Source organism: Streptomyces sp. GL_148 (genome assembly GCF_057834205.1).
Genome location: NZ_CM174396.1, coordinates 3,640,590 through 3,697,002, shown reverse-complemented (window position 1 = coordinate 3,697,002; position 56,413 = coordinate 3,640,590). Strand labels below are relative to the sequence as shown.

Sequence of the window (56,413 nt, the reverse complement as noted above, 5' to 3'; positions counted from 1 at the left end):
CGGGGCCATGAGCCGCGCCGACTCCCCGGCATCAGGGAAGGCTGGAACGGCCGGTGGCCGCAGTCCCTGGGTGATGTTCTCGGTGCTGGCACTGATCGAGTTCATGTCGGTGATGGACGCCTCGGTGGTGAACATCGCACTGCCCGCCATCCGGGACGACCTCGGGTTCTCGACCACCGGCCTCGCCTGGGTCGTCGACGCCTATCTGCTCGGTTTCGCCGGCTTCCTGCTGCTGGCGGGCCGCGCCGCCGACGTCATCGGCCGGCGGCGGCTCTTCACCGCCGGTGTGGCCCTCTTCACGCTCGCCTCGCTGGGCTGCGCACTCGCGGCCGACGACTGGCAGCTGGTGGCCAGCAGGCTGCTGCAGGGCCTGGGCGCGGCCCTGGTCACCCCGGCGGCCCTGGCGATGATCACCGACATCTTCCCGGAGGGGGCGGAGCGCAACAAGGCGCTCGGCCTGTTCATGGGGATGGCCGGTATCGCCGCGCCGGTCGGCCTGGTGCTCGGCGGACTGCTCACCGCAGTCGGCTGGGAGTGGATCTTCGTGATCAACGTGCCGATCGGCATCGGCATCCTGCTGGCCGCCCTGCGGCTGCTGCCGGCCACCGGCCCGCAGGCGAACGCCAAGCTCGACGTGATCGGCGCGGTCACCGCCACCGCCGGACTGTCGGTGCTCATCCTGGCCGTGTCCCGCGGCGGCGCCCAGGGCTGGGGCTCGGCCGCGACAATGGCCGAGTTCGCCGCCGCCGCGGTGCTGCTCGTCGCGTTCGTCGTCCGCCAGCGCACGGCGGCCGACCCGGTCCTGCCGTCGGTGCTGCTCCGCATGCGGCCGCTGGTCATCGGCAACGTGGCCTTCACCCTGGTCGGCACCCTGCTGATCTCCACCTTCTTCATCATCACGATCTACCTCCAGCAGGTGCTCGGCTACGGCCCGGCGAAGGCCGGCCTGTCCTACGTGCCCATCCCGCTGGCCATGCTGGCCGGTACGCAGGTGGCCCCCCGCGTGTTGCGCTTCGGCCCGCCGAACGTCCTCATGGGCGGTGTCCTCATCCAGGCCGTGGCACTGGCCGCATGGGCGATGGTGATCGACGTCCAGGGCGGTTACCTCACGGGCTTCCTGCTGCCGGCGGTGCTGTGGTCCTTCGGCCTCGGAGTGTCCATCGTCGCGTCCTTCGTCGTCTGCACGATGGGGCTCACCGGCCCGATCGCCGGCGCCGGCTCGGGTCTCGCAACCACCAGCTACCAGGCGGGCGGGGCGATCGGCCTCGCCGCTCTCGTCGCGGTCGCCGACGCCCGTACCCACGCCGTGTCCACCACTCGGGCACCGCTGGAGGCCCTCGTGTCCGGCTACCAGGTCGCCCTGTGGTGCTCGGTCGGCGTGGCGCTCCTGGCGGCGCTGCTCACCCGGCTCATCCGTTTCGGCGCCCAGCCGCAGGCGGAGGCCCAGCCCTCGTAGCGAGTCCGGCCGGGGCCCGGACCGGGCCCCGGCGTCCGGGCCCCGGCGTCCGCGCCCCGCCCCTTCCTCCCGTTGCCCTTCCCCGTGCCGATCCCGCAGGAGCATCCGTGCTTGACCACGTCCCCTCCCTCCCCGACAGCGCGCCCGTACTGATCGTCGGTGCCGGACCGGTCGGTGCGACCCTCGCCCTCGAACTGGCCCACCACGGTGTGCGCAGCACCGTCGTCGAGCGCTCCACGACCGTCTCGGCGCATCCCAAGATGGACTTCATCAACGGCCGCAGCATGGAACTGCTGCGCCGCCTCGGCGTGACCGAGGAGATCCGCCGACGCGGTGTCGCGCCCGACGAGCCTTTCGACTTCCACTGGATCGCCGACCCCGCGCAGCCGCCCGTCTCGGTCTGGGGGTACCCCTCGGTGACGGGGGTCCGCCAGAAGTTCGCGGACGTCACCGACGGCTCGGCGCCGATCGAGCCGTACCAGCGGCTCCAGGGTTCGCTGCTGGAGGACGTCCTGCGCGAGCAGGTGCGCGAGCACCCGCTGATCGACCTGCGGGAGGGATGGGACCTGCTGGACCTGGTGGACGACGGTGACGGGGTGTCGGCGCGGCTGTCCGACGTGGTGCGCGGCACCGAGCACACCCTGCGCGCTTCCTACCTCGTCGGCTGCGACGGCGGCGGCAGCACGGTACGGCGGTGTGCGGGCATCGCGACGCAGCAGAGCGGCCCGAGCACCCGTCACTGCGACGTCTACTTCCGCAGTCAGGACCCCGCCCTGTTCCGCCACGGGAAGTTCTTCCTCACCATCTCCGCCGGCGGGGCGACGCTGGTGAACCGCGACGGCGGGCGTACCTGGACCGGCACGTTCGTCCTGCCCGACGGGGAACCCGAGCCGGACGAGCCGCTCGCCGTGGTCAAGGAGCGGCTGGGCTTCGACTTCGCGGCGGACGAGGTGCTCAACGTGGCGTACTGGTACGGGCGGCTGGCCGTCGCGGACTCGTACCGCGAGGGGAGGGTCTTCCTCGCCGGCGACTCGGCGCACCAGTTCTACCCGACCGGCGGGCACGGGGCGAACACCGGCCTCGGCGACGCCTGCGACCTCGGATGGAAGCTCGCGGCCACCCTGGGCGGCTGGGCCGGCCCGCGCCTGCTCGACTCCTACGAGGCCGAGCGCCGGCCCGTCGCACTCTTCAACCGCGAGATGTGCGCCAACCTCCTCGCCGTGTGGATGCGCTTCCCGCAACTGGCGGCTGCCGGCGCGTCCCGCCCCCAGCTCGCGGCCTACCTCGGCAAGGAGAGCTTCCAGATCGACAACCTGGGCATCCACTTCGGCTACCGCTACACCGGCTCTCCGGTCGTACGGCACGAGGACACGTCGGAGCCGGACTGGCAGTGGGAGTCGATCGTCCCGACCACTCTGCCCGGTGGCCGCGCGCCGAACGTACGGCTGGAGGACGGCGCACCGCTGTTCGACCGGCTGGGTGCCGGTTTCACCCTGGTCGACCTCTCCGGCGAGAACCGGGGCAAGGACCTGGTGGAGCAGGCACGGCGCAGGGGGATTCCGGTCGCGCTGCTCACCGTCGACAGCGCCGCCGTGCACGCCGTCTGGGAGCGCGATCTGGTGCTCGTCCGGCCCGACCACCACGTGGCGTGGCGCGGCGACGTGGCACCGGCTCCCCGCGCGTGGGACGAGCTGTTGGAGCAGGTCACCGGCAGCTGACCGATCTACGCACGAGTACTCAACCAACGGGGGAATGGGAATGTCAGGGATGGCCGACCGGTCCGGCACGCTGGTCGCCTCGACCGACGTGAGCGGCGTGGCCGAGGGCGACCTCGCGTATCCGGATCCGCAGGAGGCGCGGCAGCAGCCCGCCTGGGCGGACCGGCAACTGCTCGTGCGGGTGAGGCGGCAACTCGCCGCCTCGGCCCCGCTGGTCCGTGTCGAGGACACCGATACGTTGCGCCGCCTGCTCGCACGCGTCGCGGCAGGCGAACTCCACGTGGTCCAGGCCGGCGACTGCGCGGAGGACCCGGCCGAGTGCACACCCGGCTACGTGGCACGTAAGGCGGGCCTGATCAACGAGCTGGCGGAGGCGATCCGGACCGCCTCGTCCAAGCCCGTCCTGCGCGTGGGCCGGATCGCCGGGCAGTTCGCCAAGCCGCGTTCCCGCCCGACCGAACTGATGGGCGACCGGGAACTCCCGGTCTACCGCGGGCACATGGTGAACGGCCCACAGCCCGACCCCCGGGCCCGGCTCCACGACCCCGCCCGGATGCTGGCGTGCTACGAGGCCGCGAGCAGCGCGATGGCGCTCCTGGGGTGGTCCGGCGGGGATGCCCGCGGGCCGTCCGGCGCCCGGCCGCCGGCGGAGTCGCAGGTGGTGTCGCACGTGGAGTCGCAGGTGGAGTCGCAGGTGTGGACGAGCCACGAGGCGCTCGTACTGGACTACGAGGTTCCGCTGCTGCGACGCACGGCTGACGAGCGCCTGCTGCTCACCTCCACGCACTGGCCGTGGATCGGCGAGCGGACCCGGCAGCTGGACGGCGCCCACGTCGCGCTCCTGGCCCGTGTGGTGAATCCGGTCGCGTGCAAGGTGGGGCCGACGATGACGCCCGACGAGTTGCTGGCCCTGTGCGAGCGTCTCGACCCGGCACGCGAGCCGGGCCGTCTGACGCTCATCGCACGCATGGGCGCCGACGCGGTGGCCGCGAAGCTGCCGCCGTTGGTGGAGGCCGTCCGCAGGGCCGGCCACCCGGTCGTCTGGCTGACCGACCCCATGCACGGAAACACCGTCGCCGGTCCCGACGGCCTGAAGACCAGGTTCGTGGAGACGGTCCTCCACGAGGTGAGGGAGTTCCGGTCGGCGGTCCGCTCGGCCGGCGGCGTCCCCGGCGGGCTGCACCTGGAGACCACCCCCGACGAGGTCACCGAATGCGTGGCCGACCGCACACAACTCGACCAGGTCGGGGTCAAGTACACGAGTCTGTGCGACCCGAGGCTCAACCCCCGGCAGGCCGTCGCAGTGGCCTCCGAGTGGCGCGGATGACCGTGCGCTCAGCCGAGTTCCCCACACGACGAAACCAGCGGAGGTCCGTAGGAATGGAAGGCAAGACGGCGATCGTCACCGGCGCGGCGGGTGGGATCGCAGAAGCCGTGGTCCGCAACCTGGGCGAGCGGGGAGTCCGGGTCGCGGCGGTCGACAGGGATGCCGACCGGCTCGAGGAGACGGTGCGGCGACTGGTCTCGGCGGGACTGGCCGTCGAGGCGTTCCCCGCCGACGTGACCTCCGCCGAGGCGGTCGAGGCGATGGTGGAGGCGGTGGAACACCGGCTGGGTCCGGTGGAGTACCTGGTCAACGCGGCCGGAGTGCTGCGGCTCGGCGAGGCGCGGAAGCTGACCGACGACGACTGGGCCGCAACGTTCGCCGTGAACACCACGGGCGTCTTCCACGTGTCCCGTGCGGTGGTCAACCGCATGGTCGAACGCACGCGGGGGTCGATCGTCACCGTGGCCTCGAACGCGGCGGGAACGCCCCGCACGGACATGGCCGCCTACGCCGCCTCCAAGGCGGCGGCGACGATGTTCACCAAGTGCCTGGGTCTGGAGGTCGCCCAGTACGGCATCCGCTGCAACGTGGTGGCGCCGGGCTCCACCGACACCCCGATGCTCAGCTCGATGTGGCAGGACGAGACCGGCCGCCGGCAGACCGTCGAGGGCCGGCCCGAGGCGTACCGCGTCGGCATCCCCCTGGGCCGGGTCGCCAGCCCCGCCACGGTGGCGGAATCGGTCGTCTTCCTCCTCTCCGATCAGGCGTCCCACATCACGCTGCACGCCCTCACCGTCGACGGTGGCGCGTCGCTCGGCGTCTGACCACACCAGCACGCACAGCCTTTCTCCGGCCGCCGCCACGGAAGCCCGGCGCACCGGAACTCTGATCACGCGGGAGTTGTTCATGTCCGGCCTGCCCCCTGTCCACTCGTATCCCATGCCCACCGAAAGTGACCTGCCCGGCAACACGGCACCCTGGGTGCCCGACCCCCGCCGCGCGGTCCTGCTCGTGCACGACATGCAGCGCTACTTCCTCAAGCCCCTGCCCGCGGGCCGGCCACCGCACAACGAACTGGTCGCCCATGCCGTGCGGCTCCGCGAGCAGTGTGCCGAGTCCGGCATACCGGTGGCTTACACGGCGCAGCCCGGCGGCATGGACGAGCGGCAGCGAGGGCTGCTGAAGGACTTCTGGGGCCCCGGGATGCGCCCGGACCCCGCGGACCGGCAGGTCGTCGACGAACTGGCGCCGGCCGCCGGGGACCGGACGTTCACCAAGTGGCGTTACAGCGCCTTCTTCCGTTCCGGGCTGCTGGAATGGATGCGGGAGTCCGGCCGTGACCAGCTCATCCTGTGCGGGGTGTACGCGCACGTCGGCGTGCTGATGACGGCCGTGGAGGCGTTCAGCCATGACATCGAGACGTTCCTGGTCGCCGACGCGGTCGCCGACTTCTCGGAGAAGTACCACCGGATGGCGCTGGAGTACGCGGCGGAGCGCTGTGCGGTGGTCCTGACCACCGACTCCGTCGTCACCGCGCTGGACACGATGGTGGCGGCGCGATGACCCCGCAGGCAACCCCCGTACCGCAGGACCTGCTGGCCCGCGTCCTGGTCGCGAAGCCACCGCCCTTCGCGTTGCTGTACCGGCCCGAGACGATGGGGCCGGGGCTGCTGGAGGTGGTGACCGGCGACGTCTCCACGCTCGACTCACTGGCGCAGCTGCCCATCCGGACGCAGTCGGCGGCCGCGGGACGGCCGGAGCACGAGGTACTGGCGCTTCTCCCCTACCGCCAGATCGCGGAGCGCGGCTTCGCCTGCACCGACGACGGCGAGCCCCTGCTGGCCATGACGGTCACCGAGCAGGCCGTGATGACGGTCGCCGAGGTGGTACGCCGGATTCAGGACGTGCCGATCGAGGTCACCGGCAAGCACTTCGACGTGGACGACGAGACGTACGCCCAGATCGTGCGCCGGGTGATCAAGGACGAGATCGGCGAGGGCGAGGGCGCGAACTTCGTCATCCACCGCTCGCTCGTCGCGGACATCAGCGACTACACGCTCGCGCACGCCCTGTGCTTCTTCCGGCGGCTGCTCGCCTGCGAGCAGGGTGCGTACTGGACGTACCTGGTGCACACCGGGGAACGGACCCTGGTCGGTGCCAGCCCGGAGCGGCACATCAGCCTGCACGGCGGGGTCGCGGTGATGAACCCGATCAGCGGCACCTACCGCTATCCGGCGAGCGGCCCCACCCTGCCCGACGTGATGGAGTTCCTCGCGGACCCCAAGGAAACCGACGAGCTGTACATGGTCGTCGACGAAGAGCTGAAGATGATGGCCCGGATCTGCCCCGACGGCTGCCGTGTCACCGGGCCGCACCTCAAGGAAATGGCCCGGGTGGCGCACACCGAGTACTTCGTCGAGGGACGTACCACCCACGATGTGCGCGACATCCTCCGCGAGACCATGTTCGCGCCCACCGTCACCGGCAGCCCGCTGGAGAGCGCCTGCCGGGTGATCAGCCGCCACGAGCCGCGGGGGCGCGGTTACTACAGCGGTGTCCTCGCACTCGTCGGACACGACGGCGGCGGTGAGCGCACCCTCGACTCCTCGATCCTCATCCGCACCGCCGACATCGACACCGGCGGCCGGTTGCGCATCGGCGTGGGCGCCACGCTCGTACGGCACTCGGACCCCGAGTCCGAGGTCGAGGAGACCCACGCCAAAGCCGCCGGGCTGCTCGCCGCGCTGGAGAGCGACCACCGGTCGGGCTTCGGCGGCCATCCCGACGTCACTGCCGCGCTGGCCCGGCGCAACGATACGATCGCGGGGTTCTGGCTCGGCGAAGGCACCTACCGCGAACGCCCGGACCCGGACCTCGCCGGTCGTACGGCCCTCGTCATCGACGCCGAGGACACCTTCACGTACATGCTCGACCAGCAACTGCGGGCGCTGGGCCTCGAGGTGACCGTCAGCCGCTACGACGAGCCGTACCGCCTCGACGCTCACGACCTCGTGGTCATGGGACCGGGTCCGGGAGATCCGCGCGACACGGACCATCCGAAGATCGCTCACCTGAACGCCGTGACCCATCAACTACTCGACAGCCGCCGGCCGTTCGTGTCCGTCTGCCTCAGTCATCAGGTCCTCTCCGCCCGCCTCGGCTTCCCCCTGAGACGGCGCGACGTGCCCAACCAGGGGGTGCAGAAGGAGATCGACCTCTTCGGGAGCCGCGAAAGGGTCGGCTTCTACAACGCCTTCGCCGCCTGGAGCGGCGAGGACAAGGCCGACTGCGAGGGCATCGGCATCGTGGAGATCAGCCGCTCACTGGACACCGGCGAGGTCCACGCCCTGCGGGGGCCGCACTTCTCCTCCCTGCAGTTCCACGCCGAATCGCTGCTCACCCAGGACGGCTCGCGGATCCTGAGGGAGGCGATGGCCCGCATCCTGGCCGACTAGGGGGTCACCGTGCCGGGGGAGACGGGGTCGAGCTGTCCGGGGTGCCGTTCGTGGACCACTCGTTGGCGAAGTGCTCCATCTGCTTCAGGACCAGGTCGATGGCGTCCGGGGCCTCCTCCGGCGGGTACTTGCGGCGGGCCAGGAGTCGCTTGATGGCGCTGCGGAGGCGGGCGCGGACCGCCTCGCGGGCGATCCAGTCCGGCTTGAGCTTGCTGCGGACCTCCGCGACCAGCTCGCGGGCGATGTCGGCCAGCACGTCGTCGCCCATGACCGAGCGGGCAGTGCCGTGGTCGGCGACCGCGTCGTAGAAGGCGAGCTCGCGCCAGTCCAGCGGCGGCTCGAACCTCTCGCCGCGCCGGGCGTCCTCCATGACCTCCTTGGCCATCTCCACGAGCTTGGCGATGAGCTCCGCGCTCGTGCACTGCTGCCGCATGTACCGGACCATGAGGTCCTGCAGCCGCTCGGAGAACGTCGTCCGCCGGACGATGTTGTGCCGGGTCACCTCGCGCATCTTCCGCTCGATGAGCCGCCGCAGGGCCTCTGCCGCCAGGTGCGGGGTCTCGCTGCTCTGCAGCTTCAGGACGAGCGCGTCGTTGAGGTGCGTCAGGTCGGCGCTCTCCAGACCGGCCTCGGCGAGCAGGTCGCTCACCCCGCCGGTCTCCACGACCGAGGACGTCAGCTGCGCCAGGTACAGCTCGACGTCACGGGCTACGGGGAGGCCGCGGGCCTCGCGGTTCATCGCGTCGATCTTCGCCATGTAAGCGCGGACCTCGACGAAGAACTGGACGTCCCGCCGCCAGGCCGGGTGGTCCGGGAAGCGTTCGCCGATGTCGGTGGAGCTGCCGCAGAGCGCGTAGAAGCGCTCCAGGCGGTGGGCGTGCTCGCGGTAGCGCCGGCCGAGCGTCTGGCGGGGGTCGTCCAGCTTCTCCGGGTCGTTGCCCGCGGTGGCCGGGTCGAGGAGGTGGTTCGCGGCCCGGAGCGCGGCATCGATGAACGCCGTCTTGGAGGGCATGTCCAGCCGGGGCCGCCAGGCGAAGCCACGCAGCAGGCCGTCGAGGATGCCGTACTCGTTGCGCAGCTCGTCCAGCGCCCGGCCGAGGTCCTGGCCGAGCGTACGGTCCTTGCGGTCGGCGTCCGTGTACTCGGCGATCGCCCGCCGGAGGTTCTCGGTGAGCGGCGCGTACCCGACGAGGAGCCCGTCCTCTTTGCCCCGGAAGCGGCGGTTGACGCGGGCCAGGGCCTGCATCAGGCCGGCGCCCTTGAGGGGCCGGTCCAGGTACATGGTGTGGACGGGCGGCGCGTCGAAGCCGGTCAGCAGCATGTTGTTGACGATGAGCAGCTGGAGCTCGTCCTGCGGGTCCTTGGCCCGGTTGATGACGGCCTTGCGGCGGCTGTCGCTCAGGGCGTGCGCGAGGAGCCGCTGGGGGTCCTTGCGCGTGTTCGACGAGAACACGATCTTCATCGCGCCCTTCTCGAAGTCGTCGCTGTGCCACTCTTCCCGCAGCTCGCGCAGGGCGTCGTACACGCTGACGCAGATCTCGCGGGTGGCGCACACGATCATCGCCTTGCCGGGCGCGCCGCCCGTCCCGGAGGCGCCGACGAAGGGCTGCATCGCCTGACGGCGCGTCTCCCAGTGCTCTACGAGGTCGGCGCCGAGGTCCCGGATGCGGGCGGGCGCGCCGTACAGCGCGTTCATCGTGGCGACGGCCTGCTCGACGCGGGTGCGCTCGACGTCGTCGAGGCCGTCGGTGATCCGGTCGGCCTCCTCGTCGATGGTCGTCGGATCGACATCCCTGTCCATGACGAGCTGGACGACCCGGCTCTCGTGGAAGACCTTGACCGTCGCTCCGTCGTCGGCGGCCCGCTTGAGGTCGTAGCGGTCGATGTAGTCGCCGAACACCTCGCGGGTGTTGCGGTCGGCCTCGGAGATCGGCGTGCCGGTGAAGGCGAGGAGCGTGGCGTGCGGGAGCGCGTCGCGAAGGTGGCGGGCGTAGCCGTTGAGGTTGTCGTAGTGGCTGCGGTGCGCCTCGTCGACGACGACGATGATGTTGCGGCGGTCGGAGAGGAGCGGGTGGTCCGTGCCGGACTCCTTCTCCTCCTTGGTGCGCCCGAACTTCTGGAGCGTCGTGAAGAGGATGCCGCCGACCCGCTTGGCCGCGAGCTCCTCGCGCAGCTCGGCCCGGGTGAGGACCTGCTTCGGCGACTCCGGGAGGATCTCGCTCTCCAGGAACGTCGAGTACAGCTGGTCGTCGAGGTCGGTGCGGTCCGTGATGACGACGACGGTCGGGTTCAGCAGGGCCGGGTCCCTCATCACCATGGTGGTGGTGAGGACCATCTCCTCGGACTTGCCCGAGCCCTGCGTGTGCCAGACGACGCCGGCCTTCCCGTCCCTCGCCGCGGCCACCCGTACGGCCTCGGCGGCGCGGGTCACGGCGTGGTACTGGTGCGGCTTCGCGATCCGCTTCATCCGCTTCGACGGCACGAAGTTGATGAAGGACTTGACGAAGGAGAGGAAGCGGTCCTGGGTGAACAGGCCGTGCAGGGCCAGGTTCTGGCCCGCATCCCCTATCCCCTCGGCTTCGAGCGGCTCGACCCGCTCGCCGAGCTCGTCCGTGTTCCACGGCGCGAAGTGCTCGTACGGCGTGAACGGCGTGCCGTACTTGGCGGTGATGCCGTCCGAGACGAGGACGACCGCGTTGTACCGGAACGCGGTCGGGAACTCCTCGACGTAGCGGGCGAGCTGGGAGTGCGCGTCCTGGAGGGTCGCGTCCTCGTCGCCGGCGCGCTTCAGCTCCAGGACGGCGAGCGGCAGCCCGTTGACGTACAGCACGACGTCGAAGCGGCGGCGCTTCTCACCGTCGATGACGGTGACCTGGCCGAGGACGCGACAGACGTTCCCGTCCGGGTCGTCGAGGTCGACGAGCCGGACGGTCGGGTTGTGCTCGGCCCCGAAGGAGTCGGTGTACGTGACGGACCGGATGCCGGCGGTCAGGTAACCGTGCGCGGTCCGGTTCTCCTCGTACGTGTCCTGGGAGCCGGGCGTCGTCGCCGCGCCGACCGCGTCCCGGACGGCGTCCGGCGGCAGGTCCGGGTTGAGCCGCTCCACCGCCTCCCGGAGGTCCGGGTACAGGACGAGGTCCTTCCACGACTTCCGGTGCCCGGATCCGGGCGCGAACTCGTTGCCGGGGGCGGGCTCCCAGCCGAGCACGGCCAGCTCTTCGAGGGCGAGGAGTTCCCAGTCGGCCTCGTAGGGACGGTGGTTGTGGCGGTCGTCGTCGGGGGCGTCGGTCATACGTGGTCCTCGACGGTCTTCGCGGCGTCACGGACGCGGAGGCGGCCGGACAGGAGCTGGGGGAGGAGGGCGTCGCGGAGGGAGACGAGGGTCAGGGATTCCTGTTCGGCGACGAGAGCGCGGTCCCAGAGGGGGCCGATCTCGGCGTTCATGGTGCGCAGGGCCTCGGGTCCCGGAACGTGCACCGGTTCATCGAGGTGCTTGCGCTGGATGTGGCCCATGGTGGTCGCCTTGTCCGCGGCGATGGCCCGGAACTCGTCGATCTTCCGGTGCACGAGTTGGCTGACCAGCCATTGCGGGTACCCGTTCTTCGGGATGCACTTGAAGATGTGCTGGTTGATGATCGCCTCAGGGCGGAACCAACGTGCCACGGTCAGCGAGCCCGACCAGGCGAACAGCACGTCGCCGGGCCGGGCGAGGTGCTTCTCCGGTACATCGATGTCGTTGTAGACGGTGGAGCCCCCCGGACCGCTGTTGATCTCTGCGATGCGCACCACCATGCGGCCGGTTCCGGTGGAATCCTTGGTGAATGCACGGCCGTTGACGAATTCTGAAGTCTCCGACAGGGGGCGCTCGGTGGACTGGTCCGAGGAGTGCAGCATGGCGCGGCGGAAGAGCGAGCCGGACAGTTCGTCGGCCGTGGCCGTGATGCGCTCGTTGACGGCGATCTTGTCATCCAGGGCTCCCAGGACCGAGGCGATCGCCCTCTGCTCCCGGAGCGACGGAAGGGGAATCTCCACCGCGCGCAGTTCGCCCAGGCTCAGGTTGGCCTGCACGGACTGCACGACCCTCGACTGCGCCTTCTGCACACGCTGCTTGTCGCGGAGGCAGTAGAGGACGAAACGCGGCTCCACCACGCGGCGATCGGGCCTGATGATGGCCACGGCCTGGTTCGTGTTCCCCGGCGTGACGTCGGCGGTCACCTGAGCCGCCCGCCCGATGGTTCCCGCGATGGTGAACAGGATGTCGTCGACCTGGAGCGCCGAACGGCTCAGGGCCTCGTGGGTCTCCTCGTCGATGAACGCCGTCTTCCGCAGGTCGACGAGGCCGTCCGTCTGGATCGACTCGACCTTGACGAAGGGGATTCCCGAGGGCGTGAACGCCCGTCCGATGCTGGTCGGGGTCGTGCCCTTGGTGACGACCAGCGACACCTGGCCGATGGTGGTGACGTCCCACGAGGTCATCCGAGGCCTCCCGCGACGTCTGCCACGCCCTCGCCCGCGAGGCCTTCCGTCAGGTCGCCCAGCGCTGTGCGGACCGCCTTCTCCCGCTCCGCCGACTCGTCGAACAGCCCGAGCAGCTCCTCCGTCAGCGTGGCGATCCGCTCCGCCACTGCCTCCGGGCCGTGTTCTTCCACCTCGACGGCGCCCACGTACCGCCCCGGGGTCAGCACGTACCCGTGTGCGCGCACGGTCTCCAGGCCGGCCGAGAAACAGAAGCCCGGCTCGTCCGCGTACGTCAGGAGCTTGTCCTGCGCCGAGGCCGTCCCCCGCCATGCGTGGTACGTGTCCGCGACCTTCGCGAGGTCCGCCCCGGTGAACGCACGCTCCGTACGGTCGACCATCTCGCCCATCTGGCGGGCGTCGATGAAGAGGATCTGCCCCCGCCGGTCCGCCAGGCCCTTCGCCCCCTGCGGCGACTTGTCCTTCGCCAGGAACCACAGGCACGCCGGAATTTGCGTCGTACGGAAGAGCTGGGCCGGCAGCGCGACCATGCACGCCACCAGGTCCGCCTCCACCATCGACTGGCGGATCTCGCCCTCGCCGCTCGACTGGGAGCTCATCGAGCCGTTCGCCAGGACGATGCCGGCCGTGCCGCGCTCGCCCAGCTTTGCGACCATGTGCTGGAGCCAGGCGTAGTTGGCGTTGTTCTTCGGCGGGACGCCGTACTTCCAGCGTGCGTCGCTCTCGTCCCTCGCCCAGTCCTTGATGTTGAAGGGCGGGTTGGCCATGACGAAGTCGGCCTTGAGGTCCGGATGCTTGTCGTCGGCGAAGGTGTCGCCCCAGCGGGCGGCCAGGTTGCCGTCGATGCCGTGGATCGCGAGGTTCATCTTGGCCAGGCGCCAGGTGCGCTCGTTGAGCTCCTGGCCGTAGACCGCGATGTCGGCCTTGTGGCCGCGACCCCGGTGCGCCTGGATGAACTTGCTCGCTTGGACGAACATGCCGCCCGAACCACACGCCGGGTCGTACACGCGCCCGTTGTACGGCTCCAGGATTTCCACGATCAGCCGGACGACCGACTGCGGGGTGTAGAACTCGCCGCCCCGCTTGCCCTCCGCCCGCGCGAAGTTGCCGAGGAAGTACTCGTACACCTCGCCCAGCACGTCCTGCGCCGGCTTGTCCTCGGTGCCGGCGAACCGCGCGTCGCTGATGAGGTCGACGAGTTCGGCCAGGCGCTTCTGGTCGACGTTGTCGCGGTTGAAGATCTTGGGGAGGACGCCGGTCAGCGCGGCGTTCTCCCGCATGACCGCGTCCATCGCCTCGTCGAGCAGCTTGCCCACGCCCTGGCTCTTGGCATTGGCCGCGATCCAGGACCAGCGGGCGGTCTCCGGGACCCAGAAGACGTGGGCGCCGGTGTACTCGTCGCGGTCCTCCAGGAAGTCGCCGATCTGGTCCTCGGAGATGCCGTCCTCGGCGAGCTCCTTGGCCAGTTCGCCCCGGCGCTCCTCGAAGGCGTCGGAGACGTACTTCAGGAAGATCAGGCCGAGGACGAACTCCTTGTACTGCGCGGCGTCGATGGAGCCGCGCAGCTTGTCGGCGGCCTTCCACAGGATCGCCTGGATCTCCTTGGCGGTGGAGGCGCTGAACAGCTCCTCCTGCTCCGTGGGCTTCTTCTTGCGCGGGGGCATGAGGCGGGCCTCTCCTTCAGTCGTCGGTTCCGGGAAGCCCGGGCAGGTTCTGGATGGTCAAGGTGCCGTCGGCCATGCCGCCGGCCGTGATGCGGGCCAGGTCGTCGAGGGCCTCGGCCTGCTGCCGCAGCAGCTCCGCCCGGCGCTCGATCCCGGCGAGCACGGCCTCGTACCGCTCCAGCTCCTCGCTCCCCAGGTCCGGGACGCCCAGGTCCTCGATGCCGCGCGAGGCCCGTACGGCCCCGCTGGTCCGGCCGTGCTCGCGGGCGGCGGCCCGCAGCAGCGCCGCCAGGACCCGGGGCCGGACCGGAGGGTCGGCATCGGGGTGCACGCGCAGGATTCGGGCGGGTGCGACGACGACCGACAGGCCCTCGGTGTCGACGTGGACGCCGAAGCGCGGGCTGGTGGTGACGACGAGGTCGCCGGGCTCGGTGAACTGGACGTGCTCGTACGCGGTGAAGACCAGGCCCCGGTCGATGCGACGGCTGCCGAATCGAGCGCTGCCGAGGATCTCCTCCGGCCCGATCACTGCGTAGTGGCCGCCGGGCGAGAGGTGCTCGGGGGCGATGCGGTGGCCGGGGCGGCGGCGCAGGCGGCAGTCCTTGAGGAGACGGCGGACGGTGGTGCGGCGCACCGGCTGGTCCTCGGGGCGCAGGACGGCCCCGGTCTTCAGGGAGCCGTCGGTGTCGGCCCGGCGCGTCACGCGCTCGTCGAGTTCGGCGAGGTGCCGTTCCATATCGGCGATGCGGGCGGGGCGTTCCGCGACGGCGCTGGTGTACCGGGCCTCGGGGGAGCGGTGCTGAGGGGTGAAGCCGGAGCCGGGCCTGTCGTCGAGTTCCTTCGCGGGGACGATGGCCGCGTGGCGGGGCTCGTGCCGACGGTCTCCCCGCCAGTCGGACGCCCGCCAGATGGCGATGTCCTCGGCGAGCACGTCGAGGACCGGCCCGGTGAGCGGCTGGGCGGAGTAGTCGGCGAGGAGGACGCGGCCCGCGCGCTCGTCCTGGGGAGTGCGGGTCAGGATCCAGACGGCGGTGCGGTAGCCCGGGCGGTAGGCGAAGGCCCCGTCGGGCAGGCTGATCGCCGCCTTGAGGAGGCCCTTGCCGAGGAAGGAGCGGCGCAGCCGGTCCGCGTCGCCGTGCCGGGGAAGCGGGTGGATGAGCGCGTCGGCCGGGCCGAGGACGACGGCCGCCCGGCCGTCGGCAAGGTAGTCGGTGAGGTCCTGGATCCGTTCCAGAGCCCGGTGTGCGCTGCGGGTCTCGCCGGCTTCGTAGGGGAGGGCGCAGACCAGCACGTCGGGGTCGCCCCAGTCGTTCGTGGACAGCTCCTCGCCCTCGGTGACGTCGAGGGAGAACTCGAACACGCCCCGGACGAGCATCCGGCGCCGGACGAGACGGGCGAGCGTCGGATCGGGCTCGGCCGCGAGGTAGGTGTGACCGGAGTCCTCGGGCGCCGCCGCGTGCAGGGCGGCGAGCAGGTCGCCGCTGCGGGCGTACGGGGTGGCGAGGACGGACTCGTCGGCCAGGGCGCCGGCGCCGGCCAGGGCCGCGAGGGCGCGGGCCACCACGGGGGTGGGCTCGTCGGTGGCCAGGTCGTGGGAGCCGAGGCGGCGGCGGGCCTCCAGGACCCAGTCGAAGGCTTCGGCGGGAGTGTAGGCGGCCTCGGTCAGTTCGTCGGCGAGTGCGCCCAGGGCCGGGCCCAGGTGGTCCGGGTCGGGGACGGCCCGTAGCTCGGAGAGGAGGAAGGCGTCCTCCGCGTCGAGGCCGGCGGCCTGATCGAGGAGGGCACCCCAGGCGTGCTCGCCGACGGGAGCGTCGCACTGCTGGCGCAGGCAGATCAACGCCGTCAGCGCACCCACGAGAACGGGGGCGGAGAGGCCGCAGGACCGCCAGGCGGAGAGGGTGTGCAGCGCGGCCTCGGCCCGCAGGCGGCGGGGCTCGGCGTTGCCGCGGCCGGTCCGGACCAGCCAGTCCACGACCTCCTGGGCGTCGAAGAGCGGGCTGCCGCTCTCGCGGGCCACTGGTGCGGGGAAGTCGCAGTGGCGCCGGCTCCAGGTGGTGGGGACGGGCCGCTTCACCTGCGCGAGGGCGGCGATCTCGGCGTAACCGATACGCCGGGACAGGGGGCCGGGCAGGATGGGGGAGCCGTCGACCGGAGTCGGGGTGCTCATCGGTCCCCCTCCCGTGGACTTTCGCGGACGTCCACGGAGCTCCGTGAATCGCGTCCGCCGTGACGGCTCGGGGGAGCCGTCGGCGACGGACCACAGAAGCCTACCGCCGATCAAGAGAAGACCCCTCGATGGCCTGGTAACCCCCCTTATCGCCATGGGGAGTTGATTCCTTCGCGTGGAGTGACAGGTTTCCCCTCGTTCGTTCGCAGGCGGCGCAGCGGACGGCATCATGCGCTTCCTGAGGTGCAACAGATCCGGAGAGGGAAAAGATGAACCACGCGGCAGACGAGCTCGAACAGTCTCGGCTCCAGAAGGCCGTCGAGACGATCGCCATCACGCCGGAGGCGGCCACTGAGCTCGTCGGCGGTTACCGTGCGACCTTCGAGAACAAGTTCAAGCGGGAGCCCGAGAGTCCGGAGGACAAGCGCAGGATCGCCGGCAAGATCATTGGCCGGTACTCCAAACTTTCGGCAGCCGCCGGGGCGGCCACCGCGGCCCCGAGCGTGATTCCGGGGGTCGGGACGGCGGTCGCGGTCCTGGGCGGCGGTCTCACCGATGCCGCCGTGGCACTCAAGCTTCAGATCGACATGTGCATGTGCCTGGTCGAAGTGTTCGAGACCAAGCTGAGCAGTGAGGACAAGAAGCACCTCGCCTTCGTGCTCGCGTTGGCGGGTTCGGCGGAACAGCTGGCGACGAAGGGCGGCAAGGCGGCGGTCCTGAAGATCGCCGAGAAGCTCGTCTACCAGTACCTGCGAGGACCCGCCCTGGTCACGATCAAGCAGTTGTTCAAGCGGGTGTCCATCACCTTCACCCAGAAGGCGATGGCCAAGGCGATACCGGCCGGCATAGGTGTCGCTTTCAGCAGTTCGACCAACTACGTCCTGACGACGGTGGTGGGCAAGGTCGCCGTCGCCGTCCTGGCCAAGGACGTGTTGTAGCAGCGCCTCATCGGATCGAAGGGAGGCCCCGGCCCCGGAGGTACGGCTCTGCCGAGCCGCCCGGCGCCGGGGCTCCTCCGCTTTACGCAACTGTGATCGCTCGCATGTCCCGGACTGTCTCTTTTGCCGGAGCGCCAGGGTGATCTAATGGTCGCCTTGCCGCCGAAGGGGCTCCAAAAACCTTCGGCGGGACCGGAATTGGCAGCTCGCGGGGGACCTCCGGATGGATGATCAGAAGCAGCCGCCGCCCGCGGGGCTCCCCCGCCGGCGCAGGTGGGTCGTCGGGGTGGCGGCCGGGTCCCTGCTGCTCTCCGGTGTCGGTGTGGCGGTCGCGCAGGTGATCAAGTCGCCTGCCCAGGCCGCCGCGGACTCCGAGGCCCCTCCGCCGAGCGTGCTGACGGCCCCCGTGGAGCAACGGGTGCTGGTCGCCTCGGTGGTCGTCCGCGGGACCGTCACCGCGCAGCAGTCCGTGGACGTGACCCCGGTGGGCGGAGCCCCGGGCGCGGCCGCCGCCGTCGTCACGAAGCTGCCGGTCGCCGTGGGGGGCCGGGTCGAGGAAGGCCAGGTGCTGCTGGAGGTCTCCGGGCGCCCGGTCATCGCGCTACGGGGCACCCTCCCGGCGTACCGGGACCTCAAGCCCGGCTCCGAGGGCGGCGACGTCGCCCAGTTGCAGCAGGCGCTCGCCCGGCTGGGCCACGGCACGGGCGCGGACGGAGCAGGGCGTTTCGGGGAGGGCACGAAGGCGGCGCTGTCGGCGCTCTACGCCTCCGCGGGCTACGACCCGCTGCCCGCGCTGCCCGACGCAAACGCCTCCGTGGGCGACGCGCGCACGGCCGTGACCGCGGCGGAGCGCGCCGTGGAGGACGCGCGGGATGCCCTGGACCGGGCCAGGCGGGCCGCCTCCGCCCCGCCTCCGGCCGCGCCCACCCCTCCGGCCGCGCCCACCCCTCCGGCCGAGCCCACCCCTCCGGCCGCTGCATCCCCTTCGCCGGGTGCTCGCGGCGCCGGTCCGCGGGCGGTTGACGGCAAGGGCTCCGGCGGCGAAGCCGAGGCCGACTTGAACGGGATGCGCAAGCAAGTGGAGCGCGCCAAGGAGGACTTGGGCACGGCACGGGCCCAACTGGCGGAGGTTCTGACGGCGGCCGGCCCGATGGTGCCCGTCGCGGAGGTGGTCTTCCTGTCGAGCTTTCCCGCCCGGGTGGACTCGATCGCCTCCAAGGTCGGGGCGCAGGTGTCCGGCAAGGTGCTCACCGTGTCGGCCGGAGACCTCGTGGTCAACGGCTACCTCCAGGAGTACCAGAAGGGTTTGGTGCAGCCGGGGAAGCAGGTGGAGATCGTCTCCGAGGTCACCGGCGTGACCGCGGCGGCCTCGGTCGCCTCCGTCGCCGACACGCTGGGGCAGGAGCAGCCCGCCACCGGCACGGGACAGCCGTCGGGTCAGCAACCGCCCGGGCCCAAGGGTTACTTGATGGTCGTCCAGCCCAAGACTTCGCTGGACCCCAGGCTGGCCGGCCAGGACGTGCGCCTGACGATCGAGGCGGCGTCGACGGGCGGCGAGGTCCTGGTGGTTCCGGTCTCGGCGGTCTCGGCCGCCGTGGACGGCAGGACGTACGTGACCGTGCTGGAGGAGGACGGCGTCCGCCGCCGGGTGCGCGTGACCACCGGGACGACGGGCGACGGCCACGTCGAGGTCAGGCCCGCCGAGGGCGACCGCCTGGCCGAGGGCGACCGTGCGGTCGTGGGCGTACGCAGCGGGCCGAACGGGTCGCCGAACGGGTCGCCGAACGGGTTGCCGGACGGATCGCCGAACGGATCGCCGAACGGGTCGCCCGACGGATCGCCGAGCAGTGTCCAAGGCGGGCCGGAGAAGGAGCGATGACCCCGCCGCCACAGCCCGGCGCCCCCGCCGTCGTCGAACTCCGGCAGGCGGGTCTGACCTACCCGGGCCCCCCGCCCGTGCAGGCCCTGGCGGCCTGCGACCTCGCCGTGGAACGGGGAGAGTTCCTCACCGTCGTGGGCCCCTCCGGCGCGGGCAAGTCCACGTTCCTCAACATCGTCGGGCTGCTCGACGCCCCCACCACCGGCAGCTACCTGCTGGACGGGGTCGACACCGGCACCCTGCGGGACGCCGACCGTACGGCCCTGCGCGCCCAGCGCATCGGCTTCGTCTTCCAGGCGTTCCACCTGCTCCCGCACCGCACCGCCTGGGAGAACGTCGCCCTGGCCCTGGTCTACCGGGGGAGCGGCCGCGCGGAGCGGCGTACCAGGGCCCGGGAAGCGCTCGACCGGGTCGGCCTCGGCCACCGGGCGGACGCCCTGCCGACCACCCTCTCCGGCGGTGAGCGCCAGCGCGTGGCCATCGCCAGGGCCCTGGTGGGAGCCCCGTCGCTGTTGCTCTGCGACGAGCCGACCGGCAACCTCGACACCACCACGGCCGGTTCGATCCTGGAGCTCGTCGACGAGCTCCACCGGGACGGCATGACGGTGGTGGTCATCACCCACGACCCCGCGGTGGCGTCCCGCGGCGACCGCTCCGTGGCCATCCGCGACGGCGTACTGAGCGAACTGGTGCGCCCGTGAACCCCCTTCGGCCCCCGCACCGCCCCCGGCTCCGCCTCCCGCTCCGCCTCCGCCGCTCCGCGCGCCCCGCACGCCCCGTATCGCGCTCCCGGTTCGCCTGGCGGGAGCTGCTCTCGGAGTGCCTGGCCGGCGTCCTGCAACGCCCCGGCCGCTCCGCGCTCACCGCGGTGGGCACCGTACTGGGCGTCGGTACGTTCGTGGCCGTCCTCGGGCTGACCGCCACGGCCTCCTCGCAGATCGACGAGCGGTTCAACACCCTGACGGCGACCGAGGTGACCGTCGAGGACGTCTCCGCGCAGACGAGCGAGTTCGTGGACCCGGCCTTCCCGCCCGACGCCGACGAGCGGGTGTCCCGCCTCAACGGCGTACGGCACGCCGGCGTCTACTGGACCGTCCGGCTCGGCGCGGGCCAGGCCGTGGGGTCCACCCCCGTGGGCGGTCCGGCGGCCGGCGCGGGGTCCGGGGACCTCCCGGTCGTCGCCGCCTCCTCCGGAGCGCTCGCCGCCGCGGGCCCCACCCTCTCCCAGGGCCGGGTCCACGACGCCTGGCACGATGCCACCAAGCAGCGCGTGGCCGTGATCGGCAGCGGTACGGCGTCCCGGCTCGGCATCACCACCCTGGAGACCCGGCCGGCCCTCTTCATCGGAGACCACGGGTTCACCGTCATCGGGATCGTCGAGGACGTCGAGCGCAAGGCCGACCTGCTGCTGTCCGTGGTGGTCCCGCGCTCCACGGCACAGGAGCTCTGGGGCGTTCCGAAGGGCGATGCCAGGATGCTCGTCTCCACCCGGCTGGGGGCGGCCCCCCAGGTCGCCGCCGAGGCGCCGACGGCGCTCTCGCCCTCGCACCCCGAGTACTTCAAGGCCGTCCCGCCGCCCGATCCCAGGACCCTGCGCGCGCACGTCACCGCCGATCTCGACGAGCTGTTCCTCCTCCTCGCCTCCCTCTGCCTCTTCATCGGAACGATCGGCATCGCCAACACCACCCTCGTCGCCGTCATGGAACGCACCGGCGAGATCGGGCTGCGCCGCGCCCTGGGCGCCCGTACCCGGCACGTCACCGCACAGTTCCTCGCGGAGTCCGCGGCCCTCGGCTGCCTGGGCGGCCTGATCGGCACGGCCCTCGGCACGATCACCGTGGTGGCGGTGGCCCTGGTCCGCGACTGGACGCCCGTCCTGCACCCCGGCATCGTCGCGGCCGCCCCCGCGCTCGGCCTCGCGACGGGCCTGCTGGCCGGCATCTACCCCGCCTGGCGGGCCAGTCGCGTACAGCCGGCCGAGGCCCTGCGCCGCTGAGGCCCTGCGCCGCCGACGCCCGGTCCCCTCCGGGGGCTCACCGCGTCAGGAACCGCGCCCGCAGCCGCTCCGTCGTGGCCGGCGTGATGCCGACCTCGTCCGCGAGGTAGGACCGGACCGAGCCGTAGCGGGTGGCGAGACCGGCCAGGGTCAGGCTCAGGACCTCGGCGGGCGCACGGCCGTACGAAGGCCAGCGCATCGTGCGGCCGGGGTTGGCGGTGTGCCAGTCGGCCGTCAGGCGGGCGGTCGCCAGCTCGGTCAGGGCGAAGTCCGCGAGGATCTGCTCCACGTCCACACCGAGGAGGGTCAGGACGAGCGCGGCGATCAGGCCGGTGCGGTCCTTGCCGGAGGTGCAGTGGAAGACCGCCGGGCCCGGGCCTTCGGCGAGCAGCTCGATCGCGGCGCGGATCTCCGCCACCCCGTCCTCGGCGACCTCGGCGAACCGGTCCGCGAGGAACCGCCACGGGTCGGTGTCCGGGTCGATCTCGGCCTGGTCGTACGGCCGGTGCTCGATGCTGTGGTTGGCGTACGTGAACCGCTCGGGCTCCGGTATCCGGCCCTTCGCCTCGATCTCCCAGGGGTAGCGCAGGTCGATGACCGTCTGCACGCCGAGCTCCAGGAACCGCTCCCAGTCGGCGCCCGCGAGCTTCCCGAGCGAGTCCGCCCGGTAGAGGGCGCCCCACACGACGGTGGCGCCGTCCTGCGTGCGATAACCGCCCAGATCGCGGAAGTTGTGCAGTCGCTCGAACTCGATGTGACGGGTCATGCGCGGATCCCCCCGATGTCGTACCGATACCGATGATCTTCCTGCGGACCGAGAGGCTACTCCGGCGCCGGCTCAGCCCATCCGCAGGGCCGCCGCGAAGTCCATCTTGTCCTCCAGCCGGCTCAGGTTGCGCCCGGTCAGCGCCTCGATGCGGCTGATCCGGTAGCGGCCTTCCGGGCCTTCCGGGCCTCCCGGGTGCCCGCCCGCCCCCGCGGCCCCCGCCGTGAGCCGGGCCGCCGCCTCTTCCTCGTCGAACAGCGCCTGCCGGCTCTCCGCGTCGTCGGCGGCGGCGGCCGAGCCGGCCAGCGCCAGCAGCCGTTCGGCGGCGCGCCGCCGCATCGTGCGGTCGGTGTCCCGGCCGCCGCGCTCCACCGCGACCAGCCGCGCGAGCCGGTCCAGCAGGTCGACGCGTTCGTCGTTCCAGTCGGAGCTGTCGGCCTCGACGGCGATCAGCCAGTCGGTCAGGCCACGTACTCGGTGACCGAGTTGAACGGCACCTCCACGCCCACCGCGAGCAGCGGCAGCCCGTACCGGGCGCAGGCCTCCACCAGATCCTCGGGGACGTGGCCGAACCGTGCCTCGCCCGCGCCCAGCGCCACGGCGCCCGCCTCCACGAGGACGCGGACGAACGCGTCGGACGGGTCGGACGGGTCGGCCCCCGCGTCCTGCCGGTGCCGCCGGTGCCAGGCCAGTCCGGACAGCACCAGGTCCCCGGGGGACACGAAGCGCCCCGGGTCGGGCAGGTCGATGGTCACCGTGCCCAGCACGGGCCGGTCGAGGTCCCGCTCGCCGCCCGGCAGGCCCAGCAGGCGCAACAGACACGGGTACGCAGGTGCCTGGGCCTCTTCAGGTCCTAGAGGCCCATCGGGGCGTGCAGTTCGACGAGGATCTCCACCTCGACGGGGGAGTCCAGCGGCAGCACGCTCACGCCGACCGCGCTGCGGGCGTGGATGCCCGCGTCACCGAAGGCGGTGCCCAGCAGCTCGCTCGCGCCGTTGACCACGCCGGGCTGTCCCGTGAAGTGCGGGTCGCTGGCCACGAAGCCGACCACCTTGACCACGCGCTTCACGGCGGACAGGTCCCCCGCGACGGAGGTGATGGCGGCCAGCGCGTTGAGCGCGCACTGCTGCGCCAGCTCCTTGCCCTGTTCCGCAGTGACCTCGGCGCCGACCTTCCCGGTGAGGGGGAGGGCGCCGTCGACCATGGGGAGCTGGCCGGAGGTGTACACGTAGTGCCCGCTCTGTACGGCGGGGACGTAGACGGCGACCGGCGAGGGCGTCGGCGGCAGCTTCAGGCCGGCCGCGGCGAGGCGCTCTTCGGGGGTGCTGGTCATGGGCGGATCTCCTTGTGGTCGCTGTCGCGGCTGTCGCAGCTGTTGCGGGAGGGGGAGGAGGCGTCCGTCCGAGGGAAGACGATGACCGGTTTGATCATGCCCGGCTCCTTGGCGGCGAGCCGCCCGAAGGCCTCCCCGACCCGGTGGAACGGGAACTCGTGCGTGGTGATCACCCTCGGGTCCACCAGCCCGTCCCCGATCAGGTGCAGCGCCCGCGCGAGCCGCGCCCCGCTGCTCTGCGGCGGCCGGCAGCGGGCGTACGTGATCTTCCCGCTCCCGGACAGGCCCCCGCGGGCGGCCCTCGCGGCGGCGGGCGCGGCCGTCGCCATGATCGCGCGGTCGGCGCCGGCGCCGCCGGTCAGCTCCAGGATCCGCGCGGCGGTGTCCTCGTAGGCCGGGTCGATCACCACGTCGGCCCCGAACCGCAGGGCGAGGCGCTGGCGCTTCATCTCCGGCTCGACGGCGATGACGCGGGCCCCGCGCAGCCGGCCGGCCGCGATGGTCGCGCTGAGCCCGACCGCGCCCTGGCCGAAGACGACGACGCTGCCGCCCGGGGGCGGCCCGGACTCCTCGGCGGCGGCGAAGCCGGTGGGGAGCGCGCCCGCCGCGTAGAGCGCCTGGTGGTCGGAGATGGTGTCGGGGAGCGGGACCAGCCCGGCCCCGGCCGCCGGGGCGCGGAAGAACTCGGCGAGCCGCCCGTGGCCCTCCACGCCGACGCGCCGGCCGACGTAGGACGGGCAGACTCCGGGGCCGACGGCCTCGACGACGCCGACGGCCTCGTGGCCCAGCCCGGTGGGCGCCCCGGCGGCGATGTGCCCGTCCCAGGCGCAGATGAGCGCGGCCGTGGTGCGTACGAGGACCTCGCCGGCCCGGGGGTGGGGGACGGGCCGTTCCAGCACGGCGGGCGGCTCGCCGGTACGGCGCAGCGCGAAGGCCTTCACGAGACTCCTTACGACGTCGTTACACGGATCGGTTCCAACCATGCGGGTACGGATCCGGCCCGGCGGGGGGCCGTAGGTCGCCGGCAGGCGGGCCGAGGGTCTGCATTTGCTTCTGCCGCTCGGCTCGCCCGACGGCCGTACCGCCGGGCCCGTTCCGTTCCACCTGCGGAGCACACCGCTCACGGGCGGGTGACCCGGACCTGGTAGCTGCCGTTGCGCAGCTCGCCGACGACCGAGACGCTGATGCCCGACTTCCCGTCGGTGAAGGTCTCGCCCGGCCGGAACGGCGCGTCGGAGAGCTCCGCGTGCACGTTGGACCGCCGGGTGCAGCCGCCGCTCGCGGAGGAGCTGTCGGAGACGGTGACGGGACCGCGGCCGGTGTCCACTTCGGAGTCCACCTTGTAGATGAGCACTCCGGGCTTGCAGACGGCCTCGTCGTTCCCGGCGCGGGTGCGCACCTCCACCGCGTACCCGGCGCTCTCCGAGACGGGGATGAAGGCCAGCTTGGTGCCGCCCTCCACGGCCAGCGGACTCAGCACGTGATCGCTGACCCCGGACTTCCCGGCGCAGCTGATCTGGTTGCTGTCGAGCCAGCCCAGCTTCCACTTGTGCCAGCCCAGCAGGTCGTTGTTGGCGCCCCAGTCCTCGCTCATGATGTCCCAGTGCCCCACGGTGCCGCCGCCGTCGGTGGTGTAGAGGTCGGGCAGGCCGAAGACGTGTCCGTTCTCGTGGGGGAGCACCCGGTAGCCGGTCTCCCGGTAGGAGCCGGAGCCGTCGTCCTGGCGGCTGTAGACGAAGGACGTGTTGGCGAGCGGGACGCCGTCGGCCATCGGTGCCTCGCCGTTGCCGGAGAAGGTGACGGAGAGGACGGTGTCGAGGGCGGAGGGGCCCGCGTTCGGGGTGACCAGGATATTTATTAGGTCATACCGGGAGAAATCGACCTCGGTGTCGGACGTTTTGATGATGTGTTCGACGAGCTGGCGGTAGCCGGGCTCGTACGCGGAACCCCGCTCGATCCCGTAGGCCGCGAACGGCATCGGCATCCGCAGCCAGTTCTTTATCGGCGCCTCGGCCCGGTAGGTCAGCCGCCCGTAGGAGCTGATGCGAAACCAGTCGGACGTCTGCGGGAAGAACTCCGCCATCCGGTCGGCCGCCGTGCCCTCGCCCTTGGCGTCGGGGAAGTCGATCATCAGGTTCAGTGCCCGGACCTCGCCCGTCGAGCGCGAGTACCCGGGCGCGGTCGGCAGCCCCTCGGACATCTGCACGCCCATCGCGCCGGAGATCCGGCAGGGGGTGAGCATCGACTCGGCGCTGGTCGCGGCCACCGGCCCGGCCGCCGAATGGCTGTGGCTGGATATGCCCGCGCTCGCCGTCGCCGTGATGCCGAGGGCCAGCGCCGTGATGCCGATGTAGGCGCTGGTGCGGCGCGGCTTGCGTATCCGGTGGCGCGTCTGCGGCATGGAGATCGGCCTTCGGGTCCGCGGCAGCCGGCCGGGTCCGGACTGCGCTCTGTGGGCCCACCCTCCGACGGCTGGAGCGGGCCCGCGCGCCGGGGGAGGCCAAACGGGATCAAAAGGCCCGGCGTTATGTGACCCACGTCACACGGGAGAGTGAAATAAGCGGGGACCCTCTCCCCGTTTGAACCAGAGTCCCCATGAACCGGGGAGCTGCTCCCCGTTTCGGCGGAACGAGCGACTCGCCCGGACGTACGCACCACCCCGCCAGGGAGCAGTCCATGAAGAGCCCCGCCACCACCGATCCGGCGGCCCTGCCCGTACCGGGCCCCGAGGCCGGACTCGACCTCACGGCTCCGGCCGCGGGTGGCTCGGGTGCGGGCGCGGGCGCGGGTGCGTGTGTGGGTGTGGCCGTGGGGGCCGCCGTGGGCAAGATCAAGGCAGCCGGCAAGCGTGCCCGTGCCCGTACCGGCGCGGACTCGGTCCCGCGTCCGCGCGCCGACGCCGTCCGCAACCGGGAACGCATCCTGACCGCCGCCCGTGACGTGCTCGTGGAGTTCGGCCCCGCCGCCCCCCTCGACGAGATCGCCCGCCGGGCCGGCGTGGGCAACGCCACGCTCTACCGGCACTTCCCCGACCGCCCGGCCCTGCTCCACCACGTCGTCCTCTTCGGCATGAACCGGGTGACGGGGCTCGCCGTCGACTCCCTCGCCGAGGAGCCGGACGCCTTCGCCGCCCTGTGCCGCTTCACGCACGCGGCGGCGGACGAGCGGATCGGCGCCCTGTGCCCCGCGCTCTCCAGCGACTTCGACCACGACCACCCCGAACTGGTCGTCTCCCGCGAGACCTTGGAGGAGGCGGTCGAGACCCTGCTGGCCGCCGGCCGCTCCTCGGGGCTCGTGCGCACGGACGTCGGAGTCGGCGACCTGATGATCGCGCTGTCCCAGCTCAGCCGCCCCCTTCCGGGCACCGGCTGCTTCGACGCGGACGTCTTCGTCCACCGTCATCTCCAGCTCTTCCTCGACGGGTTGAGGGCCCCGGCACGCTCCGAACTGCCGGGCTCGGCGACCACGCTGGCGGACCTGAGGCGGAAGGCCATGTGACGCCCAGGGTCGCGCCCTCCAGCGTCGTACACCCGTCCTGATTATCTGTTTTCAGTCATCTCGCACCACGAAGTGGGTACCCCCATGTCAAAAACAGCCGCGAACCCGCCGCTGTCCGTCACCGCCGCCGATCCCAGTCGCTGGAAGGCCCTGGTCTTCATCGCGCTCGCGCAGCTGATGGTCGTCCTCGACGCCACCATCGTGAACATCGCCCTGCCGTCCGCCCAGACCGACCTCGGCATCTCGGACGGCAACCGCCAGTGGGTCATCACCGCGTACGCGCTGGCCTTCGGCGGACTGCTCCTCTTCGGCGGCCGCATCGCCGACAAGTGGGGCCGCAAGAACGCCTTCATCGTCGGCCTCATCGGCTTCGCCCTGGCCTCCGCGCTGGGCGGCGCCGCACAGGGTGAGGCCATGATGCTGGGCGCCCGCGCCCTTCAGGGAGCCTTCGGCGCACTGCTCGCGCCCGCCGCGCTCTCGCTGCTGGCCGTCATGTTCACCGACGCCAAGGAGCGCGCCAAGGCCTTCGGCATCTACGGTGCGATCGCCGGTGGCGGTGGCGCCGTGGGCCTGATCCTCGGCGGCGTCCTCACCGAGTACCTGAACTGGCGCTGGACCTTCTTCGTCAACATCCCGTTCGCGATCGTCGCCGCCGTCGGCGCCTGGATGATCATCCGCGAGCCGGCCGGCGGCCGTAACCGCGCACCGCTCGACATCCCCGGCGTCGTGCTGTCCTCGACCGGTCTCGTCGCCCTCGTCTACGGATTCACCCGCGCCGAGTCGGCCGGCTGGTCGGACGCCCTCACCGTGGGCATGTTCATCGCCTCCGCCGTGCTGCTCGCCGCCTTCGTCTTCGTCGAGTCCCGTACGGCCCACCCGCTGCTCCCGCTGCGCGTCCTGCTGGAACGCAACCGCGGCGGCGTCTACCTCTCGCTCGGCCTCGCCGTCATCGCGATGTTCGGCCTGTTCCTCTTCCTCACCTACTACCTGCAGGTCGTCAAGGGCTTCTCGCCCGTCACGACCGGCTTCGCCTTCCTCCCGATGATCGTGGGCATGATCGCCGGCTCCACCCAGATAGGCGCCCGCCTCATGACGCGGGTCCCGCCGCGCCTGCTGATGGGCCCCGGCTTCATGGTCGCCGCAAGCGGCATGCTGCTGCTGACGCAGCTGGAGGTCGGCTCCTCCTACCCGGCGCTGATCCTGCCGGCGCAGCTGCTGCTGGGCCTCGGCATGGGTACGGCGTTCATGCCCGCCATGTCCCTGGCCACGTACGGGGTGAACCCGGCGGACGCCGGTGTCGCCTCCGCGATGGTCAACACCTCGCAGCAGGTGGGCGGCGCGATCGGCACCGCCCTGCTGAACACCATCGCCGCCTCCGCGACGACCGCGTACCTGACCGACCACGCGGCCGAGGCCGCGGCGGGCGGCCCGGCGGCGCAGCTGATCCAGGCCCAGGCCATGGTGGAGGGCTACTCCTCCGCGATCTGGTGGGCGGTCGGCATCCTGGTCGCCAGCTCCCTCATCGCCCTGACCCTCATCACCACGGGCAGGCCGGGCGCCGGCGACCCGGTCGCGGAGGGCGCGGACGCCGACATGAAGATCCCGGTGATCGCCCACTGACCCATCGCTCACCGACCCCACTCTTCACACGAGGGGGCGGGCCCCGCTCAGGGGTACGGGAATGACTGATGACCCCGCATCGTTCAAATTTGAACGATGCGGGGTTAGTCTTTGTGTGGCGGCCCGCCGTGACGATTCCTGGAGCCCCTGATGACGACGCCCGACCCGAACCGCGGTGCGACGGCCCGCATGCCGGCGCTGTACCTGAGCCACGGAGCCCCGCCCCTCGCGGACGACCCGCTCTGGCCCGGCGAACTGGCCGCCTGGTCCGCGGACCTCCCCCGCCCCCGCGCGATCCTGATGGTCTCCGCCCACTGGGAGGAGGCCCCGCTCGCCCTCGGCGCCACCGAGCGGGTCCCGCTCGTCTACGACTTCTGGGGCTTCCCCGAGCACTACTACCAGGTCCGCTACGACGCCCCGGGCGCCCCCGGGCTGGCCGCGGCGGTCCGCGCACTCCTCAAGGCCCCGGGCACCCCCGTCCAGGACATCCCCGACCGCGGCCTGGACCACGGTGCGTACGTCCCGCTGGTGGAGATGTTCCCGGAGGCCGACATCCCGGTGCTCCAGATATCCATGCCGACCCTCGACCCGCGCCGCCTGATGGAGATCGGCCGCAAGCTGGCCCCCCTGCGCGACGAGGGTGTCCTCATCGTGGGCAGCGGCTTCTTCACCCACAACCTGGCCGCCCTGCGCCACACCGGCCCCGGCGTCCCGTCGTGGTCCGCAGAATTCGACGCCTGGGGCCACGAGGCACTGGCCGCCGCCGACATCGACGCCCTACTGGACTTCGAAGCCAAGTCCCCGGCGGGCCGCCTGGCCCACCCCCGTACGGAACACTTCGCGCCCCTCTTCGTCACCCTGGGCGCCGCGGAATCCGACCTCACCACCCCCGCCACCCCGGTCTCGGGCTTCTGGATGGGCCTCTCCAAGCGGTCCCTGCAATTTGGCTGACCGCGAGCAGCTCTGGTGCCCCAGCGGCTCGGCGTACGCGCCGGAGTCGCTGGTCCTCGCGGTCCGCGACGGCCTCGACGGCCCCCCGGTCTACCTCCCCGCACCCCGCCCGGCGGCCGAAGCCCTGGCCGCCCTCCCGCCCGGCATCGAACCACGCCGCCTGCTCCGCCTGGCCTCCCACTGCGTCCCGCACTGCCTCAACCGCGCGGGCGACACCTGCACCCTGGCCACCCGCCTGACCTCACCTCCGCCGAAGGCCGCCGCGCTTCCCGCCTGCCACCTCCGCCCCTCGTGCGCATGGTGGGCCCAGTCGGGCCCACCTGCCTGCCACGCCTGCCCGCACGTCGCTACCCGCCGCCCCGGACCGGACCGGTGACGTCCTCCCCGATGGTGAACCCCTTGGCGGGACCGGCCGCAATCGCGACCGGGGTCCCGTATGCCGTCCGCGCCTCGTCCTCGTAGACGGCCTTCTCGGGGTTGGGTGAGGTCAGCACGGTGACGGTGCCGCCGTCGTCGAAGTCGTCGATCAGGACGTACACGGGAACGGCCGCCCGGGCGTAATCGCGCCGCTTGCGCGTCCGGTCGCGCGTGATGTTGTCGCTTCCGGGGGAGACGACTTCAACGATGAGCGCTACAGCGGAGGCGTCGACCCCGAGATCGTCCTCGGTGACGTGCCCCTCGGTGTCCTCCAGAACGACGAACAGATCGGGGATCCACACCTTGCGTTTGTGGATGACGTTCATGTCCTGGCGAGCGGCGAACTCGCCGCCGGCGAGGAATACGACGAGCTGATCCCTCAAGCGATTGACGGTACGGCCGTGCGAGTAGCGACCCGTGGGTGACACCTCGATGAACCCCTCGACGATCTCGGCGTGGTAGCCCTCGGGGAGTTCCATGGCTTTCCATGCCTGCCACAGGACGTCGTCAAGGTCCGACGGGGGAGTCGCGACCTTCGGCATTACGGCCTCCAGCGTCTCGTGGGCGAGAGCGGTCATGTGCAGCACCTCCTCTGAGTGTGGGCGTCACCGGCCGGGCGGCACAAGCGACTCTCCGATGCTCAAGGAGAGGCCGGTCATGCCGCAGGAATATGCCGCACCTTCACTCGGACGGGTCGACCGTCGCCGGCCGAGGCAACCAGAAGCGGCCGAAGCTCGTCTCTCGGGGTGGGAGTGCAGTCGGGAACGTCGCTGCAACGGGGGCGAAAACGGCCCTGTCAAGTGTGACGGTGGTCTCATCGCCACCCCGCTCGTGCGGGCCCGCCGCCCTCCGGGGGCGGCCGTAATTCCCGCCCTGACCTGCGCCTCTTCGAGTCCGACGGCGCCGCCGATCCGCTCGGATCGGGGGACGGCGGGGCAGGATACTGCAAGATCTCGAAAAACAGGGAGCGACGTGGGAATTCTGTCCCGATTCCAGTCGTTGTTTCCTTCGGAAGCGGGCACTCGGGAGAGTGTCCAGCGCACCACCGCGACCGAACTCATCGCAAGGGAGCACGCATGGCAACCCGCGCCGCCGCCCGTCGTCAGTCCACGAGCAGCGCTCGTGCCGGGAGCGGGGAGATCGCAGACCGCGACCTGGTCGGCATGTACCTGGACGAGATCGCGCGCACCCCGCTGCTCGACGCGGCCAAGGAAGTGGAGCTCTCGCAGATCATCGAGGCGGGCATCTACGCCCAGCAGATCCTCGACGGCGCGATAGAGCGCAAGGGCAAGCAGCCCTCCCAGGAAGAGCTCGAAGTCCTGGCCGCCGAGGGTGAGCGCGCCAAGGAAGTCTTCATCCGCTCCAACCTCCGGCTGGTCGTCGCCGTGGCCCGCCGCTACCCGCGCAGCGGGCTGCCGCTCCTCGACCTCATCCAGGAGGGCAACGCCGGCCTCGTCCGCGCGGTGGAGAAGTTCGACTACGCCAAGGGCTTCAAGTTCTCCACGTACGCCACGTGGTGGATCCGCCAGGCGATCACCCGCTCCATCGCCGACCAGTCGCGCACCATCCGCCTGCCCGTCCACCTCGTGGAGGAGCTCGGCCGGATCCGCCGGGTCCAGCGCGAGTTCAACCGCGAGAACGGCCGGGACCCGGAGCACGCGGAGATCGCCGCCGAGCTGGACACGACGGAGAAGCGCGTCGGCGACGTCCTGGACTGGGCGCGCGACCCGGTCAGCCTGAACATGGGCGTGGACGAGGACGGCGACACGCAGTTCGGCGACCTGCTGGAAGACACCTCGGCCATCTCCCCCGAGCAGTCCGTCCTCTCCCTCCTGCGCAGCGAGGAGCTGGAGGACCTGCTGGGCAAGCTGGACCAGCGGACGGCGTCGATCATCAAGATGCGTTACGGCATTGAGGACGGCCGAGAGCGTACGCTGACAGAGGTCGGCAAGCAGCACGGGCTGACCCGCGAGCGGATCCGCCAGATCGAGAAGCACGCGCTGCTCGAACTGAAGCGAATGGCCCGCGACACCGGCTTCGACGCGGTGGCCTAACCGGCCCCAGACGCAGCCCCCCCATACGAGCCCCCGGCGCCTATCCCCCCCAGGCGCCGGGGGCTCCCCCTCACCCCCGCCGGCACACGAGGGCGCCCCTCAACCCGGCCGCCCCTCCCAGCCCCGCCGCCCCATCCCAGCCCCGCCGCGCCCTCCCGGCCCTGCCGGCGCTCGAGGCGCTCCTGGCCCCCGCCGCCCCCGCCCAGCCCCTCCGGCGCCGGGGGCTCCCCCTTGCCCCCGCCGCCCCCGCCCAGCCCCTCCGGCGCCGGGGGTCCCCCTTGCCCCCGCCCCCCTCCGGCACACGAGGTGCCCCGCCGCCCCATCCCAGCCCCGCCGGCGTTTGAGGCGCGGGGTCTGGGGCGGAGCTCCAGGGAACGGTGGAAGGGCGGGTAGGGGACAGCCCCGCAGGGCCGCCGCCCCCCCCGCTACGGCCCCGCCGCCTCCGCGAGCCGCGCACCCAGCGCCCGCGCGGCGTCCGCAAGAAACCCCGGCCCGTGCACGGTGAACGGCACCCCCGCCAGCGCCAGCCGCGCCACAAGCCACTCCGGCGAGTCCGCCGACTCGAACCGCACCCGCACCCCGCCAGCGCCAGCGCCACCGCCCCCGGCCACGGGAACCGGCACAGGCACCACAAACTCCCGCACCCACTCCGGCAACCCCACCACCCCCGCGAAGGTGACATCGACGAGGTACGTCGGCTCCCGGCCCCCCCGCCCCCGCCGCACGAAGTCCACCGCGTCCATCGGCAGCTCCCGCCCCACGAACCTCGCCCCCGTCCCGGACGGCTCGCTCATCCGGTCCACCCTGAAGGTCCGCCAGTCCCCGCGCTCCATGTCGTAGGCCACGAGGTACCACCGGCTCCCGGTGCTGACCAGCCGGTACGGCTCCACCAGCCGCCGCGAGGCCGCCCCGTCCCGCGCCCGGTAGGCGAACCGCAGCCGCTCCGGGCCCGCCACCGCCGAGGCGATCGCCGTCAGCGTCCGAGGATCCACGCTCGCCCCGTCGCCCCGCGTCACCGCGACCGTCGCCGACTGCAGCGCGCCGACCCGCCGCCGCAGCCGCCCCGGCAGGACCTGTTCCAGCTTCGCGAGGGCGCGTACGGAGGCCTCCTCCACGCCCTCGATCGCATGCCCGGCCCCCGCCCTCAGCCCCACCGCGATCGCGACGGCCTCCTCGTCGTCCAGTACGAGCGGCGGCATCGCGGCGCCCGCCACCAGCCGGTAGCCGCCCTCCGCGCCCAGCGTGGCCTCCACCGGGTACCCGAGCTCCCGCAGCCGCTCGATATCGCGCCGGATCGTACGGGCGCTCACGCGCAGCCGCTCGGCCAGCTCGCTCCCGGGCCACTCGCGCGGGGTCTGGAGCAGGGAGAGCAGGGAGAGGAGGCGGGCCGGGGTATCGGTCATGCTTCAAAGGTGCCAGCCAAATAGGACACCAACTGACCTACATGCCGTCTAGGTTTCTCCTCATGAGCACCGAGACGACCCAGTCATCGCCCGAAGGAAAGAACGGGCCCGTACAAGAAGAGCGGAACGACCCTCCCGCAAAGACCACCCGCGACGCCGTCGCAACCGGCAAGACCAGCGCAACCGGCAAGACCGTCGCAACCGGCAAGACCAGCGCAACCGGCAAGACCAGCGAGTCCGGCGTGACCAACGAGTCCGCTCCCCCCGCCGACCGCCGCCGCTGGATCGCGCTCGCCATCGTGATGACCGCGGCCTTCATGGACCTGGTCGACGTCACGATCGTCAACATCGCGATACCCCGGATGCGCGAGGACCTCGGCGCCTCCACCAGCGCCATCCAGTGGATCACCGCCGGCTACGCGCTCGCCTTCGCCGCCGGTCTGATCACCGGCGGCCGTCTCGGTGACATCTACGGCCGCAAGCGCCTCTTCCTCCTCGGCATATCCGGTTTCACCGCGGCCTCGCTGCTCTGCGGCCTCTCCCCGAACCCCGACGTGCTCGTCGCCTCCCGCATCCTCCAGGGCGGCATGGCGGCCATGATGGTCCCGCAGGTGCTCGCGATCATCCACGTCACCTTCCCGCCCCACGAGCGCGGCAAGGTCTTCGGTCTCTTCGGTGCGATCATCGGCCTCGGCGCCGTCTCGGGCCCGATGCTCGGCGCACTGCTCACCGAGTGGAACATCCTCGATCTCGAGTGGCGCCCGATCTTCCTGATCAACCTGCCCGTCGGCATCGCCGGCGTGATCCTGGGCCGCAAGTTCATCTCCGAGTCCAAGGCCCCCAAGGCGCTGCGCCTGGACCTGGTGGGCGTCGTGCTCGCGACCCTCGCCCTGGTCATGCTGATCTTCCCGCTCACCAACGGCCGCGAGAACGACTGGCCCGTGTGGGGCTTCGTCTGCATGATCGCCTCGCCGCTGGTCTTCGTCGGCTTCATCGCCTACGAGAAGTACAAGATCCAAAAGGACGGCTCCCCGCTCGTCGAGCTCTCCCTCTTCAAGGTCAAGAGTTTCGCCGGCGGTATCGCCGTCCAGCTGACCTTCGGCATCGCGACCGGCATCTTCTTCCTGGTCTGGATGCTCTACATGCAGATGGGCCTCGGCTGGAGCGCCCTGAAGTCCGGCTCCACCGGCATCCCGTTCTCGATCGCCGTCTCGACCGCCGCGGGCCTGTCCGTACAGAAGCTCGTACCGCGCTTCGGCCGCAAGGTGCTCCAGGCCGGCGCCCTGGTCATGGCCGCGGGCGTGCTCCTCTACATCTGGGAGTCGGACCGCTACGGGATGACCATCACCTCCTGGCAGATGGCCGCCCCGCTGATCGTCATGGGCGCCGGCATGGGCCTGATCATCGCGCCGCTGACCGACACGGTGCTCTCCGAAGTGCCGCGCGAGCACGCCGGCTCGGCGTCCGGGCTGATCAACACCACCGGCCAGATGGGCAACGCGCTGGGCCTCGGCCTGACCTCCGTCGTCTACTTCGGGTTCATCGAGGACGACCGGGTCTTCGGGCCGCCCTACGTGGACGCGTTCCACATCGCGATGTGGTGGGTCGTGGCCGTCCTGGTCGTGATCTTCTCAGTGATGTTCATGCTGCCGCGCAAGGCCGTCCCTATGGCCGAGCGCGAAGGCGGCACGGAGCACGCCGGCTAGTACCGCGCCTGCGCACTGCGCGCACCTCACTCACGGGCATGTCCGCTTCTGTTGGCGGACATGCCCGTTTGTTTTGTTTTCAGGCGCAAGCGGGCGTACGATCCAAGAGAACCCACAGAGTCGGGCATCGAACGGATCTGAAACCACATGTACGCACCGGAGCGCCAGCAGGAGATCCTCCGCCTCGCCCGCGAGGCGGGCCGGGTCGACGTCCTGTCCCTGGCCGACCAGTTCCAGGTCACGGCCGAGACCGTGCGCCGCGACCTCAAGGCCCTGGACCGTGCCGGGCTCGTACGCCGGGTGCACGGCGGCGCCATACCGGCCGGCCGCCTCGACTTCGAGCCGGACCTCACCGAGCGCGAGGCCACCGCCGCCGACGAGAAGGACCGCATCGCGGCCGCCGCCCTCGCCGAAATCCCCGACGGCGGCAGCGTCGTCCTCGACGCGGGCAGCACGGTGGCCCGCCTCGCCGCCGCCCTTCCGGTCGACACCGCGCTCACCGTGGTCACCCACGCGCTGCCCGTCGCCGCCCGGCTCGCCGACCACACCGGGATCGACCTCCACCTCGTCGGAGGCCGCGTCCGCCACCGCACCCGCGCCGCGGTCGACGCCTGGGCCCTGCGCGCCTACGCCGAGATCCGCGCCGACGTGCTCTTCCTCGCGACGAACGGCTTCACCGCCGAGGGCGGCCTGACCACCCCCGATCTCGCCGAGGCCGCCGTCAAGCGGGCCGCGATGGCCGCCGCCCGCCGCGTCGTCCTCCTCGCCGACTCCGCGAAGGCGGGCCAGGAACACTTCGCCCGCTTCGGCTCCTTCGCCGACGTCGACCTCCTCATCACGGACCAGGGGCTCGACCCCGCTCAGAAGGCGGCGATCGAGGCCGCCGGTACGGAAGTTGTGCTCGTATGATCCTCACCGTCACCCCCAATCCCTCCCTCGACCGGACCTACGAGGTCCCCTCGCTGGACCGCGGCGAGGTGCTCCGCGCGAGCGGCGACCGGGTGGACCCCGGGGGCAAGGGCGTGAACGTCTCCCGTGCGGTGGCCGCCGCGGGCGTCCGTACGACGGCGGTCCTGCCGCTCGGCGGCACGCCGGGCACGATGATCGCCGAACTCCTCGGAGCCCAGGGCGTGGACGTCACGGCGGTCTCCATCGCCGGCCAGACCCGCTCCAACATCTCCCTCGCCGAACCGGACGGCACCCTCACCAAGATCAACGCCACCGGCCCGGCGCTGACCGCCGAGGAATCGGCGCTCCTCCTGGAAACGGTCCGCACCTGCTCGGGCGGCGCCGCCTGGATCGCCTGCTGCGGCAGCCTCCCGCGCGGCCTCGGCCCCGAGTGGTACGCCGACATCGTGACCCGGGCCCACGCCGCCGGCGCCCGCATCGCCCTGGACACCTCCGGCCCGGCGCTGCTCGCGGCGCTGCCGGCCCGCCCGGACGTGATCAAGCCGAACGCCTCGGAGCTCGCGGCGGCGGTGGGGCGGTCCCTGGCCACCCTCGGCGACGTGCTCAAGGCCGCGGAGGAGCTGCGCTCGCTGGGCGCGGGCGCGGTCCTGGCCTCCCTCGGCGCGGACGGCCAGCTCCTGGTCTCCGAGGAGGGCACCTACTACGGCACCGCGGCCGTCTCCTCGGTCCGCAGCAACGTCGGCGCGGGCGACGCCTCCCTCGCCGGCTTCCTGATCGCGGGGGGTACGGGGCCTGCGGCCCTGGCCTCCGCCCTGGCCCACGGCGCCGCCGCGGTCCAGCTTCCGGGCAGCGCCATGCCGGCCCCCTCGGACCTGCGGCCCGACGCGGTCCATGTCACCCAGGACCTGCCCCTGGACCTCCCTCTGTCCGAAATGAGCGACGAGCGATGAGCGAGATGACCACCCCGGACCTGGTCGACCTCGACCTGTCAGCAGAGTCCAAGGAGGGGGCGGCACGTGCCCTCGCCGAACGGATGGCGGAGCTGGGCAGGATCACCGACCTGGACGGCTTCCTGGCCGACGTGGCCGCGCGCGAGGCCCAGATGCCGACCGGCCTGGAGGGCGGCATAGGCATCCCCCACTGCCGCTCCCCCCACGTGACGGCCCCCACCCTGGCCTTCGGCCGCTCCCCGTCGGGCATCGACTTCGGCGCCCCGGACGGCCCGGCGGACCTGATCTTCCTGATAGCCGCCCCCGCCGGCGCGGACGACGCCCACCTGTCCATCCTCTCCACCCTGGCCCGCCGCCTGATGCGGCCGGACTTCGTCGAGGCCCTGCGCGCAGCAGCCACCCCGACGGAAGCCGCAGCCCTGGTCGCGGGCGAGCCCAACCCAGCCCCTCCGGCGTTTGAGGAGCGGGGGTCCGGGGGCGGAGCCCCCGAGGGGGTCGCGGCGCAGCCCGCGACCGGGGGCCTGGGGGCGCAGCCCACAGTTTCGGGAAGGGGCGGGGTGGGGGAGAGCCCCGCAGGGCAGCCGTTCCGGATCGTGGCAGTCACCTCCTGCCCCACGGGCATCGCCCACACCTACATGGCCGCCGAGGCGCTGACCCAGGCCGCCGCCGAGGCCGGAATCGACCTCCAGGTCGAAACCCAGGGCTCGGCCGGCTTCACGAAGCTGCCCCCCGAAACGATCGCCGCCGCCGACGCAGTCGTCTTCGCCCACGACGTCCCGGTCAGGGAAAGGGCCCGCTTCACCGGTAAGCCCACCGTCGACGTGGGCGTCAAGGCGGGCATCAACCGCCCCGCGGAACTCCTCCGGGAGGCCCGCGACAAGGCGGAACGCGGCGAGATCGCCACCACCACCCCGACCCCGGTCGAAAAGGCCGGGGAAGACCAGGACGGCTACGGCGCGAAGCTCCGTACTTGGCTGATGTCCGGCGTCAGCTACATGGTCCCGTTCGTCGCCGCAGGCGGCCTCCTCATCGCCCTCGCCTTCGCCATCGGCGGGTACGAGATCAACTCCGCCCCCTCCGTCGCCGAGCACTTCGTATGGACCGAAGCCGCCAGCTGGGCCGCGCTGCTCTTCCAGACCGGCGGCCTCGCCTTCGGCTTCCTGGTCCCCGTCCTCGCCGGCTACATCGCCTACGGCATGGCGGACCGGCCCGGTCTCGTCCCCGGCTTCGTCGGCGGCGCCGTGGCCCTCACCATCAACGCCGGCTTCCTCGGCGGCCTGATCGCCGGCCTCATCGCGGGCGGCACCGTCCTCGCCGTCCAGCGGCTGAAGATCCCCACCGCCCTGCGCGGGATCATGCCGGTGGTCGTCCTGCCGCTCATCGGCTCCGCCGTCACCGCGTTCCTGATGTTCCTGGTCGTCGGCAAGCCCGTCGCCTCGCTCCAGCAGGCCCTCACCGACTGGCTGTCGGGCCTCTCCGGCGCCAACGCGATCATCCTCGGCGTCATCCTCGGCCTGATGATGTGCTTCGACCTCGGCGGCCCGCTCAACAAGGTGGCCTACGCCTTCGCCATCGGCGGCCTCGCCACCCCCAACGAGGGCAGCCTCAAGGTCATGGCCGCCGTGATGGCCGCCGGCATGGTGCCGCCGTTGGCGATGGCGCTGGCCACCACGGTCCGCGGCCGGCTCTTCTCCAAGACCGAGCGCGAGAACGGCAAGGCCGCCTGGTTCCTCGGCGCCTCCTTCATCAGCGAGGGCGCCATCCCGTTCGCCGCGGCCGACCCGCTGCGCGTGATCCCGGCTTCCATGGTGGGCGGCGCGGTCACCGGCGCCCTCTCGATGGCCTTCGAGTGCACCCTGCGGGCCCCGCACGGCGGCATCTTCGTGATCCCGCTGATCGGCAACCCGCTGCTCTACCTGATCGCCATCGCCGCCGGTACGGCCACCACCGCCGGCCTGGTCATCCTTCTCAAGGGGATGCGCAAGCAGGAGGAGACCCCGCGGCAGCAGGCCGGGGCAGCCGACGCGGCGCCCCTGCCGGAACCGGCGAAGGTCACCGCCGCCGCCTGACCGTCGTCCCCGTCCCCGCCCTCGCCCTCGCCCCCGTCACCTCACCCGCGCGCGGAGCTCCATGGCTCCGCGTGCGGCCGTTTCGGTCTCGTAGACCTCGCACATGTGCCGCCCGTCCGGCGTCACCGTGTGCTCGACCTCCCACAGGCTGAACTCGCTCCCGTCCAGCAGGACGAAGGAGTGCTCGTACAGGCTGAAGCCCGCGTCCCGTCCGTCCGCCAGGCACTGGCGGGTGCCGAACACCTGCGTGATCTGGTGCGCGTAGGCCGACCGCAGGAGCAGGGCCACCCGCTCGCCCGGCCGGTCCGGGTTCTCCGCGCGGCGCAGCACCCGTCGGGCGTGGTCCGCGGACTCCTCCACCGCGTACTCGCGGTGCCGCTGGGCCGGGGTCGGATGGGCGAACAGCGCGCTCAGCACGGCGAGGTCGTTCTCCGGCTCCTCCTCCACCGTCACCTCCACGAGGTCCCGCGCCACCTGCGAGGGGACCTCGCCGAAGAGCCGGGCCGCCGCGAGGCAGGTCTCCGCCTTGCTCGCGAAGACCTCGTACCGTATCGAGAGGTCGGCGTCCTGACGGTGCGCCAGCTCCCAAAGGATCACGGAGTCGCCGTCGGACAGCAGGTAGGAGTGCCGGTGGATCTCCCGCCAGGGTCCCGCCGACGGGGCGCGGCGGGTGGTGTGGAGCGAGGACCTGTGGGCGAGCGCCGTACGCAGCCGCTCGACCAACTCGTCCGGCAGGTCGAAGGAGTTGAGGGCGCGGCCCAGGAGTCGCTCGAGGTGCGCCTCGGTTGTCTCGTGTGGATCGCTCAAGGTGGGTCTCCAGGCCGTCGCAGCTTGTCACTTCGCGGAAGCTCAACGTAGCCCCTGGGTCTGACATCACGTCCGGGGTTCGGTAAAACGTCCGGGAAGCGCCAGGGGTTCCAGCCACCCCTTCAGGTCAACCTCCATGTCGATGAGCATGGTTGGACCGGATAGCGGGCACAAGGGCGGGAGCATGACCGTATGGCAACAAATACCGTGGGCGTGCCCCGCCAGCAGGGCCGGCCCCACAACCGCAAGGACGCGGAACCGATCGCAGCCCCCCGCGCGCTGGCCTGGCTGCTGCTGCTCACCGGGGCCGCCGGAGTGCTGGCCGCCTGGGTCATCACCCTGGACAAGTTCCTGCTGCTGGAGAACCCGGACTTCAAGCCTGCGTGCAGTCTCAATCCGGTCGTCTCCTGCGGCAGCGTGATGAAGAGCGAGCAGGCGGCGGCCTTCGGTTTCCCGAACCCGATGCTGGGGCTGGTCGCCTACGGGGCGGTCGTGTGCGTCGGCGCCGGCCTGCTGGCCGGGGCCCGCTACCGCGGCTGGTTCTGGCTCGGTCTCACTGCCGGAATGCTCTTCGGCGTCGGATTCTGCTCCTGGCTCATGATCCAGTCGCTCTACGAGATCAACGCGCTCTGCCTGTGGTGCTGCCTGACCTGGCTGGCCACCTTGCTGATGTTCTGGGCGGTCACCGCCCACACCGTCCGTACGGGGATCCTCCCCGCGCCCGTGCCGGTACGGAACTTCTTCGCCGACTTCGGCTGGGCCCCGCCGGTCCTGCACACCGGCGTGATCGGGATGCTGGTCCTGACCCGGTGGTGGGACTTCTGGACCGGCTGAGGCCGCCGGACGACATGCGAGGGCCCCGGCAGCTGGACGCTGCCGGGGCCCTCGTCACTTCACACCGCTTCTTCGAACGGGTCGCTCCACGGGCGCCGAGTATGTGGACCACGGAGTCCCGGACCGTAGATCGGGAGCGGAGGTCAGCTGCCCTGGGAGACGTTGCCCGAGAGGACCGGGATGTTGTCCAGGATGTGCGAGAGCGGCTCGTCGCCCTTGGCCTGGGTGGAGTTCTCGGTGCACTGCTGGTTCTGCGGGTTGGACAGGACGTTGATGTCCTGGACACCGACGTTGACCAGGGCGACCAGTGACTGGGCGTTGACCTTGGCCGGCAGACCGATGCAGGGCTTGTTCAGGGTGCCCTGGACGACGCCGAGCTGCGGGCTCATGTCACCGTGGGTCTTCTGGTTGCCGTACGCCTGCACGGCACCGTTCCCGTTGACGGTGTTGATCCCGTTGTCGTTGCCGATCGCCATGGCGGGGGCGGCAGCAGCAGCGCCCGCGCCGACGGCGACGGCGGTGACCGCAGCAGCAGTCATGATCTTCTTGAGCATCTTGATCCTTTTGTCGCACGAGTGCCCGCTAGTGGAGCGCCCTGATCAACTGCCTCCGCGGAAGGTTGGTTCCGCTGCTTCACTCAAACGGCCTGTCTGCGGGCAGGTTTTCCCCGGGTGGGGTGAGAGGCCCCCGGACGTGTGCGCGAAGCCCGCACGCACCCCGCAGCGGGGTGCGCGGCCCCGCGCTCGTGTTGCGCTCCGTAGAACCCGTTCGCACGGTGGGTAAGGAGGCGGATCGCTCGGGTCCGCTTCCGAGCGACCACCAGAAGGAACACACCCATGCACCGCACCAAGGCCTCCCGTATCCGCGTCCTCGTCCCGTCGGCCCTGGCGGTCGTCATACTCACCGGCGCGGCAGCTCCCGCGGGCGCCGCGGAAGGTGCAGGCGCCGCCGCGAACCGCGTGGCGGCGGCCCAGGAAGAGATCAAGGAGAGGGTGGCAGCGGCGGGTCCCGTCGAAGACGCCCTCGCCGCGGTCTCCAAGATCCTGGCGGACCTGACCAAGAGCCTGGGCGCCCTGCTTCCGGGAATCAAGATCCCCGAGATCAAACTGCCCGCGCTCCCGCCCCTGCCGCAGCTCCCCGCGATCCCCGGGCTCCCGGACCTGCCCATCCCGGCGCTTCCCGAGATCCCCGACCTCCCCGTCCCCGACGTCCCGATCCCCGACGTCCCGACCCCGGACGTCCCGACCCCCGAGATCCCCGGTGCCCCGGCGGTCCCGGTCTCCAACCCCGCGGCCCCGCCCGCGGCCGCGGTGCCCGCTGTGCCGGCGGTGCCTGCGGTACCCGGCACGCCCGCGGGCACGGTCCCGGAGATCCCGTCGTTCGCCGGGTTCCTTCCGTAGGGACCACCCGGATCCGTACACGGACCCGCACGCGGTGACGACTATTGGGCTGAACAGGTCTGATCGCGTGCGGAGCCGTGTCGTCTGGGAAGGTGGACCGTTTCGCTCGATGTGAGCCCCGGAATCGGGGCAGAACATCGAAGAGAAGGTGCACTTCCCATGAACACTGCCAAGAAGGCCGCCCTGGTCCTGGCCACCGCTGGTCTCGCTGCGGCCGGTGCCGCCGGCTCCGCCATGGCCGACTCCAAGGCCGAGGGCGCGGCCGTGGGTTCCCCCGGTGTCCTCTCGGGCAACCTGGGACAGGTCCCGGTCCACATCCCGGTCAACGTCTGCGGCAACTCCGTGAACGTGATCGGCGCGCTGAACCCGGCGTTCGGCAACGTCTGCGTCAACGACTGACGTTCAACGCACCACACGACTGTGGGCGCCACCGGCGAGGCCGGGGGCGCCCACAGTCGTGTCGGCAGGAGAACGGGACGGGCCCCTCAGTGCTTGCTGCCGCCGCCGTTGAGTTGCACTCCGCCGAGCAGCGGGGAGGCCTGGGTGGCCCCGTTGGCGAGGTGCATCACCTCGGCCGGAGCGTCGTTCTTGACCTCGTTGACCTTCTGGACGGTGGTCACGACCTTCTCTACGCTCTCGCCCTGCTCGGCCAGCCCGTTGCCCACGGTCTGGGGCAGCGCCGCCGATACGGGGTTCACCGAGTCGGTGACCGCCGTCAGCCCGCTCGTCAGGCTCATGGGGACGGCAGGCGCCTCGGTGGCGGCGAAGGCGGGGGAGGTGGCGCCGAGGGCGGCGACGGAGCCGACGACGACTGCGGCGACCTTCGAGAGCTTCATTATCAGAATCCTTTTCTAGGGGCGACCAGAAGTGACCAGTGGCGACCGTCGCGCCACTTTCGACCTGGTTAACGATTCCCCGGCGCCGCGGAAACGCGGAGGCGGACACGGCAACGGCCGGAGAATCCGACAAGGGACTCTCCGGCCGATATTTCTTCTGATTACCGGTATTGCCGTCAGGCGGCGTTACGGGACCTGCGGTACAGAATGGCGCCGCCCAGGATGAGGGCCGAGGCCAGGGCCGCGGCGCCGGCGGGCTGTCCGGCGCCGGTCGCCGCCAGTTCCTGCCGCGCGGGGGCCGCCGCGACGGGGACGGCCTCGGGCGCGGGCGCCGGCGCGGGAAGCGGCGCCGGTGCCGGGGCGGGTGCCGGCGCGGGCAGCGGCGCCGGGGGAAGCTCGACGGGCAGGTCACCGGCGGGGGCCGCCGGCGGCTGGTCGGCCGGGGGCACTACCGGCGCCGGGTGCTCCACGACCTGGCTGCCGTGCGGGGGCATCGGCGCGGGAGCCTGCTCCACCGGGGCGGGCGCGGGCGCCGGAGCGGGGAGCGTGTGCGGAGCCTCCTCCACTACGGGCGCGGGGGCCGGTGCCGGAAGCGGCTGCGGGGCCTCCTCGACCGGCGCCGGGACGGGGGCCGGTACGGGCTCCGGAGCCGGTACGGGCTCCGGCGCGGGTGCCTGCTCCACGGGCGCGGGCAGCGGCTTCGGCGCGGGGGGCGCGTGATGCGGCTCCGGGGTCGGCGCCGGGGGGTGGTCGTCGCACTCCTCTTCCTCGCCGGAGTCTCCGTAGCCACCCTGCTGCGCGGGACCGTGGTCCTCGGGGCCGCCCTGCTCCTCGGGGCCGCCCTGCTCCTCGGGTCCGGAGTCCCCGTAACCGCCCTGCTCGTGCCGGTCCTCGTGCTCGTTGCGCTGGTCGCGCCGGGCTTCCTCGCCGACGTAGCGGCGGACCTGCTCCGCCTGCTCCGGGCTGAGGTAGCGCTCGTAGTCGTGTCCGGCGTCGGATCCGGTCGTGGTGGCGCAGTTGTTGCCCATGGCGGGGTTGAGGCCCGCTCCGGCGTCCACGGTGTTTCCGCACACGTTCGGCGAGAAGGTGATCGGTACCGAGACGCTGTTGCCGGCCAGCACGCCCGGTGAATGGGAGGCCTCGGCCATCGCCCCGGGTTGCGCGTAGGCCGCGCCGGTCGCGATGGACAGCAGACTCGACGCAGCGGCCGCCGTGAGCACCCCCTTGCCCAGTACCTGTCGGCTCAGTACCTGTCGCATGGGTCCTTCCCTGTCTACCGGCCGTGCGGCCGGTGCTGAATCGAAGGTGGCCTCGGAGTGCACCGCCGTGCACTCCGAGGCCACCCCGAGGAGGTCTGCCCTTGCGGGCCAGGTGCTTCGTCAGGCGTTGACGCAGGTGTTGCCGAACGCGGGGTTCAGCAGCGCGATCACGTTGACGGTGTTGCCGCAGACGTTGACCGGGACGTGGACCGGGACCTGGAGCAGGTTGCCGGACAGGACGCCGGGGGAGCCGACGGCCTTGCCGTCCGCCGCCGAGTCGGCCATGGCGGGGGAGGCGGCACCGGCGGCCATGAGAATGCCGGCGGCCAGCACCACTGCCTTCTTGTACGTCATTTGTTTTCGTTTCCTTCCCGCAGAGGTCTATCCGCTGCAGAATTAACAACGAGTGGGTCCGGGAAAAGAAACCGGGGATTTTTGCGCGCTTCCGGTCAATTCACTCAGGTGCTCGTGCGTCCTGAATTGTGGCCGGTTTCCGCGGAGTCCTTATTCGGGTCCCGATATGCGGCGGGGCCGCCGCGACCCGAAGGTGCGACGGCCCCACTGGCGCGGTGCTGTGTCAGCTGGCGCGGCGCTGTCAGCTGCCGGCGGAGGCGTTGCCGGACAGGACCGGGATGTTGCTGAGGATGTGCGAGAGAGCCTCGTCGCCCTTGGCCTGGGTGGAGTTCTCGGTGCACTGCTGGTTCTGCGGGCTGGACAGGACGGGGATGTCCTGGACGCCGACGTTGACCAGAGCCAGCACGGACTGGACGTTGGCCTTGGCCGGCAGGGCGATGCAGGGCTTGTTGAACGAGCCCTGGATGAGCGCCATCTGCGGGCTCATGTTGCCGTAGGTGGCCTGGTTGCCGTAGATCTGCGAGGCCCCGTTGCCGTTCACGGTGTTGATGCCGTGGTCGTTGCCGATGGCCATGGCCTGCGGGGCCATGGCGGCACCCAGACCGACGAACGAGGCGGCAACCGCTGCGCCGGCCGCAAACTTCTTGATCATGATGGTCCCTTTTTTGCAGGATTGCCCGGTACTCAAGCACTCGGATCAACGGCGCAACCGCGGTTTGGGTTGCGAGGCTTCACTCGGATGCGGACGTTTCGGGCGGCACGGTTGACGTCAGGCGTTGACGCAGGTGTTGCCGAACGCGGGGTTCAGCAGGGCGATCACGTTCACGGTGTTGCCGCAGACGTTCACCGGGACGTGGACCGGAACCTGGAGCAGGTTGCCGCTCAGGACGCCGGGGGACTCACCGGTGAAGCCGTTCGCCGTCGCGCCGTCGCCGCCGTGCGCGGAGGCGAGGCCCGCGCCGCCCATCAGCAGCGCGGTGCTCGCGACCGCCAGGGTGGTGCCGCGCACCAGCCTCTTCTTCATCTCTGTTTTTCCTTATCTGTTCGAACAATGGTGCAACCCATAACGAGCCGCCCGTCTCCAGGGTGCGCGTTATCGCCCAAAAGGCCGTATGAGCGAGTCCGGCGTGATTTCCCTCCTGACTTCTGACAAAGTTCACTCCTGTTTTGTCCCCTTGATCGAAAATGGAGACAGGGTCATGGGTTCCTCCCGCAGAATCCTCGGCACGCTCGGCCTGCTGTCCTGCCTCACGCTTTCGGTGAACGCGCCCCTTGCCAGTGCGAGTGCCGGTGCCGCCGTCGCCCCGCCGGGCGCGCGGGGTCCGCTGGTCAAGGAGGCGCCCCGGGTGCCGTTCACCCAGCGTTACCAGGCCGTGCAGCACGGCGGCCTGGTCCGTGCCTCGAACTCGTCCATCGGCTGCCGCGAGGAGGAGTCCGAGCAGGCCGAGCCGTGTGCCGCGGTCAACAAGGGCGCGGCCGGGACCAACGGCGACTACGAGATGTTCTACGACGAGGTCGACAAGGACCCGGACACCTACAACTCCACCCGGGCCGAGCTCAAGGTCCCGGCCGGCGCGAAGGTCTCGTACGCCCGGCTGTACTGGGGCGGGAACCTGCGGGTCGGCGAGCAGAAGCCGCCGCAGGACAACGGCCGGGTGCTCGTCGCCGAGCCGGGCGGCGCGTACAAGGAAGTGCTGGCCGACACGGCGATCGGGCACCGCAACGACGCGGCCGGCGATGCCTACCAGGCCTCCGCCGACGTGACCCCGCTGGTCCGCAAGGGCGGCGCCGGGATGTGGACGGTGGCCCAGCTGAACATCGCCATGGGGCACTCGGACATGGGTGCCTGGGGCGGCTGGACGCTGGTGGTGGCCTACGAGCACCCGCAGGAGCCGGTGCGCAGGGTCTCGGTCTGGGACGGCTTCGAAGGGCTGGCCGCGGGGGCCGGCGAGGCGGCGGGCGAGACGGTGGAGCTCACCGGTCTGGACGCGGCGCCCGGCGCGCAGGGGCGGGTCGGGGTCGTCGCGTACGACGGGGACCGCGGAACACTCGGGGATTCACTCACGGTGACCGCCGACAGCGGGCGCAGGGTCAGTCTCAGCGACGGAGAAAATCCTTTTAATGATGTTATGAATTCCACGATCACGGAATTCGGGGATCGCTCGTTCGTGCGACAGCCCGAACATATGAATAACCTCGGATATGACGCGGACGTGTTCGATCTGAGCCCCGCACTGTCCGGTGGCGCCCGCAGCCTGACCTTCGGGTTCACGGGCGAAAAGCAGGGTCATTTCCTCGGTGTGCTCTTCGTTCAGACAGACGCGCGCCGCTGAACGCAGGAGACCACTCCACGTGCCGACACAGCCCCCTTCTCCTTCTCCCTCTCCTTCTCCCTCTCCCCCTGCTCCTCCCTCCCCTCCCAGGCCTCCGGTCGTCCTCCACCTCGTCCAGCCGGTCGAGGGCGGGGTCGCCCGCGTCGTCGTCGACCTCGTACGCGCCCAGTCCGCGGCCGGCCTGCGGACCTACGTCGGCTGCCCGCGCGGCGGACAGCTCGCGGACGCCGCCCGCGAGGCCGGGGCCGAGGTGCTCACCTGGCGTGCCGGGCGGGCTCCGGGACCGGGACTGGCCGCCGAAGTGCTCGGCGCGCGCCGCCTGATCGGCCGGGTCCGGCCCGACATCCTGCACGCCCACAGCGCCAAGGCCGGACTCGCCGGGCGGCTCGCCGTGCGCGGGGCCGTCCCGACCGTCTTCCAGCCGCACGCCTGGTCCTTCGACGCCGTGGCCGGGGCCACCGCCGCGCTCGCGCTGCGCTGGGAGCGCTTCGGGGCCCGTTGGGCCGACCGGGTGCTCTGCGTCAGCGAGGCCGAACGCCACACCGGCGAGTCCGAGGGGATCGCCGCCCGCTGGTCGGTGATCCGCAACGGCGTCGACCTCGGCCACTTCCGCCCCGGCGGCCCGGACCCCGTCCAGGACAAGGCACGCGCACGCGCCGAACTTCCGCTGCCCGCCGCCTTCCAGGGCGACGGGCCGCTCGCCGTCTGCGTCGGCCGGCTCTGCCAGCAGAAGGGGCAGGACGTCCTGCTGCGTGCCTGGCCGGAGCTGCTCGGAGCCGTTCCGGGAGCCCGTCTCGTGCTCGTCGGGGACGGGCCCGACATGGAACGTCTGCGCCGAGGCGCCCCGCCCTCGGTCCACTTCGCGGGGGCCGCCTTCGACATCCGGCCGTGGCTTCGGGCCGCCGATCTCGTTGTACTGCCGTCGCGGTGGGAAGGCATGGCGCTCGCCCCGCTCGAAGCGATGGCCTGTGGCCGCCCGGTTCTGGTCTCCGACGTCAGCGGTGCCAGGGAGAGCCTCCCGCCCGGCCAGGGACGGCTGTGCCTGGTGGAACCGGATGACCCGACGGCGCTGGCCAAGGCCCTGGGCGGGCTGCTCGCCGAGCCGCGGCTGCTCGCCGGACTCGGGGAGCAGGCCGAGCGGCACGCGCGGATGGAATTCGACGTGCGGCGCACCACGGACGCGGTCACCGGTCTGTATCACGAACTGCTGGGCAGGCCCCGGCCCTTGAACCAGGAGCGCATCAGCCGATGACGATGGACAGCGCACCCGCCCGGCACACCGGGCAGGACGGTACGGGGCCCGCCGGCGGCATCACCGGCACCACCGGGACGACCACCACCGGCGGCGCCGGCGCGACCAGTACGGCAACCAGTACGGCAACCAGTACGGCCACCAGCGCCGCCGTCGGCTCCGGCGTCACCGCCGTCCGTCGTTCCGTGACCGCCATCCACCCCCCGCGCGGCCCCAGGGCCGACCGCGCCCGGGCCACCGTACGGCCGAGGCGGGTGCGCCGCCGCGACGGGATCGCCCCGCTGCTGGCCGCCGACGCGTTCGCCGCCGCGGCGACCGTGGCGGCACTGCCCGGAGCGGAGCTGCCCCTCGCCGCGGCCGCTCCCCTCGCCCTGGCCCTGGTCGCGCTGCACGCGCAGGCCGGGCTGTACCGGCCGCGGCTCGCCCCCTCCGCGCTCCTCGAACTGCCCGCGCTCGCCGGGCGGGCCGCCGCGCTGTGGTGCGCGGCCGCCGCCGTGCTGGCCGCCGCCGCCCCGGGCGACGCCCTGGGCTGGAGCACGCTGCTCGGCGCCGTCTGCGTCCAGGTCGTACTGGCCTGCGCGGGGCGCGGAGCCGTCAACCAGCTCCGCCGTCGCACCCGCGCCCGCCGCCCCGCCTCCGCCCTGGTCGTGGGACCCGGCGCCGGGGCGAGCGCGGTCGCGGCCGCCCTGCATGGGCGCCCCGAGTACGGACTGCGCCCCGTGGGGCTCGCGGACACCGGGCCCGACGGGGAGGGGGCGGCGGGAGTGCCCGTACTGGCCACCCACGAGGACATCCGGCGGGCCGTCATCCAGAACTCCGTCCGGCACGCCGTCTTCACCCGCCCGCCCGAGGCCGACGAACGCACCGCCTCCCTGGTCCGGCTCTTCCACGACCACGGCTGCCGGCTCTGGCTCGCCGACCCGGCGGGCACCGCCAAGGTCACCGGGATGCGCGTCGCGCAGCCCGCGGACCAGCTCTGGGGTTACGCCGTGCAGCCGCTGCTGCCCCGCCCGGCGCGGCTGGCCGAGCGGTACGCGAAGCGGGTCATCGACTCCTCGCTCGCCGCGATCGCGCTGCTCGCCGCCGCGCCCGTGATGGGCGCCTGTGCGCTCGCCGTACGCATCTCCGACGGGCCGGGGGTGATCTTCCGGCAGGAGCGGGTCGGCCTCTACGGACGCCCCTTCACCCTGCTGAAGTTCCGCACGCTGCGCGCCGACGCGCACGAGTCCGCCACCCGCTGGACGGTGGCCGGCGACTGCCGGATGAGCCCCATCGGCTCCTTCCTGCGCAAGTCCTCGCTGGACGAGCTGCCGCAGCTGTGGAACGTGGTCCGGGGTGACATGAGCCTGGTCGGTCCGCGCCCCGAACGGCCCTTCTTCGTAGCCAAGTTCAGCAGCGTGCACCCCGGGTACGAGGCCCGGCACCGGATGCCGGTGGGCATCACCGGCCTCGCCCAGATCAACGGGCTGCGCGGGGACACCTCCATCGAGGACCGGGCGCGCTTCGACAACCACTACATCGACACCTGGTCGCTGTGGCAGGACCTGTGGATCCTGGCCCGCACCGCGGCCTCCTTCTTCCGCTTCCGGCTGGGGGGCAGCTAAAGCATGAGCCTTGCCGCACCGACGTCCTGGGCCCGCCCGGACACCGCCGATCTGCTGCGCCGGCACTGGCCGCTGCTGCCGCTCGCCGCGACCGTACTGGCCCTGCTGGTCCCCGTGCCGGCGGGTGACGCCACCGCCTCGGGGAAGGTCGGTCCGGCCGACGCCGCCTCGCTGCTGCTCGTGTTCGTCTGCGGGATCCAGGCCCTGAGGGGCCGGGTCCGGCCGCTGAGCCCGCTGGGCGTGCTCGTCCTCGGCCTGCCGGCCGTCGGGCTCGCCGTCGCGACGGTGACCGCGGGGGACCCGTACGCGGCCCTGCCCGGGTTCGTGCGCTACCTCCAGGTGTTCGTGCTGGTCCCGGCGGCGATCGTGCTGCTGGTGCGCAGCGCCTCGGAGTTCCGGCTGGCCGCAGGGTGCTTCGTGGTGCTGGCACTGGTCCAGGGAGCGGTGGGCGTGGTGCAGTTCGCCACCCACACCGGAGCCTCGTACCAGGGCGAGGACATCCGCGCGGTGGGCACCTTCGGACCCGGAGACGTCATGGGCATGGCCACGGTCGTGGCCTACGGCCTGGTCGTCGCGACGGCCGGCGCGCTCGCGCCGGGGCTCCCGGCGCGGGTCCGGCGGGCCTCGGGCGCGGCGGCGCTGGTCCTGGTGCTCCCGCTGGTGCTGTCCTTCAGCCGGGGCGCCTGGATCGCGACCTTCGCCGCGGCCGGTCTGGTGATGGCCCTGGCCGGGATCCGGCGGGCCCTGAAGGTGCTCCTCGCGCTGGCCGCCGCCGGGGTGGTGCTCGTGGGCGGCTTCGGCGTCGGCTCCGCGATGGTCGCGGAGCGGCTGACCTCGATCACGCAGGTCTCCGACGCTCCCGACCAGTCGGTGACCGACCGCTACACGATGTGGGCCGCGGCCGGGTCGATGTGGCGCGAGCGGCCGGCGGTGGGGGTGGGGCTGAAGGGCTTCCCGGCCAACCGGGACTCGCACTCCGGGCTGGCGCTGTCCTCCGGCAGCGACACCGCGGGCGCGGGCCAGGGGTACATCCGCCAGCCGCTGCTGTCCCCGCACAACATGTACCTGCTGGTGCTGAGCGAGCAGGGGCTCATCGGGCTGATCGCCCTGGCGGGCGGCTGGCTGGCCCTGCTGGTGGCGGGCCTGCGGCGGTGCCTGTCCGGAGCCTCCGCGCTGCGGGACTGCGGACTGGTCGCGACCGGCCTGCTCGTGTGGCAGCTCACCGACTTCCTCTACGCGGACATCGGGGGCCCGTCGACCGTCCTGACCGGAGTGATCATCGGCTTGGCGGCCTGGTGGGCGCTGCCCTCCGGGGGCGGGACGGGCGAGCTCGCCTCCGGCGGTCACGGTCGCGGTCGCGGTCGCCGTGTCCGTGGACGGAGCCGGGTCCGTGGCCGGGCCGCTGCGGCCGCCTCCGGTCGCGGGCCGGGCGCGCCTGCCCGGGCCGCGGTCCCTGAGGGTGCGGCCGGCCGGTGACGGATACGACGCCCTGGCGGCGGCCCGCAGCCGCGGCGACCGAGGTCGCCGCGGCTGCGGGCCGTCCGCCGCACCTGCCCGGCTTGCCCGTCCCGCCCGTCCCGCCCCTGGCCCCCGGGCGACGGGGCGCCGACGGGGCGGCCGCGGGGGACGGAGCCCGCTCGGGGATCGGGGGCGCGCTCGCCAAGGCGGCCGCCGTCACCGCCGGGCTCACCGCCGCCGGGGCGGTGTTCGGGCTGGTCCGCGACCAGACCATCGCGCACCTCTTCGGAGCCGGACACGACAGCGACGCCTTCCTCATCGCCTGGACCGTCCCCGAGATGGCCTCGACGCTGCTCATCGAGGACGCCATGGCCCTGCTGATGGTGCCCGCCTTCAGCCACGCCCTGGCCCGCCGGGCCGCCAGCAGGGCCGGGCTCACCCGCCAGGAAGCCCGCGCGCAGGATCCCGTACGGCTCCTCGTGGGGGCCACGCTGCCGCGGCTGCTGGTGCTCCTGGCCGCCGTGGCATCCGTCCTCATCGTCGCCGCGCCGCTCGTCGTGGGCGTGCTCGCGCCGGGGCTGCCCGACCCCGGGCTCGCCGTCGAATGCACCCGGTGGACCGCCCTGAGCGTGCTGTCCTTCGGGATCGCCGGCTACTTCAGCGCCGCCCTCAGGGCGCACCGCTCCTTCGTGCCGCCCGCCGCCATCTACGTGTCGTACAACGTCGGCATCATCGGGACCATGATCGCCCTGCACGCCCTGTGGGGGGTGCGCGCCGCCGCCGCGGGCGTCGCCGTCGGCGGAGTGCTGATGGCCCTGGTCCAACTGCCCGCCTTCATCCGCAACGTGGGCTTCGGGCCGACCCGCGCCAAAGGCGCCCCGCGCAGCCAGCGCGACCGCGACCGGCCGACGCTGATCGCCTTCGGGGTCATCGCCCCGGTCATCTTCTTCGCCGTGTTCCGCCAGTCCCAGGTGCTGGTCGAGCGGTTCCTCGCCGCCGGGCTGCCGCCCGGCGCCATCTCGCACCTCAACTACGCCCAAAAAGTCGCGCAGATGCCGATGGTGCTCTCCCTGATGATCTGCACCGTCACCTTCCCCGTCGTCGCCCAGGCCATGGCCGGCGGTGAGCGGGACAAGGCCCGTCGGCGGGTCGAGCGGGACCTCGCGCTCGCCTCGCTCGCCGTCCTGATGGGCACCGCGCTCGTCATCGGGTACGCCCCCCAGATCATCCAAGTCCTCTTCGAACGCGGGGCCTTCAGCCACGCCGACACCGAGGCCACCGCCTCCGTCATGCGGGTCTACGGCCTCGGCCTGCTCGGCCACTGTCTCGTCGGGGCGCTCTCACGGCCCTTCTTCTCCACCGTCCGGCCCACCTGGTTCCCCGCCCTCGCCATGGGCGCCGGACTCCTCGTCAACATCGTCGCCGGAGCCTTCGCCGTCGGCTGGTGGGGCACCTACGGGATCGCCGCCGCCAACGCCGCGGGCATCACCACCACCGCCGTGCTGCTCCTCACCGGCCTCGGCTCGCGGATCATCGCCATCCAGGTCCGCCGCGTCGCCGTCAGCATCGGCCGGCTCTCCGTCGCGGCCCTCGCCGCCTGCGCCACCGGCTGGATCGCCGGACCGATGATCCCCGACCCGCTGGTCAGTGCCGCCCTCGGCTGCCTGCTGGTCCCGGCCATGTTCGGAGCCACCGGCATGGCCATGCGGGCCCTGGAGGTCACCGCCCTGCCGGGCCAGCTCGCCCAGCTCACCGCTCACCTCACCTCCCAGCTCACCCAGAGGTTCCGCAATGTCCGCTGACACCGAAACGGCGCCCACCGCCGCGGCGGCCCCCGCCCGCCGCACCGGCTCGCCGTGGGTCCTGATGTACCACTCCGTCGCCGAGTTCACCGATCCCGCCGAGGACCCGTACGGCATCACCGTCACCCCGCACGCGCTGGAGGCCCAGCTGCTGTGGCTGCGCTCCCGGGGACTGCGCGGGGTGTCCGTCGGCGAACTGCTGCGCGCCCGCGCCGCCGGGCGGGACGCCGGGCTGGTCGGGCTGACCTTCGACGACGGCTACAACGACTTCCTGACCCGCGCGCTGCCGCTGCTGCTCCGCCACGGCTGCACCGCCACCCTCTTCGTGCTGCCCGGGCGGCTCGGCGTCGACAACGTCTGGGACCCGCTGGGGCCCCGCAAGCCCCTCCTCACCGCCGAGGGCATCCGCGAAGTCGCCGCCGCCGGACAGGAGATCGGCTCGCACGGGCTGCTCCACCAGGACCTCACCGCGGCCCCCGACGACGTCGTGCAGCAGGAGCTGCGCGGCAGCCGCGAGCTGATCCGGGAGCTGACCGGGACGCTGCCCGCCGGATTCTGCTACCCGTACGGGCACCTCGACGCGCGGGTCGTCGCCGCGACCCGGGCCGCCGGATACGGCTACGCCTGCGCCATCGACCCCGGCCGCCTCGCCGGACGCCACGCGATGCCCCGCACCCACATCAGCCAGGCCGACGGCGGCACGCGCCTGCGGATCAAGCAGGTGCGCCACCAGGTGCGCGAGCTGCGGCGGGCGGTGCACCTGTGAGCCCCGGGAAGGTGCTGCACGTCATCACGGGACTCGGCGTCGGCGGCGCCGAACAGCAACTGCGGCTGCTGCTGCGGCACATGCCGATGCGCTGCGACGTCCTGACGCTGACCAACCCCGGGCCGGTCGCGGAGGGGCTGCGTGCGGACGGCGTCCGGGTGGTCCACCTCGGGATGCGCGGCAACCGCGACCTGGGGGCGGTACCGAAGCTGGCCAAGTTCATCCGGCGGGGCCGCTACGACCTGGTGCACACGCACCTGTACCGGGCGTGCGTGTACGGGCGCCTCGCGGCCCGCCTCGCGGGGGTACGGGTGAGCGTGGCGACCGAACACTCCCTGGGAGCGGGCGAGATCGAGGGCCGGCCGCTGTCGACCGGGGTACGCGCCCTGTACCTGGCGAGCGAGCGGCTGGGAGCCGCGACCGTCGCCGTATCGGACACCGTGGCGGCCCGCCTGGAGGCCTGGGGCGTGCCGGCCGGGCGGGTGCACGTGGTCCCGAACGGGATCGAAGCCGTGCGGTTCCGCTTCGACGAGGGCGTACGGCGGGCCACCCGGGCCCGGACCGGGCTGCCCGAGCGGGCCTTCGTGGTCGGCGGCGTCGGCCGGCTGGTGCCGGGGAAGCGGTTCGACGTCCTGGTACGGGCGGTGGCGGCGCTGCCCTGCGCGCACCTGCTGCTCGCCGGGGACGGGCCGGAGCGGGCGGCGCTGCGCCGGCTCGCCGCCGAGCTGGGGGCGCAGAGCCGGATCCACCTGCTGGGCGAGCGGGATCCGCTGGGCGATTCCGCCGACGGGCGGACCCCGGGGATCCCGGCGCTGCTCTGCGCGATGGACGTGTTCGTGTCCCCTTCGCGGGAGGAGGCGTTCGGACTGGCGGTGATCGAGGCGCTGGCGGCGGGGCTGCCGGTGCTGCACGTCACCTGCCCGGCGATCGACGACCTGCCGGCGGCGCAGGCGCCGGGGGCGCGGCGGATCGGCACCGGCACGGAGGAGCTCGTCGCGGCGCTGCGGGGGCACATGGAGGCGGGCGTCCGGCGGCTGCCGCCGCCCGGGGTGGTGCGGCGCTACGACATCGGCCGGAGCGCGGCGCAGCTGCTTCAGGTGTACGACCTGGCGATGGCCGCTCCGGCGGCCGGGTCCCGGGCGGCGGGGGCGCTGCCCGCTCCCGGCCGGGGCCCTCGGGGCGCCGCCCCGGCGGGTCCGGTGGGCGCGGCGCCGTTGCCGGGGGCCGGCCCCCGGACCCCTGCTCCTCAAACGCCGGAGGGGCTGGATTTGGGCTCGGCCGGTCTGGATCTGGCCCCGGCAGGTTCGGGCCGTGCGGCGCCGTTGCCGGGGACCAGTCCCCGGACCCCTGCTCCTCAAACGCCGGAGGGGCTGGATGTGGCCCCGGCAGGGCTGGATATGGCCCCGGCGGGTCGGGATGTGGCTGCCGGGGGCCGCGCCGATGACGGGCCGCCGGGGGCCGCCGCCGGTGGTGACTTCGGCTGATCCGATCCCGCAGGGGCCCGCACCGGGCCCCGAAGCAAGCACCTGTCCACCAGGAAAGAGGTACGCACATGGCGGACACCGCCGACCAGAAGAAGTCCACCCACCGGCGCCGGGTACGGCTGCTGCCGCCGCCCGCGTGGTGGCCGCTGCCCGCCGCCGCGCTGCTGGGGCTCGCCGCCGGCGGGGCGTACGGGGTGCTCAAGGCGCCCGAGTACGCCGCGACCAGCTATGTCGTCGCGGTCCCCGACGACACCACCGAGCCGGCCACCGCCCTCGGCTTCGCCCAGGCCTACGCCCGCATCGCCACCAGCAGTTCGACCCTCGCGTACGCCCAGCCCCGCGCGGGCATCGGCGTGGCGAAGCTGCGGACCCAGGTCCGCGCCGAGACCTCCCCCGAGTCCCCGATGATCGCCATCACCGGGACCGCGAAGAGCGCCGGCGCGGCCGCCGACATCGCCAACGCCGTGGCCGACGCCCTGTCGCTGAGCAGCAACCAGGCCGCCAAGAGCACCGGCGTGCAGCTGCTCCTCTTCAACCAGGCCGTCGCGCCCAGCGAACCCGCCTCCGCGTCCCCCGCCCTCAGCGGGGCGGTCGGCCTGTGCGCCGGCGGGCTGCTGGGCGGGCTGTGGCTGCTGGCCCGGCCGACGGCCGCCCGGCGGCGTGACGGGGGTCCCGTCGAGGGGACCGCCGCGGACGCCGTGGAGACCGTCGAGGAGTACGCCTCGCTGCCCGCGCAGGGCGAGCCGGCCGCGGCCAAGGAGAAGGAGTCGGTGCGATGACCTCCGGCTCCGCCGGGTCCCTGTCGGTGACGCTGTGCCGCGATCCCCGGCAGTTCGCCGCGCTGGAGGAGTCGTGGAACCGGCTCGCCCGCGGCTGTCCCACCGCCACTCCCTTCCAGAGCCACGCCTGGCTGCACTCCTGGTGGCTGTCCTACGGCAAGGACGGCCGGCTCCGCATCGTCCTGGTACGGCGCGGGGAGGAGCTGGTCGGCGCGGCCGCGCTGATGCTCGTACACCGGCCGCTGCCGCTGCTCGTGCCCCTCGGCGGGGGCATCACCGACTACTTCGACGTGCTCGTGGCCGCGGAGTACGCCGACCAGGTCGTCCCGGCCCTGGCCAACGGTCTGCACCGGGCCGCCCGGGGCGCGGTCGTCGACCTGCGCGAGGTGCGGCCCGGGGCCGCAGCCGAGGCCGTGTACGCGGCCTGGCCCGGGATCGGCAGCAAGCTCACCGACTCCACCTGCATGGAGCTGCCGGCCATGCCCTTCGACGAGCTGGTCAAGCGGATGCCGTCCTCCGGCGCCCAGCGGGTGCGGGCCAAGCTCCGCAAGACCGACGCGGCGGGGATCGAGGAGCACGAGGTCACCGAGCAGGAAGTGCCGCGCGCGGTACGGACCTTGCTGCGGCTGCACGAGAAGCAGTGGCGCGGCCGCGGGGTGACCCCCGAACACCTCAAGCCCCGCTTCGCCGAAC

General features: G+C 72.3%; 48 protein-coding genes and 2 pseudogenes (2 of these 50 only partly in view). 31 read left to right on the top strand and 19 right to left on the bottom strand.

Features of this window, described 5'->3' with window-relative positions:
- From AC3IYI_RS16690 to AC3IYI_RS16665, 6 genes are all read left to right on the top strand, one after another.
- A protein-coding gene (locus AC3IYI_RS16690; protein ID WP_489410917.1) for an MFS transporter crosses the window boundary here: on the top strand, window positions 1–1,456 show its 3' portion. 29 nt of this gene lie to the left of the window's left edge; 1,456 of the gene's 1,485 nt are visible here — the last part of the coding sequence; the start codon falls outside the window, past its left edge; its stop codon occupies window positions 1,454–1,456.
- 107 nt (window positions 1,457–1,563) lie between these two features.
- Complete coding sequence (locus tag AC3IYI_RS16685) at window positions 1,564–3,174, top strand: FAD-dependent monooxygenase (RefSeq protein WP_489410916.1); 1,611 nt, start codon at window positions 1,564–1,566, stop codon at window positions 3,172–3,174.
- A gap of 40 nt (window positions 3,175–3,214) precedes the next feature.
- Window positions 3,215–4,501: a 3-deoxy-7-phosphoheptulonate synthase gene (locus AC3IYI_RS16680; RefSeq protein WP_489410915.1), complete on the top strand. Its 1,287-nt coding sequence runs from the start codon at window positions 3,215–3,217 to the stop codon at window positions 4,499–4,501.
- Window positions 4,502–4,554: 53 nt separating this feature from the next.
- Complete coding sequence (locus AC3IYI_RS16675; protein ID WP_489410914.1) at window positions 4,555–5,325, top strand: 2,3-dihydro-2,3-dihydroxybenzoate dehydrogenase; 771 nt, start codon at window positions 4,555–4,557, stop codon at window positions 5,323–5,325.
- Between the two features lie 82 nt (window positions 5,326–5,407).
- Window positions 5,408–6,064 (top strand): isochorismatase family protein, encoded by a 657-nt coding sequence (locus AC3IYI_RS16670; RefSeq protein WP_489410913.1) that lies wholly within the window; start codon window positions 5,408–5,410, stop codon window positions 6,062–6,064.
- Entirely contained in the window at window positions 6,061–7,956 is a 1,896-nt protein-coding gene (locus AC3IYI_RS16665; protein WP_489410912.1) for an anthranilate synthase family protein, read from the top strand. Before AC3IYI_RS16670 ends, AC3IYI_RS16665 begins: the two co-directional genes overlap by 4 nt.
- A 4-nt stretch (window positions 7,957–7,960) precedes the next feature.
- Here AC3IYI_RS16665 and AC3IYI_RS16660 read toward each other — a convergent pair whose 3' ends face one another.
- From AC3IYI_RS16660 to AC3IYI_RS16645, 4 genes are read right to left on the bottom strand one after another with little or no spacing between them, the layout of a single operon-like run.
- Entirely contained in the window at window positions 7,961–11,248 is a 3,288-nt protein-coding gene (locus AC3IYI_RS16660) for a type I restriction endonuclease subunit R (RefSeq protein ID WP_489410911.1), read from the bottom strand.
- Entirely contained in the window at window positions 11,245–12,432 is a 1,188-nt protein-coding gene (locus AC3IYI_RS16655; RefSeq protein WP_489410910.1) for a restriction endonuclease subunit S, read from the bottom strand. The genes AC3IYI_RS16660 and AC3IYI_RS16655 overlap by 4 nt, the downstream gene beginning before the upstream one ends.
- Complete coding sequence (locus AC3IYI_RS16650; protein ID WP_489410909.1) at window positions 12,429–14,096, bottom strand: class I SAM-dependent DNA methyltransferase; 1,668 nt, start codon at window positions 14,094–14,096, stop codon at window positions 12,429–12,431. The genes AC3IYI_RS16655 and AC3IYI_RS16650 overlap by 4 nt, the downstream gene beginning before the upstream one ends.
- A gap of 16 nt (window positions 14,097–14,112) precedes the next feature.
- Window positions 14,113–16,263 carry an N-6 DNA methylase gene (locus AC3IYI_RS16645; protein ID WP_489410908.1) on the bottom strand — a complete coding sequence of 717 codons (2,151 nt, stop codon included), beginning with the start codon at window positions 16,261–16,263 and terminating at the stop codon, window positions 14,113–14,115.
- Between the two features lie 269 nt (window positions 16,264–16,532).
- Here AC3IYI_RS16645 and AC3IYI_RS16640 point away from each other — a divergent pair, with 269 nt between their 5' ends.
- From AC3IYI_RS16640 to AC3IYI_RS16625, 4 genes are all read left to right on the top strand, one after another.
- Window positions 16,533–17,201, top strand: a complete 669-nt coding sequence (locus tag AC3IYI_RS16640; protein ID WP_489410907.1) for a hypothetical protein — start codon at window positions 16,533–16,535, stop codon at window positions 17,199–17,201.
- Between the two features lie 223 nt (window positions 17,202–17,424).
- Complete coding sequence (locus AC3IYI_RS16635; RefSeq protein ID WP_489410906.1) at window positions 17,425–19,080, top strand: efflux RND transporter periplasmic adaptor subunit; 1,656 nt, start codon at window positions 17,425–17,427, stop codon at window positions 19,078–19,080.
- Window positions 19,077–19,781 (top strand): ABC transporter ATP-binding protein, encoded by a 705-nt coding sequence (locus tag AC3IYI_RS16630; RefSeq protein ID WP_489410905.1) that lies wholly within the window; start codon window positions 19,077–19,079, stop codon window positions 19,779–19,781. The genes AC3IYI_RS16635 and AC3IYI_RS16630 overlap by 4 nt, the downstream gene beginning before the upstream one ends.
- Window positions 19,778–21,076, top strand: a complete 1,299-nt coding sequence (locus AC3IYI_RS16625) for an ABC transporter permease (protein ID WP_489410904.1) — start codon at window positions 19,778–19,780, stop codon at window positions 21,074–21,076. Before AC3IYI_RS16630 ends, AC3IYI_RS16625 begins: the two co-directional genes overlap by 4 nt.
- A gap of 37 nt (window positions 21,077–21,113) precedes the next feature.
- Here the strand turns inward: AC3IYI_RS16625 and AC3IYI_RS16620 are convergent, their stop codons facing one another.
- The 6 genes and pseudogenes from AC3IYI_RS16620 to AC3IYI_RS16595 all read right to left on the bottom strand — a co-directional run bounded on the left by AC3IYI_RS16620 (window position 21,114) and on the right by AC3IYI_RS16595 (window position 25,576).
- A complete protein-coding gene (locus tag AC3IYI_RS16620) occupies window positions 21,114–21,842 on the bottom strand; it encodes a tyrosine-protein phosphatase (protein ID WP_489410903.1) in 729 nt (242 codons plus the stop codon).
- A gap of 72 nt (window positions 21,843–21,914) precedes the next feature.
- A pseudogene (locus AC3IYI_RS16615) lies at window positions 21,915–22,010 on the bottom strand (helix-turn-helix domain-containing protein); the annotation flags it as partial.
- A 293-nt stretch (window positions 22,011–22,303) separates the two neighbouring features.
- The gene (locus AC3IYI_RS16610) at window positions 22,304–22,657 is read right to left on the bottom strand and encodes a PucR family transcriptional regulator ligand-binding domain-containing protein (RefSeq protein ID WP_489410902.1); all 354 of its coding nucleotides are present in this window, start codon (window positions 22,655–22,657) and stop codon (window positions 22,304–22,306) included.
- Window positions 22,658–22,695: 38 nt separating this feature from the next.
- The gene (locus AC3IYI_RS16605; protein WP_489410901.1) at window positions 22,696–23,175 is read right to left on the bottom strand and encodes a RidA family protein; all 480 of its coding nucleotides are present in this window, start codon (window positions 23,173–23,175) and stop codon (window positions 22,696–22,698) included.
- Complete coding sequence (locus AC3IYI_RS16600; protein ID WP_489410900.1) at window positions 23,172–24,116, bottom strand: zinc-dependent alcohol dehydrogenase; 945 nt, start codon at window positions 24,114–24,116, stop codon at window positions 23,172–23,174. The genes AC3IYI_RS16605 and AC3IYI_RS16600 overlap by 4 nt, the downstream gene beginning before the upstream one ends.
- Window positions 24,117–24,295: 179 nt before the next feature.
- Window positions 24,296–25,576, bottom strand: a complete 1,281-nt coding sequence (locus AC3IYI_RS16595) for a M6 family metalloprotease domain-containing protein (RefSeq protein WP_489410899.1) — start codon at window positions 25,574–25,576, stop codon at window positions 24,296–24,298.
- Window positions 25,577–26,004: 428 nt separating this feature from the next.
- Here AC3IYI_RS16595 and AC3IYI_RS16590 point away from each other — a divergent pair, with 428 nt between their 5' ends.
- The 4 genes from AC3IYI_RS16590 to AC3IYI_RS16575 all read left to right on the top strand — a co-directional run bounded on the left by AC3IYI_RS16590 (window position 26,005) and on the right by AC3IYI_RS16575 (window position 29,620).
- On the top strand, window positions 26,005–26,673 hold the full coding sequence (locus AC3IYI_RS16590) for a TetR/AcrR family transcriptional regulator (protein ID WP_489411561.1): 669 nt from the start codon (window positions 26,005–26,007) through the stop codon (window positions 26,671–26,673).
- Between the two features lie 84 nt (window positions 26,674–26,757).
- Window positions 26,758–28,293 (top strand): MFS transporter, encoded by a 1,536-nt coding sequence (locus tag AC3IYI_RS16585; RefSeq protein WP_489410898.1) that lies wholly within the window; start codon window positions 26,758–26,760, stop codon window positions 28,291–28,293.
- A gap of 150 nt (window positions 28,294–28,443) precedes the next feature.
- Window positions 28,444–29,244 carry a dioxygenase family protein gene (locus tag AC3IYI_RS16580; RefSeq protein ID WP_489410897.1) on the top strand — a complete coding sequence of 267 codons (801 nt, stop codon included), beginning with the start codon at window positions 28,444–28,446 and terminating at the stop codon, window positions 29,242–29,244.
- Window positions 29,237–29,620: a hypothetical protein gene (locus AC3IYI_RS16575; RefSeq protein WP_489410896.1), complete on the top strand. Its 384-nt coding sequence runs from the start codon at window positions 29,237–29,239 to the stop codon at window positions 29,618–29,620. The genes AC3IYI_RS16580 and AC3IYI_RS16575 overlap by 8 nt, the downstream gene beginning before the upstream one ends.
- Here the strand turns inward: AC3IYI_RS16575 and AC3IYI_RS16570 are convergent.
- Window positions 29,592–30,239, bottom strand: coding sequence for a Uma2 family endonuclease (locus tag AC3IYI_RS16570; RefSeq protein ID WP_489410895.1), 648 nt, complete (start codon window positions 30,237–30,239; stop codon window positions 29,592–29,594). The genes AC3IYI_RS16575 and AC3IYI_RS16570 overlap by 29 nt on opposite strands.
- 498 nt (window positions 30,240–30,737) lie before the next feature.
- Here AC3IYI_RS16570 and AC3IYI_RS16565 point away from each other — a divergent pair, with 498 nt between their 5' ends.
- Entirely contained in the window at window positions 30,738–31,715 is a 978-nt protein-coding gene (locus AC3IYI_RS16565) for a sigma-70 family RNA polymerase sigma factor (RefSeq protein ID WP_489410894.1), read from the top strand.
- Between the two features lie 425 nt (window positions 31,716–32,140).
- Here AC3IYI_RS16565 and AC3IYI_RS16560 read toward each other — a convergent pair whose 3' ends face one another.
- Window positions 32,141–33,118, bottom strand: coding sequence for a helix-turn-helix transcriptional regulator (locus AC3IYI_RS16560; protein WP_489410893.1), 978 nt, complete (start codon window positions 33,116–33,118; stop codon window positions 32,141–32,143).
- A gap of 62 nt (window positions 33,119–33,180) precedes the next feature.
- On the opposite strand from AC3IYI_RS16560, the gene AC3IYI_RS16555 reads away from it, so the two are divergent.
- The 4 genes from AC3IYI_RS16555 to AC3IYI_RS16540 all read left to right on the top strand — a co-directional run bounded on the left by AC3IYI_RS16555 (window position 33,181) and on the right by AC3IYI_RS16540 (window position 38,752).
- A complete protein-coding gene (locus tag AC3IYI_RS16555) occupies window positions 33,181–34,824 on the top strand; it encodes an MFS transporter (protein ID WP_489410892.1) in 1,644 nt (547 codons plus the stop codon).
- Window positions 34,825–34,971: 147 nt separating this feature from the next.
- Window positions 34,972–35,733 (top strand): DeoR/GlpR family DNA-binding transcription regulator, encoded by a 762-nt coding sequence (locus AC3IYI_RS16550; RefSeq protein ID WP_489410891.1) that lies wholly within the window; start codon window positions 34,972–34,974, stop codon window positions 35,731–35,733.
- On the top strand, window positions 35,730–36,683 hold the full coding sequence (gene pfkB, locus AC3IYI_RS16545; RefSeq protein WP_489410890.1) for a 1-phosphofructokinase: 954 nt from the start codon (window positions 35,730–35,732) through the stop codon (window positions 36,681–36,683). Before AC3IYI_RS16550 ends, pfkB begins: the two co-directional genes overlap by 4 nt.
- Entirely contained in the window at window positions 36,680–38,752 is a 2,073-nt protein-coding gene (locus AC3IYI_RS16540) for a PTS fructose transporter subunit IIABC (RefSeq protein WP_489410889.1), read from the top strand. The genes pfkB and AC3IYI_RS16540 overlap by 4 nt, the downstream gene beginning before the upstream one ends.
- Window positions 38,753–38,788: 36 nt before the next feature.
- Here the strand turns inward: AC3IYI_RS16540 and AC3IYI_RS16535 are convergent, their stop codons facing one another.
- Window positions 38,789–39,559, bottom strand: coding sequence for a DUF6227 family protein (locus AC3IYI_RS16535; protein WP_489410888.1), 771 nt, complete (start codon window positions 39,557–39,559; stop codon window positions 38,789–38,791).
- Between the two features lie 192 nt (window positions 39,560–39,751).
- On the opposite strand from AC3IYI_RS16535, the gene AC3IYI_RS16530 reads away from it, so the two are divergent.
- Entirely contained in the window at window positions 39,752–40,393 is a 642-nt protein-coding gene (locus AC3IYI_RS16530; protein ID WP_489410887.1) for a vitamin K epoxide reductase family protein, read from the top strand.
- A 143-nt stretch (window positions 40,394–40,536) separates the two neighbouring features.
- Here AC3IYI_RS16530 and AC3IYI_RS16525 read toward each other — a convergent pair whose 3' ends face one another.
- Window positions 40,537–40,947, bottom strand: a complete 411-nt coding sequence (locus AC3IYI_RS16525; RefSeq protein ID WP_489410886.1) for a rodlin — start codon at window positions 40,945–40,947, stop codon at window positions 40,537–40,539.
- 282 nt (window positions 40,948–41,229) lie between these two features.
- Between AC3IYI_RS16525 and AC3IYI_RS16520 the strand changes: the two genes are divergently transcribed.
- Window positions 41,230–41,793 (top strand): hypothetical protein, encoded by a 564-nt coding sequence (locus AC3IYI_RS16520; RefSeq protein ID WP_489410885.1) that lies wholly within the window; start codon window positions 41,230–41,232, stop codon window positions 41,791–41,793.
- A gap of 159 nt (window positions 41,794–41,952) precedes the next feature.
- Window positions 41,953–42,192, top strand: coding sequence for a chaplin (locus AC3IYI_RS16515; protein ID WP_356512281.1), 240 nt, complete (start codon window positions 41,953–41,955; stop codon window positions 42,190–42,192).
- Window positions 42,193–42,278: 86 nt separating this feature from the next.
- On the opposite strand, the gene AC3IYI_RS16510 is transcribed toward AC3IYI_RS16515, so the two are convergent.
- The 5 genes from AC3IYI_RS16510 to AC3IYI_RS16490 form a co-directional block, all read right to left on the bottom strand.
- Window positions 42,279–42,629 carry a hypothetical protein gene (locus tag AC3IYI_RS16510; protein WP_489410884.1) on the bottom strand — a complete coding sequence of 117 codons (351 nt, stop codon included), beginning with the start codon at window positions 42,627–42,629 and terminating at the stop codon, window positions 42,279–42,281.
- 176 nt (window positions 42,630–42,805) lie between these two features.
- Window positions 42,806–43,888: a chaplin gene (locus AC3IYI_RS16505; protein ID WP_489410883.1), complete on the bottom strand. Its 1,083-nt coding sequence runs from the start codon at window positions 43,886–43,888 to the stop codon at window positions 42,806–42,808.
- A 120-nt stretch (window positions 43,889–44,008) separates the two neighbouring features.
- The gene (locus AC3IYI_RS16500; protein ID WP_478685024.1) at window positions 44,009–44,242 is read right to left on the bottom strand and encodes a chaplin; all 234 of its coding nucleotides are present in this window, start codon (window positions 44,240–44,242) and stop codon (window positions 44,009–44,011) included.
- Between the two features lie 241 nt (window positions 44,243–44,483).
- Complete coding sequence (locus AC3IYI_RS16495) at window positions 44,484–44,894, bottom strand: rodlin (RefSeq protein ID WP_112451357.1); 411 nt, start codon at window positions 44,892–44,894, stop codon at window positions 44,484–44,486.
- Window positions 44,895–45,011: 117 nt separating this feature from the next.
- A complete protein-coding gene (locus tag AC3IYI_RS16490; protein ID WP_266907948.1) occupies window positions 45,012–45,266 on the bottom strand; it encodes a chaplin in 255 nt (84 codons plus the stop codon).
- Between the two features lie 103 nt (window positions 45,267–45,369).
- On the opposite strand from AC3IYI_RS16490, the gene AC3IYI_RS16485 reads away from it, so the two are divergent.
- From AC3IYI_RS16485 to AC3IYI_RS16445, 9 genes and pseudogenes are all read left to right on the top strand, one after another.
- Complete coding sequence (locus AC3IYI_RS16485; protein WP_489411560.1) at window positions 45,370–46,575, top strand: DUF3344 domain-containing protein; 1,206 nt, start codon at window positions 45,370–45,372, stop codon at window positions 46,573–46,575.
- A gap of 19 nt (window positions 46,576–46,594) precedes the next feature.
- On the top strand, window positions 46,595–47,827 hold the full coding sequence (locus tag AC3IYI_RS16480) for a glycosyltransferase (RefSeq protein ID WP_489410882.1): 1,233 nt from the start codon (window positions 46,595–46,597) through the stop codon (window positions 47,825–47,827).
- On the top strand, window positions 47,824–49,431 hold the full coding sequence (locus AC3IYI_RS16475) for an exopolysaccharide biosynthesis polyprenyl glycosylphosphotransferase (protein WP_489410881.1): 1,608 nt from the start codon (window positions 47,824–47,826) through the stop codon (window positions 49,429–49,431). Before AC3IYI_RS16480 ends, AC3IYI_RS16475 begins: the two co-directional genes overlap by 4 nt.
- Window positions 49,432–49,434: 3 nt before the next feature.
- Window positions 49,435–50,907 (top strand): O-antigen ligase family protein, encoded by a 1,473-nt coding sequence (locus tag AC3IYI_RS16470; RefSeq protein WP_489410880.1) that lies wholly within the window; start codon window positions 49,435–49,437, stop codon window positions 50,905–50,907.
- The gene (gene murJ, locus AC3IYI_RS16465) at window positions 50,904–52,691 is read left to right on the top strand and encodes a murein biosynthesis integral membrane protein MurJ (protein ID WP_489410879.1); all 1,788 of its coding nucleotides are present in this window, start codon (window positions 50,904–50,906) and stop codon (window positions 52,689–52,691) included. Before AC3IYI_RS16470 ends, murJ begins: the two co-directional genes overlap by 4 nt.
- Complete coding sequence (locus AC3IYI_RS16460) at window positions 52,681–53,457, top strand: polysaccharide deacetylase family protein (protein WP_489410878.1); 777 nt, start codon at window positions 52,681–52,683, stop codon at window positions 53,455–53,457. Before murJ ends, AC3IYI_RS16460 begins: the two co-directional genes overlap by 11 nt.
- A pseudogene (locus AC3IYI_RS16455) lies at window positions 53,454–54,599 on the top strand (glycosyltransferase); the annotation flags it as partial. The gene AC3IYI_RS16460 and the pseudogene AC3IYI_RS16455, both read left to right, overlap by 4 nt.
- Window positions 54,600–55,009: 410 nt before the next feature.
- Window positions 55,010–55,720 carry a lipopolysaccharide biosynthesis protein gene (locus tag AC3IYI_RS16450; RefSeq protein ID WP_489410877.1) on the top strand — a complete coding sequence of 237 codons (711 nt, stop codon included), beginning with the start codon at window positions 55,010–55,012 and terminating at the stop codon, window positions 55,718–55,720.
- Window positions 55,717–56,413, top strand: partial view of a GNAT family N-acetyltransferase gene (locus AC3IYI_RS16445; RefSeq protein ID WP_489410876.1) — the 5' portion only. The gene runs 446 nt beyond the window's last position; 697 of the gene's 1,143 nt are visible here — the first part of the coding sequence; it begins with the start codon at window positions 55,717–55,719; its stop codon lies off the right edge, out of view. Before AC3IYI_RS16450 ends, AC3IYI_RS16445 begins: the two co-directional genes overlap by 4 nt.

Coding starts and splice junctions, on each gene's coding strand:
- AC3IYI_RS16680 (WP_489410915.1), top strand. CDS start 3,215: ATGTCAGGGATGGCCGACCGGTCCGGCACGCTGGTCGCCTCGACCGAC.
- AC3IYI_RS16675 (WP_489410914.1), top strand. CDS start 4,555: ATGGAAGGCAAGACGGCGATCGTCACCGGCGCGGCGGGTGGGATCGCA.
- AC3IYI_RS16670 (WP_489410913.1), top strand. CDS start 5,408: ATGTCCGGCCTGCCCCCTGTCCACTCGTATCCCATGCCCACCGAAAGT.
- AC3IYI_RS16665 (WP_489410912.1), top strand. CDS start 6,061: ATGACCCCGCAGGCAACCCCCGTACCGCAGGACCTGCTGGCCCGCGTC.
- AC3IYI_RS16660 (WP_489410911.1), bottom strand. CDS start 11,248: ATGACCGACGCCCCCGACGACGACCGCCACAACCACCGTCCCTACGAG.
- AC3IYI_RS16655 (WP_489410910.1), bottom strand. CDS start 12,432: ATGACCTCGTGGGACGTCACCACCATCGGCCAGGTGTCGCTGGTCGTC.
- AC3IYI_RS16650 (WP_489410909.1), bottom strand. CDS start 14,096: ATGCCCCCGCGCAAGAAGAAGCCCACGGAGCAGGAGGAGCTGTTCAGC.
- AC3IYI_RS16645 (WP_489410908.1), bottom strand. CDS start 16,263: ATGAGCACCCCGACTCCGGTCGACGGCTCCCCCATCCTGCCCGGCCCC.
- AC3IYI_RS16640 (WP_489410907.1), top strand. CDS start 16,533: ATGAACCACGCGGCAGACGAGCTCGAACAGTCTCGGCTCCAGAAGGCC.
- AC3IYI_RS16635 (WP_489410906.1), top strand. CDS start 17,425: ATGGATGATCAGAAGCAGCCGCCGCCCGCGGGGCTCCCCCGCCGGCGC.
- AC3IYI_RS16630 (WP_489410905.1), top strand. CDS start 19,077: ATGACCCCGCCGCCACAGCCCGGCGCCCCCGCCGTCGTCGAACTCCGG.
- AC3IYI_RS16620 (WP_489410903.1), bottom strand. CDS start 21,842: ATGACCCGTCACATCGAGTTCGAGCGACTGCACAACTTCCGCGATCTG.
- AC3IYI_RS16605 (WP_489410901.1), bottom strand. CDS start 23,175: ATGACCAGCACCCCCGAAGAGCGCCTCGCCGCGGCCGGCCTGAAGCTG.
- AC3IYI_RS16595 (WP_489410899.1), bottom strand. CDS start 25,576: ATGCCGCAGACGCGCCACCGGATACGCAAGCCGCGCCGCACCAGCGCC.
- AC3IYI_RS16585 (WP_489410898.1), top strand. CDS start 26,758: ATGTCAAAAACAGCCGCGAACCCGCCGCTGTCCGTCACCGCCGCCGAT.
- AC3IYI_RS16580 (WP_489410897.1), top strand. CDS start 28,444: ATGACGACGCCCGACCCGAACCGCGGTGCGACGGCCCGCATGCCGGCG.
- AC3IYI_RS16570 (WP_489410895.1), bottom strand. CDS start 30,239: ATGACCGCTCTCGCCCACGAGACGCTGGAGGCCGTAATGCCGAAGGTC.
- AC3IYI_RS16565 (WP_489410894.1), top strand. CDS start 30,738: ATGGCAACCCGCGCCGCCGCCCGTCGTCAGTCCACGAGCAGCGCTCGT.
- AC3IYI_RS16560 (WP_489410893.1), bottom strand. CDS start 33,118: ATGACCGATACCCCGGCCCGCCTCCTCTCCCTGCTCTCCCTGCTCCAG.
- AC3IYI_RS16555 (WP_489410892.1), top strand. CDS start 33,181: ATGAGCACCGAGACGACCCAGTCATCGCCCGAAGGAAAGAACGGGCCC.
- AC3IYI_RS16550 (WP_489410891.1), top strand. CDS start 34,972: ATGTACGCACCGGAGCGCCAGCAGGAGATCCTCCGCCTCGCCCGCGAG.
- pfkB (WP_489410890.1), top strand. CDS start 35,730: ATGATCCTCACCGTCACCCCCAATCCCTCCCTCGACCGGACCTACGAG.
- AC3IYI_RS16540 (WP_489410889.1), top strand. CDS start 36,680: ATGAGCGAGATGACCACCCCGGACCTGGTCGACCTCGACCTGTCAGCA.
- AC3IYI_RS16530 (WP_489410887.1), top strand. CDS start 39,752: ATGGCAACAAATACCGTGGGCGTGCCCCGCCAGCAGGGCCGGCCCCAC.
- AC3IYI_RS16525 (WP_489410886.1), bottom strand. CDS start 40,947: ATGCTCAAGAAGATCATGACTGCTGCTGCGGTCACCGCCGTCGCCGTC.
- AC3IYI_RS16520 (WP_489410885.1), top strand. CDS start 41,230: ATGCACCGCACCAAGGCCTCCCGTATCCGCGTCCTCGTCCCGTCGGCC.
- AC3IYI_RS16515 (WP_356512281.1), top strand. CDS start 41,953: ATGAACACTGCCAAGAAGGCCGCCCTGGTCCTGGCCACCGCTGGTCTC.
- AC3IYI_RS16510 (WP_489410884.1), bottom strand. CDS start 42,629: ATGAAGCTCTCGAAGGTCGCCGCAGTCGTCGTCGGCTCCGTCGCCGCC.
- AC3IYI_RS16505 (WP_489410883.1), bottom strand. CDS start 43,888: ATGCGACAGGTACTGAGCCGACAGGTACTGGGCAAGGGGGTGCTCACG.
- AC3IYI_RS16500 (WP_478685024.1), bottom strand. CDS start 44,242: ATGACGTACAAGAAGGCAGTGGTGCTGGCCGCCGGCATTCTCATGGCC.
- AC3IYI_RS16495 (WP_112451357.1), bottom strand. CDS start 44,894: ATGATCAAGAAGTTTGCGGCCGGCGCAGCGGTTGCCGCCTCGTTCGTC.
- AC3IYI_RS16490 (WP_266907948.1), bottom strand. CDS start 45,266: ATGAAGAAGAGGCTGGTGCGCGGCACCACCCTGGCGGTCGCGAGCACC.
- AC3IYI_RS16475 (WP_489410881.1), top strand. CDS start 47,824: ATGACGATGGACAGCGCACCCGCCCGGCACACCGGGCAGGACGGTACG.
- AC3IYI_RS16470 (WP_489410880.1), top strand. CDS start 49,435: ATGAGCCTTGCCGCACCGACGTCCTGGGCCCGCCCGGACACCGCCGAT.
- AC3IYI_RS16460 (WP_489410878.1), top strand. CDS start 52,681: ATGTCCGCTGACACCGAAACGGCGCCCACCGCCGCGGCGGCCCCCGCC.
- AC3IYI_RS16450 (WP_489410877.1), top strand. CDS start 55,010: ATGGCGGACACCGCCGACCAGAAGAAGTCCACCCACCGGCGCCGGGTA.